This is a genomic window from Salegentibacter haimaensis, assembly GCF_054121495.1.
The window spans coordinates 1-57671 of record NZ_JBSYGH010000014.1 but is presented as its reverse complement, the minus strand read 5'-3'; the positions used below and the strand labels follow the sequence as shown (position 1 = coordinate 57671).

Below are 57671 nucleotides of genomic sequence, written 5' to 3'. Positions count from 1 at the left end.
GCAAAATATGTTATTAAAAAGAGTTTGGTTTCCTGCAAAAGCCCTTATTTAATCTTAAACTGAATATAGGTGATTGGTTTCCCCTGCTCAAGATACTGTTTTTCATAGAAAGTTTGAATTTCCCGCACTTCTTTTGGAGAATATTCATTTTTATAAATATCGTGATGGGCATATAAGATCTCCTGTCCCTGCCCGTGCAGAAGTCCAAGAGTGTAACCGTGCATAAATTCACTGTCGGTTTTAAGATTTATCAGGCCACCGGGTTTGAGAATGTTCTTATATTTCTTAAGAAATTCGGCATTGGTGAGCCGGTGTTTGGTGCGCTTATATTTGATTTGAGGATCGGGAAAAGTAATCCAGATTTCATCTATTTCGCCTTCAGCAAAAATTCTGTCGATCAATTCTATTTGGGTGCGTACAAAGGCCACATTATTTAAGCCTTCTTCAATTGCGGTTTTAGCCCCTCTCCAAAATCGGGCACCTTTAATATCTACTCCAATAAAATTTTTATCCGGAAAATATTTCGAAAGCCCTATGCTGTATTCGCCTTTTCCGCAGCCGAGTTCGAGAACGATTGGCTGTTCATTTTTAAAAAAATTGCTGTTCCATTTCCCTTTAAGCTCGAATTGGTCTTTTTCCAGGGTTTCCCGTGAAGGTTGAATCACATTTTCAAAGCTTTCGTTCTCTTTAAAGCGTTTTAATTTATTTTTACTTCCCACTGGCTATTTAAAATTTTGGTAAAATTAAGGAAATTAGCCAAGAGGCGCCTAAATTTATAATGATATGGCCCGAAAAAGAATTCTTGTTGCTGCTTTAAACTGGGGTCTTGGTCACGCGAGTCGCTGTATCCCAATTATAAGAGCGCTGGAGACCGAGGGTTTTGAACCCATTCTTGCCAGCGATGGAGCTGCTTTAAAGTTATTGCAACTGGAGTTTCCCGAGCTAACCTCAATTGAGTTGCCCAGTTATAATATCTCATACTCAAAACAGGGAGGCCTGCTGAAATGGAAAATTATTCTCAATTCTCCACGCATTCTAAAAGCTATTTTAGCTGAAAAACGACTTTGCCGGGACCTGGTTAAAAAATATAATTTAAAAGGAATAATTTCAGACAATCGTCTGGGAGTTAGGGCAAGTGGAGTTCCTTCGGTATTTCTAACGCATCAGTTAAATGTACTTTCGGGGAACACCACCAAACTAAGCAGCATTATTCATCAAAAATACATTTCGAAATTTGATGAATGCTGGGTCCCCGATTTTCCAGGAGAAAAAAACTTAAGCGGCAGACTAGGGCACCCCAAGTTAAGCCCGAATAATGTGAAATATATCGGACCCCTTAGCAGGTTCAGGAAAACAGGATTTCCGAAGAAATATGAAATTTTGGTGTTGCTCTCTGGCCCCGAACCTCAGCGAAGCATCCTGGAAGAGTTGCTGCTGAAGGAATTTATTGAATATGAAAAAACCTGCCTTTTTGTGCGCGGAAGTTTTTCAGCTTTTGATTCCGCAGAAAAATATAGAAACCCGAATTTGGAAATCATCGATCATCTACTGGCCGAAGAGCTGGAAACAGCGATAAATTCAGCAGAAATAGTTGTTTGTCGCTCTGGTTACAGCAGCATTATGGACCTGGTAAAACTGCAAAAGAAGGCGTTTTTTATTCCCACTCCCGGGCAATATGAACAACTTTACCTGGCCAACCGAATGCAAAAACTGGGTTTAGCTGCTTATTGCCGGCAGGAAAACTTCAGCGTTAGAAAACTGGAAGAGGTTAAGAATTATTCGGGTTTAGGAGGTTTTGGAGACTTTGAGCTTCCCGTTTCGCTCTTTAGCCTTTTCGAGGGTAAATGAAAACTCACTTCCCACCCCAAAAACGCTTTCCACATAAATTTTTTCATCGTGAGCTTCCAAAATATGTTTCACGATAGAAAGTCCCAAACCTGAGCCTCCTTCTTTTCGGGAACCACTTTTATCGATACGGTAAAAACGTTCAAACAGGCGCGGAATGTTTTCCTTGGCAATTCCTTCTCCATTATCGGTAACCCGAACAATGACCTTATTCTTGATGAGATTTTCAATACTTACTTCAGTAGTACCTCCTTTCTTTCCGTATTTAATAGAATTTACCACCAGGTTGGTGACTACCTGCTGTATGCGGTCCCTGTCCCCGCGAACCATAATGGGGTTGGTGTAATCCATATCGAAAGTTAGGGTGATGTTTTTCTTTGCTGCTTTCATCTCGAGCAGATCGAAAACATTATCTACCACCTCCACTATATTGAAATCTTCAATTTCGAGATGCACTTCACCGGCTTCCAGTTTCGTGATCATATCCAGGTCTTTCACGATATAGATCAAACGCTCTACCCCTTTGTTGGCCCGTTGCAGGTATTTTTTTCGAACACTTTTATCCTTTAAAGCCCCATCCAGAAGCGTAAGTATATATCCCTGAACAGTAAAGAGTGGAGTTTTTAATTCGTGGGCTACGTTTCCCATAAATTCTTTACGGTAGGCTTCTCTAACTTTAAGGGTTTCGATTTCAAGCTTTTTGTGCTCGGCAAATTTTTCGACCTCGCGGGTGAGGCTGGCCATATCGGTAGTAACCTGAGAAGGTCTTAAGGTAGTGGAATCGAGCAACGACACATTATCGTAAATCTTTTTTATGCGTTTATAAATAAAGTGCTCTACCCTGTACTGGATTATAAAAAATGAAAAAATATAGGAAATCAATGTAAAGGCCAGGAGCGGCCATAACATAAACTGGTTGGTAAAATACAGAAACAAGCCAACCACCACACTCATAAAAAGGGTGATTACCAGAGAGGTTTTTATAGCAAACTTATATGATCGCTTGAAGCTTTTTGCCATTAAACTACAAACTTATAACCTACTCCCTTTACGGTTTTGAAGCTTTTATCCCCAATTTTCTCCCGTAATTTACGAATATGCACGTCTATGGTGCGACCGCCAACCACTACCTCATTTCCCCAAACCTTATCGAGAATTTCTTCGCGTTTAAATACCTTGCCGGGTTTGGAAGCCAAAAGCGATAATAGTTCGAATTCCTTACGTGGTAAGATGAGTTCCTCCCCATCGTTAATGACCTTATATTCATCTCGATTAATTATAAGGTCTCCTATTCGAACAATATTGGTACTGCCGCTATCGTCCTTAAATCTTCGAAGCAAAGCCTTTACCTTACTTACCAGAACCTTGGGTTTGATAGGCTTGGTAATATAGTCGTCGGCCCCGGCATCGAAACCGGCCATTTGAGAATAGTCTTCCCCCCGGGCGGTTAAGAAAGTAATGATGCTTTCTTCAAGTTCGGGAATTTTGCGAATTTGCTCACAGGCTTCGATACCATCCATCTCGGGCATCATCACATCAAGAATAATAAGATGCGGTTTTTTCTTTTTTGCAATTTTCACCCCATCGGCTCCATTCTCGGCGGTGAGCACCTGGTAGCCTTCTGCACTAAGGTTGTAACCTACGATTTCCAGAATATCGGGTTCATCGTCTACCAGCAGAATTTTAATGTCCTTTTTTTTCATTTTGGGTTGTTGGTTAAACTAATTCTATGTGTAAAAGTAACCATTAATTTGATTTCTGAATTCACCTGCCCATCTCCCTCTTAACATTGACTTAATTAACGCCAGCCGCGGTTTATCTCCATAACTACAGTAAAAACAGGCGCTTACAGGCTATATCTAAAATGTAGAAGTTTCAACATCATCTACTAAATGCCTTAATTCGAAACTTTAATATAACATTTCCCCGGCTGGTTTTAACTGAAGCGTAAACTTAAGCTAAACCTCTACTTAGACTTTGATTGTTTATTTGCCGTGAAATTAAAACCTATTAAAAATCAAATTTTGAATTATGAAAAAACTAATTATTTCTGGCTTTGCAATTGCCGGTTTGCTTCTTAGCTCATGTAGCACCGATGATGATGCTCCAATCGAGCAACTAGCCACCTGTACCGACGGGATTCAAAACGGAACAGAAACCGGCGTTGATTGCGGTGGCGCCTGTGCCCCTTGTGAAGGCACCGGAGGGACAGATGAGCGCGACGAGGATCTTTCTGGTTTAATCGCTGAAGATATGACTTTAACCAACGACATCATCTGGGAATTGAACGGAAAAGTAGTGGTAGGTGACGGAGTAACCTTAACCATCGAGCCGGGAACCATCATTAAAGGTAGAGAAGGAACAGGTTCTTTGGCTTCTGCTCTAATTGTAGCCCGTGGAGGAAGAATCGAAGCCGAAGGTACTGCCGAGGAGCCCATAGTTTTTACTTCTATAAACGACAATATTCAACTGGGAGAAAAATGGGGAACCAACCTTGACGAAAATGACCGTGGACTCTGGGGAGGTGTAATAATTCTTGGTTATGCACCATCTTCTTTTGAAGGCGATTCTGAAGTTTCTCAAATTGAAGGAATTCCAGCCGATGATGACTACGGAAGATACGGAGGCGATGATGCCAATGATGATTCAGGAATATTCAAATATGTATCTATTCGTCACGGGGGAGCGCTTATCGGGTCTGGAAACGAAATCAATGGGCTTACCCTTGGTGGAGTTGGTAGAGGAACTGTGATTGATCACGTTGAAATAGTTGGAAATGTAGATGATGGTGTAGAATGGTTTGGTGGGAATGTAGACTCCAGCAATATACTTGTATTTGCTGGTGGAGATGATGGTCTGGATATCGACCAGGCTTATTCAGGAACTATTACCAATGCTCTTGTAATTCAGGGAGCTGAATCTGATCACGCTTTGGAAATAGACGGTCCCGAAGGAACCTTAAATGGTGCATTCACCATCCAGGATCTTACCATTATTGGAGACCCAAATGCTCCCTCTGGTGAAATCGCCGATTTTAGGGATAACGCTATGGGTACCGTTAAAAATGTTGTGGTGTGGGGTTTCAATTCAGATCAGGACGTAGAACTGGATGACGAAAGAACTGCAGCCAACTACGTTAACGGAGACCTGGTATTTGAAGCCTGGGAAATCGTACTTCCTGAAGGAGTAAGCGATGTAACCGGAATTTTCTTTGACACTACCAATACCACAAACTTTAAAGCTGAATCAACCAACTTCGCCACCGATATTGAAGAAGGTGAGCAAAGTGTAGGTGCCGATCTTTCAGTTTTCGATTGGACTTACGCGAAGTATCGCGGGGCCTTCTAAGAAAGATTTCAGCAAATAACTTTTAAAATTGCCCTCCCTTTTCGGGTGGGCAATTTAACATTCGAATTAATACTTTATGAGAACCAAAATTGCACTCTTATTATTTTTTCTTTTTTTCATAAATCTAACCTGGGCTCAAAAGGGCAAAATTTCAGGTACTATTTATGACACCGAAGTAAACGATGTTTTACCTTTTGCCAATGTTGCGGTTAAAGGAACTAACAACGGGACCACCTCAGACTTTGAAGGAGATTATACCCTAAGCGTTGACGAAGGCACTTATACTATTGTTTTTTCATTCGTAGGTTATGAAACTATTGAGGTGACTGAAGTTGAAGTAAAAGCCAATGAAGTTACTGCTCTCGATGTAAACATGAAATCTTCAGCTGGAGCACTCGACGAGATTGTTATTACTACAACCACCGCCAGGGATACCGAAGCTTCAGTACTGGCGATGCAGAAGAATTCAGTGAACCTCAGCGATGGATTATCTTCGCAATCTTTCAGCAAGATTGGAGCCGGCGAGGTTTCTTCAGCAGTAAAAACAATTCCGGGAGTATCGGTGCAGGATGGAAAATATGTATATGTAAGAGGTCTGGGAGATCGCTACACCAAATCTATTTTAAACGGAATGGATGTACCCGGTTTAGACCCAGACAGAAATACCCTGCAAATGGATATTTTCCCTACCAGTATTCTGGATAATGTAATGGTACTGAAATCATCTACTGCCGATTATCCGGCCGATTTTACCGGAGGTATGGTAAATATTATCACCAAAGATTTTCCCACTAAGGAAGAATACAACCTCTCTATAGGGGGAACCTATAATCCGCAGATGCATTTCAACTCAGATTTTTTACAATACAGCGGCAGCAAAACCGACTTCCTGGGCTTTGACGACGGTAGTAGGGACAGGCCTATAAACAGGCAACAAATCTTCCCTCGCCCCTTCGATAATGACGCTGCTCTAACCCGAATTACTCAAAGATTTGATCCCACCCTGGGCGGAAACCGCAGCAGCAACCTTATGAATTTTAGCGCCGGATTCTCGGCCGGAAATCAATATGATTTAAAAAACAATGATAAGTTAGGCTATTTTGCTGCTCTCTCTTACAGTAATAGCAGCGAATACTTCGAAAATCTTCAGAATAATTCGTATTTAAAGCCAAGAAACACTGAAGACTACGAACTTCGCCCAAGCCGAATTTTGGTGGGGGATGTTGGGAAACAAAATGCTCTTTTGAGTGCAATGACCGGTTTGGCCTACAAAGCCGAAAAATCCAAGTATCAGTTGAATTTATTACACATCCAAAACGGGGAATCTACCGCGGGTGATTTTTACGAGCAAATTCTGGTTTCTGATGCTGTGCAGGTTTTTAGAGATAACCTGGAGTATACCCAAAGATCTATAAGCAACGCCCAGTTATCTGGAAAACACACTAACGAAGATGCCTCCTGGACTACAGAATGGACCCTGTCTCCCACCCTGGCACGGGTTAATGATAAAGATGTTAGAATTACCGCATTTGAATATAACCCCAATAACGACACCTACAGCATTAGACCCAGTTCCTCTGAGAGTCCCACCCGAATTTGGAGAGATCTCGAGGAAATAAATCTTGCAGGGAAACTCGATCTCACTAAAAAACATCAATTGCTGGGCAGAGATGCCAACCTGAAATTTGGAGGGGCTTACACCTATAAAGAGAGAGATTTTTCCATAGATCAATACCAGATCCTCATTCAGGGATCGGTAAGTCAAAATTACGAAGGGGATGCGAACCAGGTATTGGCACCGGGCAATATCTGGACTCCTGAAAATCGCCGCGGATCTTATATAAACGGATTTTACGAACCGGCCAACACCTTTAATTCATATACCACAAATGCTGCGGCCTACATTTCAGAAGAGTTTAAAATAGCAGAAAAATTAAAGGCTATTCTGGGAGTTCGATTTGAGAAATTCGACCTTTTCTATACCGGGCAAAACAACCTGGGAGGCGTGGTGTTTGATGAAGAACAAATATTGGATCAAGCCGATTTCTTCCCATCGGCAAATTTCATTTATTCGCTAAACGAGGATTCTAACCTGCGCTTATCCTATTCGAAAACCACGGCCCGACCTTCATTCAAGGAGGCATCGATTGCTCAAATCTACGATCCACTGGCTAACAGGACTTTTATAGGTAATATAAATATTCAGCCTACCTATGTAGACAATTTAGATTTGCGCTATGAACTTTATAGCGATGACGCTCAGTTTTTTGCAGTGAGCACTTTTTATAAAATGTTTAGCGACCCTATCGAGCTGTCGGTATTCAGTGACTTCTCGGCCGATAACTTTCAACCAAGAAATGTAAATGATGCAAGAGTTGTTGGAGCTGAAATCGAATTGCGCAAGAATTTCGGGTTTATTACTGAAGGGCTTAAAAAACTGGATCTAAACCTCAATGTTTCGGTAATAGATTCACAGGTTGAGATGGACAGAAGCCCCAGTGGGGAATACGAATCCAGACAAAGAAATCTTAGACCGGGTGAAGAATTTGACGGCACCCGCCAACTACAGGGACAATCTCCTTTTCTAATCAACGCAGGCTTAAATTACAACGACCGGGATAAGGGCTGGCAGGCAGGGATTTTTTACAACACTCAGGGTAAAACTCTTGAATTAGTAGGCCTGGGTACAGTGCCCGATGTATATACCATGCCTTTTCACAGTTTAAATTTTAACCTGAATAAAAGTTTTGGAGAGCAGCAAAATTCGACCATTTCCTTAAAGGTTTCCAATATCCTGAACGATGATATAGAAAGCAGGTTTCAGTCCTATGGCGCAGAAGACCAGATCTTTTCGCTTCGCAGCCCGGGAACTCCAATCTCTTTGAGCTATAGTTATAAGTTTTAATATAGATTTGATTTAGCAATTAAAAGGCTGCCTCCCGGGGCAGCCTTTTATATTTAACATATTATTCAGTCAAATGAGAAATTCATGTGGCATCATTTTTGAAATTTTTTATTTAAGTTTGTAATAATCTCTATAGACACGCATGAAGCAATACTACTTATTAAGTTTCATATTGGTGCTTTTCCTATTTGCAGCTGCCCCTAATGCAGTAGCACAGGATAGTAGCCGCCCCGGGACGCAGAAGGAAATCCCGATAGACGGTTTGTCTATATACCCCAACCCGGTAACCGATGGTAAGGTTTATATCACCTCCTCCAGAAATCTTGAAAAAGAAATCGAAATTTACAATGTACTTGGAAAGCCTGTACAAAAATTAAGACTTCGTGGCCGGGAGTTGGATGTTTCAGCCTTAGAGGCCGGAATTTACATTTTAAGAATTTCCGAAGATAAAGCAAATGCAACCCGAAAGCTGGTTGTAAGATAATTACAAACTTCAGCTCAATATTATAAGCTTCTATTTCAGAAGCTTTTTTTTATACTTCTTTATGCTGGAAAAACGAATTTTTGAAATAGAAAGCCCTGCAGATTTTGAAGAAATATGCCTTGAGGTTTTCGCATTTCAATATGAGCATAATAAGGTATATCAGAAGTTTTGCAGGCTACTAAATAAGAAGCCTGAAAACGTATCAGCTTCCAAAGAGATTCCCTTTCTTCCTATCGAATTTTTCAAAAACCAAAAAGTTATTTCCGGAAGAGATGATGCTGAAATTATATTCACCAGCAGCGGGACAACCGGGATGGCCACCAGCAAACATTATGTGAGTAAGCTCGAGCTATACGAACAAAGCTTCAAAAAGACCTTTAAACAGTTTTATGGCGATCCCGAAAACCTGGTAATTCTGGCTCTATTGCCCTCTTACCTGGAAAGAACAGGTTCTTCGCTAATTTATATGGTTGATGCCCTGATTAAGCAATCAAGGCAACCGGAAAGCGGATTTTACCTTAACAATCTGGAAGAACTTGCAGAAAAACTCAGAAGCCTGGAGGCCCGGGGTAAAAAAAGTTTGCTTATTGGGGTTAGTTTTGCACTCCTCGACCTGGTAGAGAAATATAATTTTAAGCTTCAGCATACTATAGTAATGGAAACCGGTGGAATGAAAGGCCGTCGCAAGGAAATGATTCGGGAAGAACTTCACGGCATCTTAAAGCAGGGCTTTGGAGTTGAAAAAATTCACAGTGAATACGGAATGACCGAACTGCTCTCGCAGGCCTACTCCAAAGGCGATGGAATCTTTGAATGCCCAAAGTGGATGAAGATTCTAATACGTGATCCTGAAGATCCTCTTCAACTTTTAGATGGTGGAAAAATCGGTGGCATTAATATGATAGATTTGTCTAACCTTTACTCCTGTTCTTTCATCGCAACCCAGGATCTGGGTAAAAAGCTATCAAACTTCGAAACGGCCATTCTGGGCCGCTTTGACAACTCAGACGTACGAGGTTGTAATCTTCTGATATTGTGATTCTTAAAAATTAATTCTAAACAATTTTTAAGAAAAACATAAAGCTGAAGTGAATTTTGTTAAACTTTAAAAACTTCTGTAATTATTTGAAATTCTATCGACTTAATATATGCAAGACGAGTTTAGAATAAGTTCTGGCTATTCTTGCAGGCTAAGTGAAATTTTTTCATATTAGATTGGTTAGTTAGTTGCAAGCCCCGTAAACGTCCTGTTTACGGGGCTTTGTAATTTATAACTTATCTGTTAAATGTAACGGATATAGAAAAAACTCTAATCTACCGCTCTAATAATATAGGTATTCTTCTTCCCTTTATTAAGGATAATATATTTCCCGTTAATAAGGTCTTCCTTATTTAGCAGGTAATCTTCTTTCACCTTTTCCTTATTTACAGAAACCGAATTTTCTTTAAGGGCTCTTCTAGCCTCTCCATTAGACTTAAGAAATCCTGTTTCAGCTGAAAGAGCTGCGATCATATCGAGACCTTCTTCAATTAACTTCTTTGGAACTTCGGCTTGCGGCACGCCTTCAAACACATCTAAAAAGGTAGCCTCGTTCAATGACTTTAAATCATCGGCTGTACTTTTTCCGAATAAAACTTCTGAGGCTTTCACTGCATTTTCAAAATCTTCTCTGGAATGTACCATTACGGTTATTTCTTCAGCAAGGGTTTTCTGCAATTCCCGTAAATGGGGAGCTTCCTGGTGTTTTTTGATCAGATTCTCGATTTCCTCCTGTCCCAGGAATGTAAATATCTTAATGTATTTTGCAGCGTCTTCATCGCTGGTATTAAGCCAGTACTGGTAGAATTTGTAGGGTGAAGTTCGGTTGGGATCGAGCCAAATATTCCCGCCTTCGGTTTTTCCGAATTTAGTTCCGTCGGCCTTGGTGATAAGCGGGCAGGTTAAGGCATAGCCTTTTCCATTACCAATTCTGCGAATTAACTCGGTACCGGTGGTGATGTTTCCCCACTGGTCGCTTCCACCCATTTGCAGCGTACAATTATGTTCTCTGAACAAATGCAGAAAATCATAACCCTGTACTAACTGGTAAGTAAATTCAGTAAAAGACATTCCTTCAGCAGCTTCAGAAGACAGTCTTTTTTTAACCGAATCTTTAGCCATCATATAATTCACGGTAATGTGTTTGCCTACATCGCGAATGAATTCCAGGAAGCTGAAATTTTTCATCCAGTCATAGTTGTTTACCATCACCGCCGAATTTTCCTCAGCACTGTCGAAATCCAGGAATTTTGCCAGCTGATTTTTTAAAGCTTCCTGGTTATGTCTTAGGGTTTCTTCATCAAGCAAATTACGCTCTGCCGACTTGCCTGAAGGATCCCCTATCATACCGGTAGCACCACCTACAAGCGCAAAAGGCTTATGACCACAAAGCTGAAAATGTCTTAGCATCATAACACTTACCAAATGCCCAATATGCAGCGAATCGGCAGTAGGGTCTATCCCTACATATGCCGCTCTCATCGCTTCGTTTAAATGTTCTTCGGTTCCAGGCATATGGTCGTGAATCATCCCACGCCAGCTAAGTTCTTCTACAAAATTCCTATTCATAACTAATATTAAGATTCAAAAAACAGCCGTAAAGATACCATTTCGTCTTATTTTTCCTAAGTGCTTTCCCTATATTTACCTTATGATTTTAGTTACAGGAGGAACCGGGCTGGTAGGTAGTCATTTGCTTTGGAAACTCAGCCAAACCACCCAAAGCATAAGGGCAATTTACAGAGATAAAAGCAGCCAGGAGAAAACCCAAAGAGTCTTTAGATATTATGGGGATAAAAGCAGTGCTGAAGCTGCCTTTAATAAAATTAAATGGATAAAAGCCGATTTAAATGATATCCCGGCTTTAGAAATCGCTTTTGAAAAGGTGGAGAAGGTTTACCACTGCGCTGCCAAAGTTTCTTTTGATCCAAAAGACGCAGCTCAACTTCGCAAAATCAATATAAGAGGAACAGCCAATATTGTAAATCTATGTATAGATTTTAAGGTCAAAAAACTATGCCATGTGAGCAGTATTGCCAGCCTGGGTAATGCAAAAAATTCTGAATTGGTAACCGAAGAACTCACCTGGAATCCTGCCGAAGATCATAATGACTATGCAATTTCCAAATACGGGGCCGAGATCGAAGTATGGCGCGGCTCCCAGGAAGGTGTAAAGGTGATTATCGTTAATCCGGGGGTGATTATTGGCCCGGGATTCTGGGATTCTGGTAGCGGGCAAATTTTTAGAAAAATCGATAAAGGTTTAAAATATCACTTTCCAAAAGTCACCGGATTTATTGGAGTTGTTGATGTAGTTCAAATTATGCAAAGTCTAATGGAAAGTGCTGAACATAATCAACAATACATCCTTGTTGCCGAAAATAAAAGTTTCAGGCAAATTTTCGACCTGGTTGCCGAACAGCTTGAGAAACCAAAACCCACTACCCCATTAAAAAAATGGATGGTCGCCCTGGGTTGGATTTTTCAGAAAACAGGAAGTTTCTTCGGAAGAAAAAGAAATATAACCCGCAGCAGCATTCAGGGTCTATTTACAGAAACACGGTATAGCAACAAAAAAATTCAGGAGTTACTCGATTATAACTTTATGAGCCTGCAGAAAGTAATCGCTGAAACTTCAAAATTCTATAAAAGGGATCATTAATTTCGGGAAACCGGCGTTTGTAAACTATCGTTTACCACCGGGGTTCTAGATCTACGTGGAGCTTGCTGTTTTTCAAGTTCTGGTTTAGACTCAAGTTGCGGCACATATTTCATAAATTCGGGCTGCATTAATTCGAAGAATTTATTAGCCGTATTAGTGGAATCCCGAAGCCTTATTTCTTCATCTCTAATCGAATCCATCTTTACTTTGAGCACCTCCAAACTATCTTTCACCCTGCGGTAAACCCCTTCGTACAGCGTATATTTTTCAGCATAATAATTATTGCTGCGCTCAAACTGAAGGCTGTCTATCCCGTATTTATCGTAGATGAAATTTTGTGGCGTAAAACCTGTTTTTTCAAATTGCTGTTTATTAAAGTTTCGCGCCGACTGCATCAGGCTCATATCGGTTAAAACCTCAACCATCTTATCTTCAGGAATAAGATCTTTAGGTTTCGGGGTTTTTTCGATATCCTGGCAGGCAGCCAGAATCAAAGAAATCAATATGAGCCCGGCAATTTTTTTCATTTATCTGTCGAAACTTAATCTTTCAGCAACTTTTGAAAATGGCTGATGTTTGAAATTGCGGTACACCAGGTTTCCATTCACAAAGGTATGAGTAACCCGCGATTTAAAAGTAACTCCCTCAAAAGGCGACCAGCCACATTTGTACAAAATATTATCGGGTTGCACGGCCCAGGGGGCGTTGAGATCTACCAGCACCAAATCTGCCTTATAACCTTCTCTAATGAATCCGCGATCTTTGATCTGGAAAAGAATAGCCGGGTTATGGCACATTTTCTCCACGATCTTTTCAAGCGAAATTTTCTCCTGGTGGTATAACTGAAGTATCGCCGGAAGCGCATGCTGCACTAACGGCCCACCGCTTGGCGCCTTGGTATACGGATTTTTCTTTTCTTCTTTGGTATGCGGAGCGTGATCGGTTGCAATCACATCTATTAAATCATCTTTAAGCGCCTGAAGCAGGGCTTCCTGATCTTTTTTGGTCTTCACCGCAGGATTCCACTTGATAAAGGTTCCTTTTTTGGCATAATCGCTATCATTAAACCAAAGGTGGTGAATACAAACTTCAGCAGTGATTTTCTTGTCTTTTAATGGCTTCTTATTACTGAAAAGCGAAAGCTCCTTTGCCGTTGAAAGATGAAAAACGTGAAGACGGGCGCCGGTTTTTTTGGCAAGGGCCACAGCTCTTGAAGAAGAAATATAACAGGCCTCCTCACTTCTTATCTTCGGGTGCAACTCGATTGGAATATTATCTCCATAACGCTCTACACACTCTTCCATATTTTTTTTGATGGTTGCCTCATCTTCACAGTGTACAGCGATAAGCAGTGGAGATTTTGAAAAAATTTGTTCTAAAACTTTTTCATTATCCACGAGCATGTTCCCGGTAGAAGAACCCAGGAATAATTTTAAAGCAGCCGTGGTTTTTGGATCTACCTTTAAAATTTCATCCAGATTATCGTTGGTGCCCCCAAACATAAAAGAGTAATTGGCATAAGAAGACTCCTCGGCCATTTTAAATTTTTCCTCCAGAAGTTCTATAGTAGTGGTCTGCGGAATGGTATTTGGCATTTCAATAAAAGAAGTAATCCCTCCTGCTACCGCAGCTTTCGAACCATCTTTAATAGTTTCCTTATGAGTTAGCCCGGGTTCACGAAAATGAACCTGGTCATCGATTAGCCCAGGGAGCATATAATTGCCTTCGGCATCAAAGATTTGCACATCGGGCGATTTAGGACTTATGCTTTCTGAAATTTCAGAAATTATTCCATCTATTATATAAACATCGGCTTCTTTAATTTTCCCCTCATTAACCAGCCTTGCATTTTTGATCAGAACCTTTTTCATTTAGCTTTTCTTTCTAAAAAGACTTTTTACTTTCATTATTATTACCCCAAAAACGGCTTCAGAAATGATGGAGCCGCTCATTTTGGAGGTTCCCTGAGTTCTGTCGGTAAAGATCACGGGAACTTCCTTTATTTTAAAATTATGCAAATATGCCTTAAACTTCATCTCAATTTGAAAGGCATAACCTACAAACTTGATTTTATCCAAATTTATTGTTTCCAATACCCGTCGCTTATAGCAAATAAATCCGGCGGTAGTATCGTGTATATCCATTCGGGTAATCAACCTTACATATTTTGATGCTAACCAGGACATTAGTACCCGGTTCATTGGCCAGTTAATCACATTTACCCCGGTGACATAACGAGATCCTATAGCAACATCGGCGGCATCCCTTTTACAACTATTGTAAAGTCTTATAAGATCGTTCGGATTATGAGAAAAATCGGCATCCATCTCAAAAACATATTCATAATCCCTTTCTAATGCCCATTTAAATCCGTGAATATAAGCGGTTCCAAGGCCCAGCTTTCCGGTTCTTTCTTCCAGGAACAAACATTCATGGAATTCGGCTTGCAGGGTTCGAACCCTGTCGGCAGTGCCATCAGGCGAGTTATCATCAACAACCAGGACATGAAATCTTCGTCTTTGGGAAAATATATTCCTTAATAAACGTTCTATATTCTCAATTTCATTAAAAGTGGGTATAATGATTATCCCCTTGGTCATCCGATTAAATTTTGGACAAATGTATGCATTTTAAATATGCTCCCAAGCCTCCATATTCAAGCTATAAATTTTAACTTTGCTAAAATTTCCTTTCTATTGCAGGCATTAGAACGACATGTGGATTCCCTGGACTGGATTACCCTTTTAATTCTGGGAATTATGGTTTTACTTGTTAGCGTAAAAGCCACATACCCACAGCGATTTCAGGATTTCACCTCCCTTTTGACCACGGGCAAATTTATGGCCTTTAGAGGAAAGGAGAATAAAGCTTTTCACGCTTTTAACATTTTAATGTTTGGGGTACATCTATTCTCGGTATCCTTATTTCTTTTTGTGACATATAAAACTTTTTTTGAAGCCAATCCTGCACAGCCACAAATTTTATTTATAAGAATAGCCACGGCTTATGGCAGCTTTGTACTTTTAAAAGCTGGAATCGAAAAGATTATTGGTGATATTTTTAATCTGGATCCACAGATAGATTATTACGTGTTCCAGAAATTGAGCTACCGAAATTTTATGGCTCTTTTTCTTCTGGTCCCCGGCCTATTGTTCACTTATGCATTTTCGCCCACGAAAATCCTGGTAGGAAGCCTCATTATAATGCTGGTATTATTCAATATTCTGAGTCTCTTTCTAATCTTCAAACAAAATCAAAATCTTATCGCACGACATTGGTTCTATTTTATTTTGTACCTTTGCGCACTTGAAATTGCCCCTTATATTATTTTGTACAAGCTTTTTACAATTTATTAACAGGTTTCAAACTAAAGTACTTGATTTATGAAAGTGAAAACAATTTTGGTGTCACAGCCAGAGCCTAAAATAGAAAATTCACCTTATTTTGAACTTGAAGAAAAACAACGTGTAAAAATAGATTTTATTCCATTCATTCACGTTGAAGGGGTGTCTTCCAAAGAAGTTAGGCAGCAAAAGGTTGATCTCACCAAATACACGGCTATTATTCTTACAAGCCGTAACTCTGTAGATCACTTTTTTAGAATTGCTGAAGAGCTGCGCTTTAAAGTACCAGATACCTTAAAATACTTTTGCCTTAGTGAAGCCGTAGCCTATTATTTGCAAAAATATGTGGTGTACCGCAAGCGTAAAATTTATGTGGGAAAACGAACCTTTGCTGAATTAGCGCCGCTTATTAAGAAGTATAAAAATGAGAAGTTTTTGCTTCCTTCCTCAGATGTTTTAAAGCCTGAAGTGCCAAAAACATTAAATAAACTGGGCGTTGAATGGAAGCAGGCTACTTTCTATAAAACCGTTGTAAGCGATCTTTCTCATTTAAGAGATGTTACTTACGATATTCTGGTATTTTTTAGTCCCAGCGGAATTAAGTCTCTTTTCGAAAATTTCCCCGACTTTAAACAAAACGATACCCGAATCGCTGTTTTCGGAAACACAACAATTAAAGCTGCCAAGGAACATGGATTGAAGGTAAACATTAAAGCGCCTACTCCAGAGACCCCTTCAATGACCATGGCATTACATAAATATATAGCTGAAGCCAATAAGAAATAATTACTTTATAGGGCCACGAGCCTTTTAGATAAATAAAAAATCCGATGTGAAGGTCACATCGGATTTTTTTTATTCCGCACTCAAATAGCACGCGTTTTAAGCGGTTGGCCCTCCGCTTAAAATTTCATTATTAGCCTGTTGCTCAAATTTTCTGAAATTATTTCTGAAAGAATCTGCCAGCTCATTGGCTTTGGCGTCGTAGGCCTCTTTATCGGCCCAGGTAGAACGCGGGTCTAAAACTTCAGAAGGAATACCTTCGCATTGCAGTGGCATTTCCAATCCAAAAATTTCATGGGTTTTAAATTGCTCCTGCTCTAATTTTCCATCCAGCGCAGCTTTAATCATCTCACGGGTGTGTTTTAGCTTCATTCGGCTTCCGGTACCATAAGGCCCGCCGGTCCAGCCGGTATTTACCAGCCATACATTTACACCCGATTCTTTCATCTTTTCGCTCAACATTTCAGCATAACGGGTAGGATGAAGCGGCATAAAAGGAGCCCCAAAACAAGCCGAAAAATTAGGAACCGGCTCATTGATTCCAGCCTCGGTACCGGCAACTTTGGCGGTATAGCCACTTATAAAATGATAAGCCGCCTGCGCCGGATTCAATTTGCTGATAGGAGGCAAAACTCCAAAAGCATCGGCAGTCAAAAAGAATATATTCTTAGGATTTTCACCCTTTGAAGGACTTTGAATTCCTTTAATATGATGAATAGGATAACTCACCCTGGTATTTGGGGTTATTGAAGTATTCTCAAAATCTACCTCGCCGTTATCCTCTAAAATAACATTTTCAAGAATGGCTCCGGGCTTAATAGCTTTATAGATATCGGGTTCATTTTCTTCACTAAGATTAATCACCTTGGCATAACACCCACCCTCAAAATTAAAGATTGTATTATCGGCTGTCCATCCGTGTTCATCGTCTCCAATAAGTTTACGGGATGGGTCGGCCGAAAGGGTCGTCTTTCCTGTTCCTGACAGCCCAAAGAAAATTGCTGTGTCCCCATCTTCTCCAATATTGGCAGAACAATGCATAGGAAGCGTATTCTTAAAAACCGGCAAAACAAAGTTAAGCGCTGAAAAAATCCCTTTCTTGATCTCTCCGGTATATCCGGTCCCTCCTATAAGGGCAATTTTTTTGCTGAAGTTTAAAATGGCAAAATTCTCCTGTCGGGTTCCATCGGTTTCAGGATTTGCTTTAAAGCCCGGTGCATTGATCACCACCCAGTCTTCTTTGAAATCTTCTAATTCATCTTCAGAAGGTCTTAGAAACATGTTATAAGCAAACATATTTGACCAGGGATACTCATTAATAACCCGAATGTTCAACCTATGCTCATCATCGGCACAGGCGTAGGCATCCCGGGCAAAAACTTCTTTTCCCGAAAGGTACTCAGTAACCTTTTTATAAAGTTGGTCAAACTTTTTAGGATCGAAGGGAATGTTGATATCCCCCCACCAAACCTCATCTTTGGTAACTTCATCTTTTACAATAAAACGATCTTTAGGGGAACGGCCGGTGAACTCACCGGTGTTAACTGCCAATGTACCATTTGCGGTTTCAACGCCCTGTTCCCGGTCAAGAGTTTCCTGCTGAAGTTGTTCGGGGCTTAATTGGTAGTGAACTGTTGCATTTTTGATCCCGTATTCCTCTAACGAAATCGTTTTCGTAATTGGGGTGTTTGCGAACATAAATTTTAGAATGTGTGGTTTATTTACTGCACAAAATTAGAAATCTAAAGCAGATATAAAGAGTTTTATCGACATTTTATTTAGATTTTAACTTTATAAACTTTGTCAATAATACCAGCCAGCCCGCTATTAAAAGGCTGCCGCCCAGAGGAGTTACCAATGCTATTTTTCTAAAATCAAAGCCGGTTAAATCGTTTGTTGCCAGTAAATAAATAGATCCCGAAAAAAGTACGATTCCACTTACGAATAACCAAAAGCTCCATTTCCCGGGGTTTATGCCCGTAATTTTTAGTATTCCCAGCAGTAAAAGCAAAAGGGCGTGATACATTTGGTAACGCACGCCGGTTTCATAACTTTTAAGTGCTGCGGTATCTAATAGTGTTTCGAAGGCGTGAGCACCAAAAGCTCCAAGAATCACTGCAATCATTCCGAAAATAGTACCTGAGATAAGAAAATTACGGGCCACCTGTTAATTTTTTATGAATTAAAGTTTTAATACATTCGTTTTACACTACACAAAACTAACTTAATTTATGCGAGAAATTTTAATCATAGGAGCAGGAAAATCTACCTATTCCTTAATCAAACACCTGCTTCAAAATTCCGAGAAAGAAAACCTGCAATTAACCATTGGCGATCTGGATATTGAAACGGCACGCAAGGCAACTCAAAATCATCCTGCAGCTAAAGCTATAGCGCTCGATATCTTTGATGCTGAAAGCAGGGCTACGGCTGTGAAAAACGCCGATATCGTGATCTCTATGTTACCGGCCCGTTTTCATATTGAGGTGGCAAGAGATTGCGTGAAATTCAAAAAAAATATGGTCACGGCTTCTTATATAAGTAAGGAAATGAAAGCTTTGGATGCCGAAGTGAAACAAAACAATTTGATCTTTATGAATGAAATTGGGGTGGATCCCGGCATAGACCATATGAGTGCCATGCAGGTTATAGATAGAATTCGGGACAAAAGCGGAAAGATGCTGATGTTTGAATCTTTTACCGGCGGTCTTGTAGCCCCCGAAAGCGATACCAACATGTGGAATTACAAGTTCACCTGGAACCCCAGAAACGTCGTGGTTGCGGGACAGGGCGGCGTTGCCGAATTCATCCAGGAGGGTAAATTTAAATACATACCGTATCACAGGCTTTTTAGAAGAACCGAATTTCTCGAAATTCCCGAATACGGAAAATTTGAAGGTTACGCCAACAGGAATTCACTGGATTATATGAGCATTTACGGCCTTGAAGATATATTAACCCTATATCGCGGTACAATTCGCCGGGTAGGATTTAGTCGAGCCTGGAATATGTTCGTTCAACTGGGAATGACAGATGATAGTTTTACAATGCACGATTCAGAAAATATGAGTTACCGGGATTTTGTAAATTCCTTTCTCCCCTATTCTCCAACCGATTCAGTAGAACTAAAAATGCGGCATAACCTCAAAATAGATCAGGATGATATCATGTGGGACAAATTGCTGGAGTTAGATCTTTTTAATCCGAATAAAAAAATAGGGATAAAGGATGCCACCCCGGCGCAGGCCCTTCAGAGAATTCTTATGGATAAATGGTCGCTGGAACCTGAAGATAAAGATATGATCGTGATGTACCATAAATTCGGATATGAACTAAATGGCGAGAAAAAACAAATAGACTCCACAATGGTGCATATAGGTAAAAACCAAACCGAAACAGCTATGGCCAAAACGGTAGGTCTTCCCGTTGCAATTGCCTGTATCAAAATTTTAAATGGGGAGATCAATAGCCCGGGAGTTCAATTACCTATCAAAAAAGAGGTATACGAACCAATTTTAAAGGAGCTTGAAAAGCACGATATAGTTTTTAAAGAGCAGGAAACAGAATATCTGGGCTATAATCCTTTTGGAGAAGTTGGAAATTGAAAAATGAATTTTCAATATTTTAGCTGAAAATTTTATCCGATGAAAGTTGTAAACGAAAATGTTGTTATTGATGGAATAGATAAAACCATCCTCAAGGAATTAATGGAGGATGCAAAAAAACCAATTCTGGAAATCGCCAAGAATATTGGCATTACGGGAGCTGCGGTACATCAACGTTTACGAAAACTGGAAAAATCGGGCTTAATTGAAGGCTCAAAACTAATCATAGACCCCCGAATGCTGGGCTATAAAACCATGGCATTCGTGGGGGTTTATCTCGATAAAGCGGTGAGTAACCCACAGGCCGTTAAAAAACTCAACGAAATTCCAGAGGTAATCGAGTGCCACTATACTACGGGAAACTGGTCGATATTTCTAAAGATTCTATGCAGGGATAACGAACATTTAATGCAGGTACTCAACAAAGATATACAAGCTATAGAGGGTGTTTCTAGGACCGAAACTTTCATTTCATTAAATCAGCAAATAAAGCGTCAAATTAAGATTTAATATTTGGAATTATTCTAAATAAGATTTAGTTTTGGCCCCGCTATGAATATCATTCATCAAACCAAACATTTCACCTTCTCTCAAAGTGACAAAAAACGTTGCTTTTATCTCAATTTTGCCCACAAACAGGTTGAGATGAGATTTTGCCAACTGCTTGCATTCAGACAGCAAATTTTGGAAATCAATCTGGAGTCACATTTTAATGGTGAAAACATTCACGGGCTTGAAATTTTAAGCCTTTGCAACCGCGAACATCTCGTGATTTTCAACACCTACGAAATCCTGGAATTAAAGGAGCTAATGGCTACGGCCTTCGGCTTTATGGAAATGAATAGCTTGCTGGCATAAATTTCCCTTTCACATTCTACTTCCCCCTAAACTGGAAACTTTCTAAATTAAGCTGATTATTAGGTCCTGCCCATCATTTTGTTTAATTTTAAGCAAATGATTCCAAAGGAATTTGTTCTGAAAAATTCCCGGAGAATTACTTTTGAAAACATAGAAAATTAAAGAAAGATGAAAGATCTGGTAAGACAAAAATTAAGCATTCATGTAGACATCATGGATCTTTTAAATAAACAAATAGAAAAGGAAGCACATTCATCATCGGCATATTTGGCTATGGCTTCCTGGTGCGACCATAACGGGTTAAACTGCAGTGCAGATTTCTTCTACTCCCAGGCTGAAGAGGAGCGGGACCACATGATGAGAATTTTCAAATACATAAATGATAACGGGGGTACCGCCTATTCACCTTCGGTTGGAAAAGTAAGCCACGAATTCAATTCGCTGGAAGAAATTTTTGAAACCGCCTTAGACCAGGAAATTAGCATCACAAAATCTATCCATAAAATCGTGGGGCAGTGCAGAAAAGTATCAGATTATACTTCAGAATATTTTCTGCAATGGTTCATCAAGGAGCAAATGGAAGAAGAGCAGCTTATGCGCAGGGCGCTGGAGCTTTTTGACCTAATGGGAACAGATGGAATTGCGCTGAAACTCATAGATGAAAGAATAGGAAAACTAAGAGACAAAGTGGAATAATTTCTGAATATAGATTTTCATAAAAAACGGGCTCCTGTTTAGGAAGCCCGTTTTTTTTATTCTGTTGATTAAGGCCTAGTCCCTCCCAAGATAAATGCTTAGAAAGTAAAGCAAAGTAGCCAACGATCCTACCGCAGCCACCACATAAGTTCGTGCGGCCCATTTTAAAGAATCTTCAGCTGCTTCGTGTTCTCTGGGCGACAACATATTTTCATTTTCCAACCAGGCCAGGGCCCTGTTACTGGCATCATATTCAACCGGAAGTGTCACAAAACTAAACAGGGTTCCCATTCCGTAGAGAATAATTCCGATTAATAATATAGTGCTACCCATAGCGGTAGTGGCCATAAGCATTAACCCACCAAAAATCACCCATTGTGAAAATCTCGAAGCCACACTCACTATAGGAACCAACTGGCTTCTCATTTGCAACCAGCTATAAGCCTGCGCGTGTTGAATGGCGTGCCCGGTTTCGTGTGCCGCAACTGCAGCCGCAGCAGCATTGCGTTGGGTATAAACTCCTTCGCTTAGGTTAATGGTTTTCTTTTGAGGATTATAATGATCTGTAAGCATTCCCGGGGTGGAAATAACCTTTACATCCTGAATTCCGTTATCGGCTAGCATACGTTCAGCGATTTCTTTACCGCTCATCCCGTTAGCCAGATGTACCTTGGAGTACTTCTTGAATTTGCTTTTAAGCTTATTGCTCACATAAAGGCTCACTACGAAAATAAGCCCGGCAATAATATAATATCCCATCATAATTTTAGCGTTTTTAGAATTTCAAAGATAACAAAAACCCTACCAATAAAATGATTTGAACCCTGGTGAAAACCGCTAAAAACAATCGCCGGGAAACCTATGCAACTCAAATAAAGATAATGTCTATATTTGCAGCAATTACTTTCAAAAAGCTATGCAATACAAGAGGATATTATTAAAGCTCTCTGGAGAGGCACTAATGGGAACCCGTCAATATGGCATTGATCCCAAGCGTTTGTCAGAGTATGCCCAGGAGATCAAATCGGTAACAGATAAAGGAATTGAAGTAGCCATAGTTATAGGTGGAGGAAACATCTTTAGAGGTGTGGCCGGCGCCAGCAAAGGAATGGATCGTGTACAGGGCGATCATATGGGAATGTTAGCCACCGTTATTAACGGCCTGGCATTACAAAGCGCCCTGGAAGATGCCAACGTACAAACCCGATTACAATCGGCAATCAAGATCAATGAGGTGGCCGAGCCTTTTATTAGACGTAAGGCCATTCGGCATTTGGAAAAAGGAAGAGTGGTAATTTTTGGTGGAGGTACCGGAAACCCTTATTTCACAACAGATTCAGCTGCGGTTTTAAGAGCTATCGAAATCCACGCCGATGTGATCCTGAAAGGAACCCGCGTAGATGGAATTTATACCGCCGATCCCGAGAAAGACTCTAATGCTACCAAATTCGATTTTATTACTTTTGATGATGTGATTCGAAAAGGCCTGAAAGTGATGGATACAACTGCCTTCACTCTTAGCCAGGAAAACGAATTACCCATAATAGTTTTCGATATGAATACCCCCGGAAACCTTTTAAAAGTGGTAACCGGAGAAAATGTAGGAACCAAGGTAAATTTATAAGCGATAAAAATTCATTATAAAATGGAAGATGAAATAGATTTTATCATAGACACGGCCAAAGAAGGAATGGAAAAGGCCATTGCCCACCTTAAAAAACAACTTACCAACATTAGGGCAGGGAAAGCAAGCCCGGCGATGTTGGGAAGTGTAATGGTGGAGTATTACGGGGCTCAAACCCCACTTAACCAGGTGGCGAATGTGAACACCCCCGATGCCCGCACCATCTCTATTCAGCCATTTGAAAAAAGCCTTATCGGCGCTATTGAAAAAGGAATTATGGCAGCCAACCTTGGATTTAACCCGATGAATAATGGTGAAAATGTAATTATCAATGTTCCCCCATTAACCGAAGAGCGTCGTAAAGATCTTAGCAAACAAGCCAAAGCTGAAGCCGAAGATGCTAAAGTTGGGGTGAGAAACGATAGAAAAACCGCCAATAACGATTTAAAGAAACTGGATATTTCTGAAGATTTATTACGCTCGGCCGAAAAGGAAATACAGGAGCTTACAGATGCGCATATTGAAAGAATAGATGAAATTCTGGAAGCCAAGGAAAAAGAAATTATGACTGTATAAGCTTAAAACTTTCATAAATTTTACCTGCCGGAATACAGGGCCTTGTTAAAGCCTGTTTCCGGCATTTTTATTTTAGATTAAATTTGAGCAACTTTAATAGAATTTCAAAATTCCCCTATGCGGCAGCTGCCCTTTTTAATTATATGTTTATTTTCAATTTCCCTTCTCCAGGCACAGCAAAGAGTCTCAGGAAGGATAATCGATTCCAAAACCTCTGAACCCCTCCCCTTCGCCCGCATACAGATTTTAGAAAACGACTCAGAACATCTTAGCCGAATAGATGGGAGTTTTGAACTGGAATATAATCTTCCCGAAATCACTTTAGAGATTAGTTACCTGAGCTACCAAAAAAGGGAGGTTGAGGTTTCTCCTTCTACCGGTTTCCTGGTCATTAAATTAAATCCCAGAACAGAAGAATTCGAGCCACTTTTTCTTAAAAATTCAGCGCTTCAGGCTGAAGCTATTATGCGAAAAGCCATAGAAAATATTCCCAAAAATGACCCTGAACAGGTTCTATCGGGATTTCAGCTCAAGGCACACAATAAGTTAATCGTAGACAACAGCCGCAACCTCATAAAACCTAGGGCCGACCCTAGCCAGATGGAAATAAGGGAAATAATCAATACGGCAGCCGCCTACTTTTCAGAAAAAATTTCAGAAATAAGTTTTGAACAGGGAAAAGGCAGAAAAGAAAATGTGCTTGCATTAAATAATTTCGGGTTTAAAAAGCCTGCTTATGAAGTATTGAGTTTGGATATCAATCCATTCTCATTATACCAAAAGAATTATCCTCTATTCGCAACTCAATATGCCGGCCCACTCTCTAAAGCGGCACTTAGAAATTACTCGTATAAAATCCTGGACACCACCCAGGCCGAAAGGCCGGCCTATATTATCTATTTTAAACCAAAGAGAGAAAAAGCCGTGGCCGGGTTGGAAGGAGTGCTTTACCTGGACACTTTGAGTTATGCCATCCAGCGATCTAAGGCGCAATTGCTTGGAAATATTAAATTGGAGAGCGAACAAATTTACAGTTACTATCCCGAAAAGGATATTTGGATTCCCCAACAGCAAAGCACCCGTATTCAGCCCGGTTTGGGCGGCAATGAAATTTCGGTTTTTGGAGGGGTGATTGCTGTGGGAACGCTGCAACAGCAAAATAAGTTGCTGGGTAAAATTCTAACCGGAACCCTTCCCGAAGACGAGCTGTTTTTAAGTTCTGAAACCCGCTTTTATGATGTAGATCTGGATTATGGTGAAGGGATAAAAAACCCTTCAGCCGAAATTGAAGTTTTGGCAAATGCACATAGCCAAACAGAAGAATTCTGGAATGAGCACCGGCAAATTGATTTCACTTCCCTGGATACTTCCCGCGCCGGGCGGGTTGAAAGTTTGCTAAGAAAACGAAAAACCGAAAAGCGTATAGAAATTAAGAACAGGGTGGCCCGTGGTTACTTTCCTGTGGGATTTTGGGAATTCGATCTTGGAAAATTCTTTAAGTACAATATCTATGAGGGTATAAGACTGGGGGCAGGCGGCCAGACTAACGATAAATTAAGCAGGTATTTTAGACTTAATGGCTATGGGGTGTATGGGTTTGGCGATAAAGATTTCAAATATGGCTACGGTTTTGATGTTCCTATTCGAAGAGCCAGCGGCACCAGGTTTCATTTTAATTTTACCCGGGATATTTTTGAAATGGGAGATTACGAATATCTGCGCGGGATCGATGAATTTTCAATTTTAGAACCCCGGTTTGCCAATATCACCAGTTTTTATTTTGACACTAAATGGAGCACCTCAATTACCCACCGCATCACCTCTAAACTTGAAACCGAGATTCAATTTTCCAATTCACAAATTGAACAACTCACCCGGTATAGATTTAATTACCGGGGCGAAAATTTATCGGAATATGCCATCTCTCAGGCCGAAATTTCTGTTTTATGGAGACCCTTTGCAAAGTTTATACAGCTTCCGCAGGGTAACAATCTTATTGAAAAAGGATTTCCGAAGTTAACCGCACAGTTCACCAAGGGATTTTCAGGGATTGGGGGCTCAGATTTCGATTTCTCGAAAATGGGACTTAAGCTGGAACACGAAATAAGAAGACTGGACCTATCCCGCACCGAATTTATTATTGAGGGAAATTATGCTTTTGGCGATTTACCTCTAACCCACTTATTTCACGCATTCCCAAATAACCCCGAAAAAGAGGCTATTCTCAGGAGATTTGTTGTTGCGGGGAGAACCAGCTTTGAAACCATGTATTACAATGAGTTTTTTAGCGACAGGCAGGCAATGTTCCACTTACGGCATCAACTTAGACCATTCCGCATTAGTGACCGCATTAGACCAGAACTGGTTTTAATTTCCAGACATGCTATTGGAGATATCGAAAATAAGGAGGCACATCAAAATATCAATTTTCAAAGTTTGAGGCACGGTTATTCTGAAGCCGGGCTGGAACTCAATAAAATTATCGCCGGTTTGGGGCTTAGTGCCGCCTACAGATATGGCGCCTATCATTTGCCCAGCTTTGACCAAAATTTCTCTTTTAAATTCACTTTTAAGCTCGAAATCTAAATCCCCAGAGTTTAGGCTTGAAAATCACGGGTTTTAGCCAGTCTTTTTTTACCTTTGCGCTCGCTTAAAAAGTACCCATGTCTAAGATTTTCAGCTTCGGTTTTTGGAATTCGGTCGCCGGAATAATTCTGCGTAACCGGGTTACCATTATACTTATAATCATCGCCATCACTGCTTTTTTCTCTACGCAGTGGAAACACATGGGCTTTTCGTATACCGAGGCAAATTTACTGCCCGATGAGCACGAAGCTAACCAGGCTTATAATGACTTTTTAGACAAATTTGGAGAAGAAGGCAATCTCATTATTTTGGGAGTGCAGGACACCTCGCTTTTTACAGAAGAAAAATTTGCCGCCTGGTCCTGGTTAAATTCTACCCTTGAAGATTTTAGCGAAGTAGAGCACGTGCTGTCGCTCAATAATCTTCAAACCCTGGAAAAACAGGAAAACCCCAGCCGGTTTGAAATGACTCCTTTTATTTCTGAAGAAAAACCTAATAGCAAAGAGCTTAGGGCTTATGAAGACGAGTTATTCACCGCGCTCCCGTTCTACGAAAACCTCATTTACAGTTCGCACTCCAATACCATACAATCGGCGATTTATATTAAAAAAGACATTGTAAATTCTGAGGAGCGAAAAGATTTTGTACTAAAAAAACTAAGACCTTTAATCGATGATTTTGAAGAGCAGCATCAACTCGATGTTAAGGTTTCGGGGATGCCCTACATTCGCACGCTCAATTCCCAGAATATTGTAGATGAAATTGGCCTTTTTATCCTGGCCGCCCTGGGGGTAACCTCGCTTATTTTCTTCTTCTTTTTTAGATCGGTTCGGGCGACATTTATATCGATGATCACCGTTTGTATCGGGGTGATGTGGGCCTTTGGAGTAATTGGTTTATTGCGCTACGAAATTACGGTATTAACAGCTTTAATCCCTCCCCTCATCATCGTAATTGGAATTCCCAACTGTATATTTCTCATCAATAAATATCAGCAGGAGATCATCAATCACGGGAATCAGGCGAAATCGCTGCAACGTGTAATTACCAAAGTGGGAAATGCTACCTTGATGACCAATGTGACCACAGCCTCTGGTTTCGCAACATTTATCTTAACCGATAGCACTTTGCTGAAAGAATTCGGGGTGGTGGCCTCAATTAATATTCTCGCAATTTTCATTCTTAGCCTGTTAATAATTCCAATTATTTACAGCTACATGCGACCCCCACGGCAAAAACACCTGAAACATCTCAATAAGCAGTGGATTGGCGGTTTTGTGAACTGGATGGAGAATATGGTAAGAAACCACCGAATTAGCATTTACATCGTTACACTTATTCTTTTAGTGAGCAGTATTATCGGGATTTATATGATTCGAATTTCGGGGAGTCTCCTAGAAGATATGCCCCAGGAAACTGCATTTTTTGAGGATATTAAATTTTTTGAAAGAGAATTCGATGGGGTGATGCCGCTTGAGATTTTAGTGGATACCAAACGTCCAAAAGGGGTGATGAAGTTATCTAACCTTAAAAAAATGGAAGAGTTCGAAAACGAACTCGACCAAATCCCTGAACTCTCCAAACCCCTATCGGTAACCCGCCTGGTGAAATATGCCAAGCAGGCGTATTATAATGGAAACCCAAAATATTACCAGTTACCCACATCGCAGGAGCAAAATTTTATGCAGCCCTATATCTCCGGGATGTCTACCGAAGGTAACCTGCTTAGTGCCTATGTAGATTCCACCGGTCAATATGCCCGTATCACTACCTTTATGAAAGATATAGGCACCGATAAAATGGAAAGGATCGAAGAGGATCTCTGGCCAAAAATCGATAGAATTTTCCCTGAAGAGCGTTATGAAATTTCCCTAACCGGAAAGGCTCTGATTTTCCAAAAAGGCACCAATTACCTGGTAAAAAACCTGGTAATATCGCTTTCGCTGGCTATCTTATTAATTGCATTGCTAATGGCCTGGATGTTTAGATCTTTCAGAATGATCCTGGTTTCGCTGGTGCCTAATATTTTGCCCTTATTGATCACCGCCGGGATGATGGGCTATTTGGGTGTTCCCATTAAACCCTCAACCATTTTGGTATTTAGCATCGCCTTTGGAATTTCGGTAGATGATACCATTCACTTTTTGGCAAAATACCGGCAGGAACTTAAAGCCAATAACTGGAAGATAAAACGATCGGTTTATGCCGCGCTTCGGGAAACCGGGGTGAGTATGTTTTATACCTCGATAGTGCTGTTTTTCGGATTTTCGGTATTTATGATAAGTAGCTTTGGAGGGACTGTAGCCCTGGGCGGGCTCGTTTCGGCTACACTTTTGTTTGCGATGCTTTCAAATTTAATTTTGCTTCCGTCATTATTGCTTTCGTTAGAGAGGAATATAGCCAATAAAAAAGTTTTGAAAGAGCCGGCTATGAAAATTATCGATACCGAAGAAGATGAAGTTGAAATTGAGAAGGAAGTGAAAAGCCATAACAAATAAAACTTCCGAAGAAGAAAAACTTCCGAAATAGCAGAAATAACAAATATTGTCAGGCTATGAAGTATAAATTATATTTGTTTGTTCTTAGAGTTCCGGAAAAATAAAAATGAATTACAAATCTTTACCCTGCGTGGTATTTATTATAAATCTAACTAAATGATACAGGCAAAAGTTGCTGAGATACTAGAAAGCAATCAGTTTTTACAGGAATTTGAAGTAAAAGGATGGGTTCGTTCTTTTAGAAGTAACCGCTTCATCGCACTTAATGACGGTTCTACCATCAATAACCTGCAGGGCGTGCTGGATTTCGAAAAAACCGATGAGGCCACGCTAAAAAGAATTACCACGGGAGCTGCCATAGCGCTAAAAGGAACTCTGGTAGAAAGCCAGGGGTCGCAGCAACGCGTAGAATTAGACATCCAAGAAATTACTATTCTTGGTGATGCAAATCCAGATGAGGTAAAGCTAACCATACTTTCTCCCAAGCGTCACAGCCTTGAAAAATTAAGGGAACAGGCTCATTTAAGAGTTCGTACCAACACCTTTGGTGCGGTAATGAGACTGCGCTCGAAATTATCTTTTGCCGTTCATAAATATTTCCAGGAAAATAATTTCCACTATGTGAACACTCCAATCATTACGGGAAGCGATGCCGAAGGTGCCGGTGAGATGTTTAGAGTTACTGCCCTGGATATGGAAAAACCTCCAAAGAATGAAGATGGCAGCATCAATTTTAAGGAAGATTTCTTCGGAAAAGAAACCAATCTTACCGTAAGCGGGCAGCTTGAGGCTGAAGCTTACGCGCTTGGCCTCGGGCAGGTTTATACCTTTGGGCCTACCTTTAGAGCTGAAAATTCAAACACTTCCCGCCATCTGGCAGAATTCTGGATGATTGAGCCAGAGGTGGCCTTTTGTGATCTCGATGGCAATATGGATTTGGCTGAAGATTTCATCAAATACGTTCTAAAATACGTATTGGAAAACTGCAAAGATGATCTTGAGTTTTTAGATAAACGATATGCTGAAGAGGAGGCTAAAAAACCAAAAAACGAACGCAGCGATTTAGGACTTCTGGAAAAACTTCATTTTGTGCTCGATAATAATTTCAAAAGGGTGAGTTATACCGAAGCGATTGAAATTTTGAAAAATTCGAAGCCTAACAAAAAGAAGAAATTCAACTATATCATCGAAGAATGGGGTGCCGATCTTCAAAGTGAACACGAACGCTTTTTGGTTGAAAAACACTTTAAGTCTCCGGTTATATTATTTGACTATCCGGCGAACATCAAGGCCTTCTATATGCGCCTAAATGAAGACGGAAAAACCGTTCGCGCAATGGATATCCTATTCCCAGGAATTGGAGAAATTGTAGGAGGTTCTCAAAGAGAAGAGCGTCTGGATGTGCTTAAAAATAAGATGGCCGCACTCGATATTGACGAAAAGGAATTATGGTGGTATCTCGACACCCGAAAATTCGGTACCTGCGTGCATAGCGGTTTCGGGCTTGGGTTTGAGCGTCTTGTACAATTCACCACCGGGATGGGCAATATTCGCGACGTGATCCCTTTCCCGAGATTCCCCGGCCACGCCGAATTTTAAAAATTGAAAATTACTGAAACCCATATTGTCCCTGCAGGCGTAGCTAACATACGGCTGCAGGAATATGCGGTTTCGATCTTCACCCACACCCCTACCCGAAGCGCCGTTAAAAAGGCGATTAAAAGGGGACAAATTCTGCTTGAGGGTGAGCCAGGCCAAACAGGAGACTGGATTGAGCCAGGCCAAACACTGCAATTTTGCGAACCCGAGATCACCAAAAAGATTTTTAAACTGGATTTAAAAGTAGTTTTCGAAGATGATTTCCTGGCTGTGGTTTTCAAACCCGAAGGAATTCCAAGCAGCGGAAATTATTTTAGAAGCCTTGAAAATGCGCTTGCTTATAATCTTAAGTCTACTTCAGCCGAAGATGCTCTGCCATTTCCACAGGTTGTGCATCGACTCGACAAGCCCACCAGTGGCCTTGTAATTGCCGCCAAAACAGGAGCAGCTCTCAGAGGCCTAAATTCAGCTTTTGAAGCTAAAGAGATTGAAAAAACCTATTTTGCACTGGTAGAAGGAATAATATCAAATCGACAAATTATAAATAGGACTTTAGAAGGAAAAATCAGCGAAACCGGGCTTAAACCTCTGCTTAATTTTGTAGAAAATTCGGGCTTTCTAAGTCTGCTGGAATTGAATCCTAAAACCGGGAGAACCCATCAACTAAGAAAACACCTGTCTGGTTTAGGCCATCCCATTCTGGGTGATCTGGAATACGGAAGCCGGCAGTTTGATTATGAGAAAAAACCCGGAATTTTTCTAACTGCTTCAGCATTAAAATTTCATCACCCCATTACTTCAGAAGTGATAAATTTAAGCGCGGGGCTTCCGAGGAAATTCAGAAAATTTAAGGCTTTAAGCCATTTGGCTTAACAAAAATTTACCACAAAGCAGGCTTGTGCCAAACACGAATTCGCAGGGTTTTTGCTTATTTTTGTAGGTATAGAAAGTGACTTATGCTAAAACAGCAATTAAATTTAAAATTATCTCAAAAGCTATCTCCGCAGCAAATTCAGCTTATGAAGCTTATTCAATTGCCTACCCAGGCATTTGAACAGCGCATCAAGCAGGAGCTGGAGGACAATCCTGCTCTGGATGATAAACGCGAAGAGACCAAGGATGAATTTGATGATGATTACGCATCTACAGAAGTAGAAGATGATGACTATGGCAATGAAACTATAGAAACCGAGATCGATGTAGATGAATACCTGAGCGATGACGAAATTCCAAGTTACAGGCTACAGGCAAATAATTACAGTGCCGACGATGATGAGAAAACCGTGCCTTATGCTGCCGGAATCTCCTTTACTCAGCATTTAAAAACCCAGCTAAGCACTTTAAGAACTAACGAAACCGAAGAGGAAATCGCCAATTTCCTTGTAGGCAGTATAGACGAAAGCGGATATTTAAGAAGAGAATTGCAGGATGTGGTAGATGATCTTGCATTTACTCAAAATGTATATACCGATGAGGCTACAGTAGAAAAGGTTTTGAAGAAAGTTCAGGAACTAGACCCTGCCGGGGTGGGCGCCAGAAGTCTTCAGGAGTGTTTGCTGTTGCAGCTTAAACGCAAAGAACCTACCCAGGCTGTAGAACTGGCCTATGATATACTGGATCGGTCTTTTGATCAATTCAGTAAGAAACATTATTCCAAACTCCTAAGCCGCCACGATATCTCTGAAGATGAGCTCAGGGCAGCTATAGAAGTGATCGAACATCTCAATCCTAAACCCGGGGGAGCCTACTCGGGCAGCACCAGAATTGTAGAACACGTAATCCCCGATTTCACCATCAAAATCGTAGATGGAGAGCTCGAGCTTAGTTTAAATGGTCGAAATGCGCCACAAATGCATATTTCACGGGATTACAGCGATATGCTAAAAGGCTACAAGGAATCGAAAGAAAAAACAAAAGCGCAGAAAGATGCGGTGATGTTTATAAAGCAAAAACTCGATGCCGCTAAATGGTTTATAGACGCGATTAAACAGCGCCAACAAACCCTTATGGTAACGATGAGCGCCATTATGAATTACCAGAAAGAATATTTTCTTACCGGCGATGAGCGTAATTTACGGCCAATGATTTTAAAGGATATAGCCGACGAAATCGAGATGGACGTTTCTACCGTTTCCCGGGTTGCCAACAGCAAATATGTAGACACGCCCTATGGCACCAAATTGATCAAAGACTTCTTCTCTGAATCGATGAAAAACGATCAGGGAGAAGATGTTTCTACCAGGGAGATTAAAAAAATCCTTGAAATGTCTATCGAGGAGGAAGATAAAAGAAAGCCTCTCACAGATGAAAAGCTGGCAAAAGTGCTCAAGTCTAAAGGTTATCCCATAGCGCGCCGTACCGTTGCTAAATACCGGGAGCAGCTGGACATTCCGGTGGCTCGTTTACGCAAGGAGATTTAATGGGGTTTTTGCTGAAAATCGCTTCCTATATATTTCATCCCCTATGGATGCCATTTGCCGGCAGCCTGCTTTATTTCGTGTTAACTCCCAGGTTTTTCCCTGTAGGGGTGATTCAGGCGAAGCTTCTGGCGATTGCCATCATCACCTTATTTATTCCCATTGTTTTCTATTTTCTGCTGAAAAACCTCGGAAAGGTAAGCACGGTTTTTCTCAGTGAAGTTTCTGAGCGAAAATGGCCGCTATTTTTCTTCATTCTGCTGGTATTGATGGTGCTGAAGCAAATCCTGAACCTTTATAACTACCCAGCTTTATATTATTATTTTGTAGGTATCCTGTTCTCTTCGTTAACCTGCCTTATTCTGGTTTATCTAAGGTTTAAGGTGAGTTTGCATATGGTTGGGCTAACGGGCTTCACGGTCTTTTTGCTCGCGTTAAGCATTTATTACCGTATAAATTTAGTGGCCACCATCGCATTTTTGGTAATGGCCCTGGGTTTAACCGCCTCTTCCAGGTTACACCTGAAAGCCCACACCGGCACAGAGTTGATTTTTGGCTTTTTTATAGGCCTTCTTCCGCAAATTATAGTTTTAAATTTCTGGCTATAAAATATAGAACATCAACCCGATTCTAAGGGGAGAGATATTAATTTGTTGGTCGTTGAGGGTGCCTTCAGCAAAAAGCGGAATTAAGTTATAATAAAAGTGAAAATTGAAGGTATTATACCCAAAGGTAAAAGTAGCTCCCAACCTGAATTTCTCCAATTCAGGAACATCGTTCTGGATCACCTGATTAAAGGGGTCGGTTTGCTTGAAATTAGACTTAAAATAGTAGATATAGCCGGGTTTGAGACCTGCATATATTCTCCAGAATTTATAGCTCTGAGGCGTGGAGGTTCGCCATCTAAATTCCAGTGGCACTTCCAGCATTTGAAAAGAAAATCTGTTGGTAGCATAATCCAGATCCCTTCCCAGGGCCCGAAATATGGTTTCTCCGTTGTTCTCCTGACCTATAAACAGATTTTGACCATAGGTGTTAAGCGTCCAGCCAAGGCCAATTCCAACAGCGATATTTCTTCTCTCGTTTACCGGAAAGTCTCTAACAAAACCACCTGTAAATCCGCCTGAAAAGCCAGATTGTGAAATCGCATCGGGTTTATTGGTAAGTATATTATAGGTTAACCCAAGGTAAAACTGATCTTCCCTGTATTTATTATCTATTGTAAAAGGTACGGTATCGGGAATCACCCCGGCCTGTTCTTTTTCATCCTGAGCAAAAATCAAACTAGAAAAAAGCAGGAAAAAACCACTAAAAATAAGAAGCTGTTGTTTCATAGAATTCAGCTTTATTGCTGAGGTTTAAATATAAAAAAACATCCGGTCTAAAAATAGAACCGGATGTTTTTAAAAGTAATGTGTAATAAAAAGTTTATTCTACATTTTGCCCTGCATCACCTTGTATAGTGGTATAGTTAATCTTAAGAGCTTCAGCTTTTCTAAGTTCCTGCTTAATATCAGACACAAGTCCCATATTGGTTTCCTTATCTACTTTAAGCGCAGTAGTAAGGTAAGGAATTAGCTCTTCTCTTTTAGACTCGCGCTCAGTAAAGATAAACTGCTGCACTTCGTCAACGCTGGCAAATTTATCGTTTAACTGAATCCTGGCCTCGGTACCAAAACGCTGTTGGTATCTTTGACTGGGTTTCCCTGCATAGATGTACATCACCAAATCCTTTTTGTCGAGTTTTTCAACCTGATCTGCAAAAGGAAGACGGTTTTCAACCATCAGGGTATTTTGACGCATAACCGTAGCCACCATAAAGAAGAATAGAAGCATAAATACGATATCTGGCAAAGAGGCGGTATTCACCGCAGGCAAATCTCCAGATTTCTTCTTTTTAAATTTAGACATAATCGGTCTTTTTAATTTTTGTTAATGAAAAGGATTAGCTTCTTGGCTCGGCTTCTGAAAGCTTCTGCGGAATCATCGTTTTGATTACCTCCACCTGTTCTTTCAAAGTTTCCTTATTACCTGTGTATCGCGGATCCTTAAGATCGGCTTCCATTTGCATATAAGATTTACCAAACAATCGCTGAGCTTCTCTATCTCTTAATTCATTGTAAGCCGCAACCAGTTCGTTTTGAACTGCTATGTAGGTTCCATACTCGGTACCACGGTTATTTACAAGGGAGATAATTGCTTTCTCCGGATTAACCGATGAACTTGGATCCCCAGGTCCCTGGCAAAAATCACAGGCCTCATCTCCGGTACCTCCCCCATTATCAAGAAATTCGAATGCTGCCTGACGCAGGTCATCGATTTCCATCTCTTCATCTTCAACCAGCAGCTGGTTGTTACTATTAATTAAAACAGTAAAAATGTTTCGCTGCTTGATCACCGGCGGCTCCTGATCTTCAGGTTGCCATGGCGGTAGCTTCCTGCTAATTCCGCTATCTGTCTCGATGGTTGTGGTTACCAAGAAGAAGATTAAAAGCAGGAAGGCAATATCGGCCATCGAGCCGGCATTAACTTCTGGTGCTGATCTTCTAGCCATAATTACTTAATTAGTTTTCTAATTCCTGAAAGTACCATTGCAAGGATAGCGATCCCGGCAAGGATATAGAAGGTTACAAGTCCTGCTCCTACCCAGTGTGAACCACTGGCCGATAGCGTTCCGCCATCTTTAAGCTGTACCTCGCTACCATCGGTCACCAAATAGGCGATAGCGATAATCAACAAGAAGGCACCTACCGAAATTAGCGTGTTTTTGATATTTCCTCTAAATAGGCCTTTTATCACGAAGAATACTACCAGCAATATTACCACGGCCATAACCAGGTATGCCAGGAACATTATTGGAGCCAGAACCGAGTTCTGAACATCTCCAGAGGCCTCTATGGCATCGTCACCGGTGTAAACGATCCTACCCAAAAGGATTAGACCCAACACACCTATAACAATGGCAAGATATTTTAAAATCTTATGTATAGTCATAATCTAAGTTAAGTCTAATTATATTCTTTTTTTGTTTTTGTAGTCTACAAGCATATCGATTAGAAGGATAGAAGCATCTTCCATATCGTTAACGATGCTATCGATCTTAGCGATGATATAGTTGTAGAAAATCTGAAGGATAATAGCCACGATCAAACCAAATACTGTGGTAAGAAGTGCTACTTTAATACCTCCTGCAACAAGTGAAGGCTGCATATCTCCGGCGGCTTCAATTCTATCGAAGGCCTGAATCATACCAATTACCGTTCCCATGAAACCAAGCATTGGTGCAAGAGCGATAAACAGTGATACCCAGGATACATTCTTCTCAAGCTGTCCCATTTGAACCCCACCATAAGCAACAACTGCTTTTTCTGCAGCTTCAATGCTTTCATCGGCACGGTCCAGACCCTGGTAGTAAATAGAAGCTACGGGGCCACGGGTGTTACGACATACTTCTTTAGCGGCTTCAACTCCACCACTATTTAGTGCGTCTTCTACGTCCTGAGCAAGTTTTTTGGTATTGGTAGTAGAAAGGTTAAGGAAGATAATTCTTTCAATCGCAATGGCTAAACCAAGAATTAAACACAAAAGAACGATCCCCATAAACCCGGGACCACCTTCAATGAAACGTTTCTTTAATTCCTGATGAAAGCCCAGAGTTTCTTCTTCTTCCATCTCATCACCAGCGACAGTGTCCTGATCCTGCACAAAGGTCATTATATCACCCGGGAAATTTACACTATTGGCCGCATTCAGGTTTCCGGCACCTAGCACCATAACCGCGGCGATTACCAAAATAGAAAATAATCTTTTCATTACTGTTTGTCTTAATTTAATTAGTTAAAGGGTTTAAAGATATAAAAATAAAGTTTTAATAAAAATATAATAAAAAATGCAGAGAGGAAGGGATTCGAACCCTCGATACCCTTTTGGGGTATACACACTTTCCAGGCGTGCGCCTTCGACCACTCGGCCACCTCTCTATTTTTTCATTTTTTTAACGGTTGGCCAAATAACAAAAAAAAATAATTACCATCAAAAATGAGGCGTTAATTTTACAACATTTCACCCCTTAATGACGTTTCATAGATGGTTTTAAAGACTTTTGGAGATAAATCCTTGTCTAAAAGATACATCATTTTAGCCACTGCGGCTTCAGTTGTGATATCTTTTCCTGAGACCACTCCAATACGTTTTAAATCCACACTGGTTTCATATTGACCCATAACCACGCTGCCTGCAACGCATTGCGTCACATTTACGATCATTAGGCCATTATCGATATATTCTTTCAGCAAATCTACAAACCAGGCATCACTAGGTGCATTCCCGCTGCCATAGGTTTCCAAAATCACTCCTTTTAGGCCGGGTTTACTCAATACATGTCTTACCGAAGATTCTGTAATTCCCGGAAACATCTTTAAAATCAACACTTCATCGTTAAACCCGGTATGCAGCTTGGTGCGCTGTCTTCTGTTAGGTTTCCACAAAGCCTGATGATTTATCGACAAATACACCCCCGATTCGGCCAGCGGCGGATGATTCATCGAGGCAAAGGCCTGAAAATGTTCTGCATTGATCTTGGTGGTACGATTGGCCCGATAGAGTTTGTATTCAAAGTATAAACCTACTTCAGAGATTACCGGTTTTCCGTTTTTCTGCAATCCGGCGATTTGTATACTGGTAATAAGATTTTCTTTGGCATCGGTGCGCAAATCTCCAATGGGTAGTTGTGAACCCGTAAAAATTACCGGTTTGGTTAAATTTTCGAACATAAAACTAATTGCCGATGCAGTATAAGACATGGTATCACTACCGTGCAACACCACAAAACCATCGAAATCTTCAAATTTTTCGTTTATGATTTTACCTATTTGAATCCATCCCGCCGGATTCATATTCGAACTATCTATAGGATTTTCAAAACTTAAAGTCGTGATCTCGTGTTCCAGAATTTTTAATTCGGGAATATTTTGAAGCAATTCATCAAAATTAAAGGCTTTTAAGGCACCGGTATCATAATCTTTAATCATACCAATAGTACCACCGGTATAGATGAGGAGAATTTTAGCCTTTTTGCTCATACAGCGCTTCTTTGTTAATCACGGGATTGGCATACATCAATAAATAGCTATTTAGCTCTAAAGAATTCTTTAAATCTACCCTGCGGCTAATTCTGCGCTCGAACTGCCTTTTTTCCTTATCGGTGTATTTCTCCTTATAAGTATCGCTGTTATTCAACAAATCACAGGCGATATAATTTGCGGGCCAGAGTTTATAGTTGTGATGAATTTCTTCATCGATTTTAGACGCTATTGCCTGCAGTTGTTCGTTTACCGAGTTACTCCCCTTTTCGGTTTCCTGCAACCATTCCTTACTTAAAACCTCTCCTGCACAAATATGTATTCGACCTTTATTACCCAGGGCTCCCTGCATAATTGAATTAAAATCTTCATTTGCCGATTTCACATAGGTTTCCTTCATTCGTTTGGCCATTAATTCTGGCATCTTCAACAAATCGGTAGGATCGAATTCATAAGAAATTGAAACGGGGACGATGCGCATTTCAGCAAAATAGTCGGTTAGGCTCAATTTTCCTTTTGCCATCGCCAGCATTTTCAAGACCCCCTGTTGGGTATGATCGCTTCCATCTTTGGTTCTGCCTTCACGTTGTGCCATCCAAACCGACCGATTCTCGTCGAAAAGAAGGTGTTTTATATATTCTGAAAGCACCATAGAACTGCGCAGCATTTCCCTGGGACTAAGGCCACGCTTCACTAAAAAGTTTCGATTAAGGCGTGACAAGGCCATTAAGAACGGTTTCTGAACCAAATTATCTCCAATGGCTGAAGCCGTCATTATCAGGTTCTGCTCGAACAAACTGGTATTGAGCAAAGAAGTATCCAGGATGATATCTCTATGATTGGAAATATAGAAATACGAGGTATTCGCATCTAAATTTTCAAAACCTTCGTAGGAAAGTCCGTCGCTGCTTTTTTCTAAAACTTTTAGAACACTGTTATAAATTACCTGGGTTTGAAAATCTCTTATAGATTTACACTTACAAACCAATTCTGTAATTTCCTCATAGGATTTATCGGGAAAAGTAAACTGCAGCAAGGCTTTTATCATGGGGTGTTTTACATACTCCTTTAGAGCCGGTTGCACCTCTTCATCCTTATAAAACCTTATATCTTCAAAATTTTGCACGTAAATTCAAATTATCTTAGCAAATGAACAAAATTTAATTCTAACCCGCTTTAAATCCTGAAAATATCTTTAGAATTTGCCGTGGTAATTCTGGCGATTTCTTCAATTTCCACGGAATAGATTTCGGCCAGCTTTTCAGCGATTTTATATAAATAAGCCGGCTCATTTCTTTTTCCTCTATAAGGTGCGGGAGCCAGATATGGGCCATCGGTTTCCAAAACAATATTTTCCAGCGGGATTTTATCGAGGTATTGATCTATTTTCCCGTTTTTAAAGGTCACCACTCCTCCAATGCCCAGTTTCATATTAAAAGACAGGGCGCGCTGGGCCTGCTCGTAAGTCCCGGTAAAACAGTGAAAAATTCCGAAGAGATTTTCATCATTTTCAGATTCAAGCACCTCAAAGACCTCATCGAATGCATCCCTGCAGTGAATTACAATTGGTAACTTATATTTCTTAGCCAGCTGAATTTGCCGCTTAAAAGCATCCTGCTGAATCGCTAAAGTGCTTTTATCCCAATAAAGATCGATACCAATCTCCCCCACTGCGCAAAATTTTCGTTTGGAAAATTCTTTTTCTACAAAGCTGAGTTCTTCCTCATAGTTTTCTTTCACGTGAGTGGGATGCAGCCCCATCATAAGAAAAACCTTATCAGGATAGTTTTTTTCGAGCTTATACATAGCAGGGACGTAAGCAGAATCTATAGCCGGTATAAAAAACCTGCGAATATCATTATCTAAGGCCTGCATGATAAGGTGTTCCCTATCCTGGTCAAAATCTTCACTATATAAATGTATGTGAGTATCGGTTAAAGTCATAAAGGCAAAAATAATTTATTTTGAAGACCTATCTTTGTGAAAAAACCAGGAATGTCTTCACTAAAAAAATTGCTTAAAGAAAAAGGTTTCCACCGCATCAAATTAAAGGTTACCAAAACCAACCACCTCGAATTGGTGGCGAAAATAAACAATATTGAAGGGAATTTTATTCTTGACACCGGGGCCTCCAGTACCTGTGTGGGAATGGAAGCCGTGAAACACTTCGATCTCTTACCAGAAGACAGCGACATAAAAGCGGCCGGGGCCGGGGCTACCAATATGCTTACCCAGGTAGCGCTGAAAAACAAAATTGAAATTAAAGGCTGGAAAAAGAAAAAAATAGACCTGGTGCTTTTTGATCTTCGCCATGTAAATGAAGCTTTAATTCAACATGATGCCGAAAAAGTTCACGGCATTATAGGCGCAGACCTTCTCAACAAGGGAAAAGCGGTGATAGATTATAAGAACAAAGCACTTTATTTAAAATAAGGGGAAAATCCCCCCTTACCTCGCAAGCTTGTAATTTGTAGTTTTGGTCCTCTTGATTAATGTTAGACCAATGATGAAACAAAACTACCTCCCAATATGGATTCAGATTCTATTGATTCTGTCTGTGGTTGGAGTTTTGTTTCTCAATATTATTAATCTATTCTTGTTTTAGTTTGTTTTAGTGAAGGGTATTCGAATTAGACCATCTTTGAAATTTCAGGATGGTCTTTTTTTCTGAATCAGGTTCATTCCAAATCAAAAACTTCTAGCCTGTTAAGTTTATTTCTGAATATGCTCCAATAAAAAAGGCAGCCGATTAAATCAGCTGCCCTCATATCTTGTGAACTTTATATTTTTTAAAGTTCTAAAGCGCGTTTTACATCATTGTCCATTAGAAGTTCTTCAGGATTTTCAAGCGCTTCTTTAATCGCTACTAAAAATCCTACTGATTCTTTCCCATCGATAATTCTGTGGTCATAAGACAGGGCCACATACATAATTGGGCGAATTTCTACGTGCCCATCTATAGCTACTGGTCTTTCGACAATATTATGCATTCCAAGAATAGCACTTTGAGGCGGGTTGATAATTGGAGTCGACAACATAGAACCAAATACTCCACCGTTGGTGATGGTAAAAGTACCGCCGGTCATTTCATCTACGGTGATCTCACCATCTCTGGCACGTAAGGCCAATCGCTTCACCTCGTCTTCAACTCCTCTGAAACTAAGATTTTCAGCATTACGAATTACAGGTACCATTAATCCTTTTGGACCAGATACTGCAATACTGATATCCTTATAATCGTAGGTAATTTGGTGATCGCCGTCTATCATTGAGTTTACATCGGGATAAAGATCAAGGGCACGAACCACTGCAAGAGTGAAGAACGACATAAACCCAAGGCTCACACCGTGTTTATCTTTAAACTCCTCTTTATATTTCTTTCTAAGCGCGAAAATCGGGGACATATCTACCTCATTGAAGGTGGTCAACATCGCGGTATCATTTTTCGCAGAAACCAGTCTTTGCGCCACTTTTCGGCGAAGCATAGACATTTTCTTCTTGCTTTCTCCACGTTTTCCGGTTCCCGGTGTACCCATAGAAGCTTTAGCCTGCACAGCATCTTCTTTGGTAATTCTACCATCACGACCGCTGCCTTTCACATCTTTTGAATCCACGCCTTTTTCATCAAGAATCTTTTTAGCTGCCGGTGAAGGAGAACCCTTGGCATAGCTATCCTGATTTTGAGAAGGAGTAGATGATTTTGAAGGAGTTTCGGTTTTGGCCTCAGCTTTGTCCTTAGGTTCTTCTTTTTTCTCCTCTTTCTTTTCTGATTTTCCTTCGGGTTTTGCAGCATCGGTATCGATAAGACAAACCACCTCGCCTACAGCAACCGCGTCACCTTCTTCGGCTTTAAGGGTAATGATTCCGCTGGCTTCAGCAGGTAATTCCAGGGTTGCTTTATCGCTATCTACCTCGGCAATCGCCTGATCTTTTTCAACGTAATCCCCGTCTTCTACCAGCCATTGAGCGATTTCAACTTCGGTTATGGATTCCCCTGGGGATGGAACTTTCATTTCTAAGGCCATAATCTCTATTTTTATTATTGGTCTCTGCCAGAGCAGAAATGTTTTAAAATTATTCTTTTTTTATTATTTATTGTCTTCAGCAAGATTTTTATCGAAAACCTCGGCAATTACCCTGTCGTGCCGTTTTCTAAATCTTACGGCACTACCTGCAGCCGGGGAGCCGTAAAATTTACGGCTACATACCCTAAAGTTTCGGGATTCAGGGAAATGAAGCAGCATATGCCCGTAAGCTCCCATATTTCTGGGTTCTTCCTGGGCCCAAACCACATCTTCTGCCTTGTTATATTTTTCGATAATTTCTTTCATTTCTGAAGTTGGCAACGGGAATAATTGCTCTATTCTCACCAGAGCTACATCTTCCCTATTATCCTTTTCCCTCTGCTCAAGTAAATCGTAATAGAATTTCCCGGTACAGAACACCAGGGATTTAACTTTTGAAGCTTCAGCATTATCGGTATCCAGCACAGGTTTAAAGCTACCTTCAGCAAATTCTTCTTTGGTTGAAATCACTTTTGGGTGTCTCAATAAACTCTTTGGAGTAAAGATGATAAGTGGCTTCCTGAAGTTGGCCTTCATTTGCTTTCTCAACAAATGGAACATGTTTGCCGGAGTAGTAACATCGGCCACATACATATTATCGGTCGCACAAAGCTGAAGAAAACGCTCCATTCTTCCTGAAGAGTGCTCTGCCCCCTGGCCTTCATAGCCGTGTGGCAGGAACATTACCAATCCGTTTTGAAGTTTCCATTTATCTTCGGCAGCCGAGATATATTGATCTATCATAATTTGAGCCCCGTTCACGAAATCACCAAACTGGGCTTCCCAAATTGTAAGTGTTTTAGGGCTTGCCATCGCATAGCCATAATCGAAACCTACCACTCCATATTCTGAAAGCAACGAATTATAAACAAAAATATCACCGTCTCTGTCTGGTATATTATTATGTAAGATGATCTCTTCTTCGCTGTCTTCAACTTTTACAATAGCGTGACGGTGAGAGAAAGTACCTCTTTCACTATCCTGCCCGCTAATTCTAATATTATAACCTTCGGTTAAAAGCGAGCCGTAAGCCAGGTGCTCGGCCATAGACCAGTCTAGCTTATTGTCTTCAAAGTACATTTTCTTTCTTCCTTCGATAAGTCTAACGATCTTACGTAGAAATTTTTTATCCTCTGGAAGCTGGGAAACAGCTTCGGCTACTTTGTCAAGCTTTTCAAGCGGAAATGTAGTATCTACAGCCTCCATCATTTTATCTTCGGCAACAGAATCGAAACCTTCCCACTCATCGGCCATAAAAGGAGTGATCTTAGTGGTTTCTTCTTTACGGGAATCTTCAAGATTTTCCTCTAATTCAGCCTTATAATCGGCTTCCAGCTTTTTAAGATATTCATCGTCTATAATGCCTGAGGCTTTCAGTTTTTCAGCATAGATATCCCTGGCATTTTTATGTTTGGCAATAGCCTTGTAGAGCTTAGGCTGGGTAAACCTTGGCTCATCTCCTTCATTATGTCCGTATTTTCTATACCCCAATAGATCTATAAATACATCTCTTTTGAATTGCATTCTAAACTCAAGAGCGAATAATGTGGCGTGTACCACCGCTTCGGCGTCATCGGCATTTACGTGAAGTACGGGAGACAGGGTAACTTTAGCCACATCGGTACAATAAGTAGACGAACGCGCATCAAGATAGTTGGTAGTGAAACCTATCTGGTTATTTACTACAATATGAATTGTTCCGCCGGTGCCGTAGCCTTCAAGTTGTGCCATTTGCACTACCTCATAAACCACACCCTGGCCGGCGATAGCCGCATCTCCGTGTACCAGGATAGGTAGTACTTTGCTGTTATCGCGCTGGTATCTTCTGTCCTGTTTGGCACGTGCGATTCCTTCAACCACAGGCCCCACCGTTTCCAGGTGAGAAGGGTTGGGAGCTATATTTATATTGATTCCATTTCCGTTATCGGTAATGCGACAGGAAGTCCATCCAAGATGATATTTCACATCCCCGTCAAAAATATCCTGCTCATAATCCTTGCCATCGAATTCACTAAAAATGTCCTTGGCACTTTTCCCAAAAATATTGGTTAAGGTATTCAACCGGCCTCGGTGTGCCATTCCCATCACGAATTCTTTAACGCCTTTTTCAGCAGCTTTTTCTATAAGCGCATCGAGAGCAGGAATTAAACTTTCCCCGCCTTCTAATGAAAAACGTTTTTGCCCTACATATTTGGTATGCAGAAAGCTTTCAAACGAAACCGCTTCATTTAACTTTTTGAGAATTTGTTTTTTCCCCTCATTATCGAAAGAAGGCTGATTTTCGTTGACATTAAGTTTTTGCTGAAACCATTCGATCTCTTCAGGCTTACGAATAAACATATATTCGATCCCAATACTCTTACAGTACACATTCTTAAGATGCTCAACAATTCGTTTAAGCGGGCTTGGTCCAATACCTAAAAGTTCGCCGGCATTAAAAACAGTGTCAAGATCGGCATCAGAAAGGCCAAAATTTTCTAAATCGAGGGTTGGGGTATATTTTCTTCGCTCTCTTACCGGGTTGGTTTGAGTGAACAGGTGCCCGCGGGTGCGGTACCCGTCTATAAGTCGAATTACCTGAAATTCCTTAACTACAAAATCGGGAATTTCTCCTTCTTTAAATTCTACAGGTGCTTCCTGAAGAGTTTCGGGGGAAACCCCGTTATGTTCCATTCCAAAATCAAAACCCTGAAAAAAAGCCCTCCAACTGGGCTCTACACTATCGGGGTATTTTAAGTACTGGTCGTATAGGTCGGCAAAATATGCGGTATGTGCGGCATTTAGAAATGAGAATCTATCCATAGGTGGAAGCTAATGTGTCTTTTTAATACAAAACACAGCAAAAATACAATTTTTGATAAAAACAGGCCTTAGCGAACTATATATTTATCCTATGGATTATAAGAAATTTAACAGCTCTAATCTGGTTTTAATTAGGGATAAATCACTAACAGTTTAGAATGCCTGAAAATATTAAGATGGAGACCAGGAGCTTAAAAAATGGCTTTTGAAATTAAACCTGCCGGTTCATTAAGCTCATTCCGAAATTTCGAAGAGGTTCTTTTCTCTTTTCATCAACCTCAATTTCGTCCAGAACTTTAAAAGCTTTTTCTGTGTATTTTTCAATCTCCTGCCGGGTGAGTTCGGCAGCCCCGCTCCGGTCAAAAATCTGTTTTACCGCATCGATCTTTCCCGAGTTCTCTATAGGGCTAATGCTATATAAATGTTCCAGCTGCCGGGCTTCTCTTTTGCCTGAAGTTTCCAATGCTTTTAGATACAGGAAGGTTTTTTTGTTTTCGATAATATCCCCTCCCAGTTGTTTGCCGAAACTTTCGGGATCACCAAAGGCATCCAAATAGTCATCCTGAAGCTGAAAAGCTATCCCAAGCAGGCGGCCATATTCATAAAAAGCTTCCTGGCAGGCCTCAATGGCCCCGGCTACGATGGCGCCCATCTGCAAAGAGGCACCCACCAAAACCGCGGTTTTATACTCGATCATTTTTAGGTAATCTTCTATACTTACATCTTCCCGGGTTTCAAAATCCATATCATATTGCTGACCCTCACATACCTGGATCGCGGTGCGGCTAAACAATTTTGCCAATTGCTTAAAAGTATCGCCTTCGTAATTTTCAAAAAGCTGGTAAGCATTAATGAGCATAGCATCACCCGATAAGATCCCCGTATTGATATCCCATTTCTCGTGTACGGTTTGCTTTCCTCTTCTTAAGGGAGCATCATCCATTATATCGTCGTGTACCAGGGAGAAATTGTGAAAAATTTCAATGGCCAGAGCGGCATCCATAGCTTTATGATGGTCTGCCCCTAAAATATCGGCTGCCATTAAAACCAATACCGGCCTTAGACGCTTACCCCCCAGCCCTAAAATGTACTGCATGGGTTCATACAGATTCCTCGGTTCCTTTAAGGAATTATGGTTCTCAAGATATTCAGAAAAAGCTTCCCTATACTGTGATACAGACAACATGTAAAAAATTTTTGTGCTAAAATACCATAATTGGGCGGTTTACAAATTTTGCCCTAAAGTTAATTTTTTGGAAATCTTCGGAAACTTTTGTTGCTTGATAAGTTTCCAGGACGTACTTTTGCCGAAATTTTCAAAGCAGGTGAGAGAACAAATTATAGCCACGGCGATAGATATGTTTTTGGAGGAAGGTTTCAAAACGGTTACGATGGACGATATTGCGCAAAAAATGGCCATTTCGAAAAAAACCATCTATGCCCATTTTTCCACCAAAACCAAACTAATCGAAGCCAGTGTAAACCAAATTATAGCCGATATTACCGAAGGCATACAATTAATGCAGGACAGCAAGTACAATGCTATAGAAGAGATTTTCCAGATGAAAAAATACACGATGGAAATTCTAAAAAACGAACAATCGGCGCCCCAGTTTCAACTGAAGAAATATTACCCCAAAATTTACGTGCAAACCCGTAAACGCCAGTTCGAAATAATGCAGCAATTTGTGACCAGTAATTTGGAGAGCGGGATTACCAGTGGGCATTATCGCAGTAATTTACCCATATCTTTTATAAGTCGCATTCACTTTGCCGGAATGCTCGCCATAAAAGACCTGGATCTTTTTCCGCAGGAAGAATACAGCACCGCAAAATTGCTTCAGTATTATCTGGAATACCATCTAAATTCTATTTGCACAGAAAAAGGAAGGGAAGTATTAAATCAATATCAAACCAATTTCAAATAACATTTATGAGACTCAGCTTACTCATTATTATGATCTTTCCGGCCTTCCTGTTTTCACAGGAACCTCAGCCCCGAAGTTTTTCGCTGCAGGAGGCGCTGGAGTTTGGAATTCAGAATAATTTCAATTCTCAAATCGCAGAGAAAGACATAGATAAGGCCATAAAACAAAAATGGGAAATCATCGCCCAGGGCTTACCGCAACTTAGCGCCACGGGAGATTACCAACGCTATATCAAGCAACCGGTTACCCTTATCCCGGGTGAGATTGCAGGCGGCGAACCGGGGACTTTTGTGCCGGTGGTTTTTGGAACCAAACAAAACCTAAACGCCACAGCAACCTGGAATCAGCTTATTTTCGATGGCTCTTATATCGTTGGGGTGCAATCGGCACAAACGCTTTTGCAGATCTCTAAAAACGCCAAAACCAAGACAGCCCAGGAAGTTAAAAAAGCGATTATCAACGCATACGGAAATGTTTTGCTGGCCGAAGAAAGCGTTGAGATTCTCACCAAAAATCGCGACAACCTTCAGAAAACCTTCGACGAGACCCAAAAAATCTTTGAAAATGGTCTTACCGAAGAAGAAGATGTTGAACAATTGGAGATCACTCTCATTGGCCTGGAAAACAACCTTAACCGAAGCAGCAGAATGCGCGATATTGCCTATGAGATTCTAAATCTCAGCCTGGGCCTTCCCGTAGAAACGCCTCTTATTTTAACCGATGAATTAGAGACCATCACGATGCGCTATTTCGATCTTTCCCTGCTTGAAAAAGATATCAATGTAGAGGAAAATATAGATTATAGAATTGCTAAAAACTCGGCAGAATCGGCCGAAATTCAGGTGAAGTTGGAAAAATCGAAGGCTTTGCCCAGCTTAAGCGGATATTTAAATTATGGCGTGCAGGGTTTCAGCAATAGCTTTACTTTCTTCAATTCAGACCAGGATTATTTTGGACAGTCGGTTTTAGGGATTAGCCTTAATATTCCAATTTTTAGCAGTGGGATGCGAAGTGCCAGGACTCAGCAAAAAGAAATCGAATACGACCAGGCTATGCTGGAGCTGGAGCAAACCCGAAACGATGTGATTCGCCAAATCAATTCGGCCAGAACCGACTATGAATACAATCTCGAAAATTACCAGAACCTGCAGAAAAATCTGCAACTGGCCGAGCGTATTGAGCGAAAAAACCAGGTGAAATTTTTTGAAGGGATTGCCAGCAGTTTCGAATTGAGTGAAGCCCAACGCCAACTCTACAGCGCCCAGCAGGATTTGCTCCAGGCTATGCTCGATGTGATTACTTCAAAAGCAGAATTAGAAAATTTACTAGATACTTCAAAATATAACGATGAGAACCAAAAATAAAATTTCAGTAAAATTTATAAGTGCGATTTTATTAGTTGCCTTAAGCAGCAGTCTTTTTTCCTGCGGAAATAAAGAAAACCGTGAGCTGGAAGAGATAATTGAAACCGAAGATCTCGAACAAATAAGAGCCGAAAAAGCCAGACTTGGCCAGCAACAAAGTGAGCTTAGCGCCAAAATCGACCAGTTAGACGAGGCGATTAAAAGACTGGACAAATCCCGCCGCCTGGATCTGGTAACCACGATGACTTTAAAAGACACCGTCTTTAAACATTATGCTGAAGTTCAGGGAGACGTTACTACCGATGAGAATATTCTAATCTATCCCGAATTTTCAGGAATTCTTAGTCAGTTAAATGTTAGAGAAGGCCAGCAGGTGCAACGCGGGCAGGTTTTAGCCCGAATCGACGACGGCGGACTTTCAAGCGAACTCGCCCAATTGGAAGCCAGAGCTACTTTGGCAAAAACCACTTTTGAAAGACAGGAAAGGCTCTGGAATCAAAATATTGGTTCTGAGATTCAATACCTGGAAGCCAAAACCAATTATGAAGCGCTTCAAAATTCGGTAAACCAGTTAAAATCACAAATTTCGAAAACCGTGGTGAGGGCTCCGTTCAGCGGGGTGATAGACGAGGTGATAAGCGAAGAAGGCGAGGTAGTGAACCCCGGGCAAAATGCATTATTCAGGCTTATTAACCTTAATAATATGTATATAAGAGCTGCAGTACCCGAGTCATATCTCAATCAGATTGAAGTGGGGAGTGATGTGCAGATTGAATTGGCTTCCTCACGCAAGCGCTTTGATGGCAAGGTTAGGCAGGTTGGCAATTTCATCAATCCTAACAACCGCAGTTTTAATGTTCAAATCGATGTGCCTAAAGAAGCGGGAAATATTAAACCCAATCAAATAGCTACCATTCATCTCAATGATTATTCTGCAGAAAACAGCATCATAATTCCCGAAAACAGTTTGCTTACCAATGCCCTTGGAGAAAGCCTGGTTTATGTTCTTGAAATTTCAGAGAATGATGCTACGGGCACTGCTAAACAGGTACAGGTAGAAACAGGCTATAATTATGACGGTAAGGTGGAGATTCTTTCGGGTCTTGAGCCGGGACAGGAACTTATTGTAGAAGGAGCCAGAAACCTTAGAGACGGGCAGGAAGTACAAATAAGAAATTAAAATAATGAAATTAGATAGAGAATTTAAACTTTCTTCCTGGGCTATTAACAATAAGATGACGGTCTACGTGATTATGGCCATCATCATAATTGGAGGTCTAATGTCTTATTACAATATGCCCCGGGAGACCTTTCCCGAGGTAATTGAAACCAAGATCTATGTGAGCTCGGTAAACCCAGGGAACTCGGCCGAAGATGTCGAGAAATTTATTACTGAACCCCTCGAGGAAGAATTCAACAATATTGGTGGCGTAACCGAAATCACTTCAACTACCTTTCAGGATTACTCGATGGTGATTGTGGAGTTTGAAGAAGATGTAGATGCCGATGTCGCCAAACAAAAAGTAAAAGACAAGGTAGACCTGGTTAAGGCTGAAACCACCTGGCCTACGATGGACAATGGCGCCAAAGTAGAACCAAATGTTTTTGACCTCAACCTTTCAGAAGAAATGCCAATTCTGAATGTGAATCTTACCGGTGATTACACCGTTCAGCAATTAAAACAATATGCCGAATATCTTCAGGAACGAATAGAACTGCTGGGCGAGATCAAGGAAGCCAGTATTAGAGGTGCTGAAGATATGGAGGTTGAGATCGCCGTAGATGTCTATAAAATGACCGCCTCCCAGGTGAGTTTCGACGACATCATCAATTCGGTAAGAGGCGAAAATCGCACAATTTCGGGAGGAAATGTGATCTCGGGAGGAAGCCAGAAAAACATCAGGATTATTGGCGAGATCGAGGACCCTGCGGAACTTCAAAACGTCGTGGTAAAGCGTGATGAAGGCCTTATTTTCCTGAGAGATATTGCAAATATCAATTTCAGGGAAAAAGACCCTACCACCTTTGCCCGTGAATATGGAGACCCCGTGGTGATGCTGGACATCAAAAAACGCAGCGGCAGAAATATGATCGAGGCGGTAGACAAGATCAAGGAAATAATAAAAACCGAGCAGGAAGAATATTTGCCCGAAAGCCTTCATATAAGCCTTAGCAACGACCAGTCTACAGACACCCGAAATCAGGTTGATGATCTGGTAAACAACATCATCTTTGGGGTGATTTTGGTGGTTTTGGTGCTTATGTTCTTTTTAGGCTTTAGAAATGCGCTTTTTGTAGGAATCGCGATTCCGCTTTCTATGCTGCTTTCTTACATCATCCTTTCCAGTATGGGCTACACCTTAAACACTATGGTGCTTTTTGCCCTGGTAATGGGTCTTGGAATGCTGGTAGATAACGGAATTGTGGTGGTTGAGAATGTTTATAGCCTAATGGATGAGGGTATGCCCCGTCTAAAGGCAGCAAAACAAGGCCTTGGAGAAATAGCCTGGCCTATAATCGCTTCTACCGCCACTACCCTGGCCGCTTTCTTTCCTTTGGGATTATGGCCGGGAGTAATTGGGAAATTTATGGTGATTTTTCCCATAACTTTATCTATAGTTCTGGGCTCCTCTCTCTTTGTGGCTCTAATCATAAATTCGATGCTCACCTCGCAATTTATGCGCACAGAAGAAGAAGAATTCACCAAAAAACGCCTGATTAAAGTAAGCACCTATTTAGGAGTTTTCGGAATAATTCTACTCGTTCTGGGGTTTGCAATTTCGGCCGGGGTTTTTAGAGCAATAGGAAATATTCTTATTTTGGGCGCCATCCTTTTATGGCTTTATAAATATGTGCTTTCAAAAGGGGTAGATTTCTTTCAAACCCGGGCACTTAAGTGGATGGAAAATGTCTATGAGAAAACCTTAAAATTCGCTCTTAGAGGCAAGAAAGCCTATTTCTTTTTCTTCGGAACCCTGTTTCTTTTATTCGTTTCTTTTATTCTAATTGCCATCGTGCAGCCAAAGGTTTTGTTTTTCCCTGAAAATGAACCCAAGCAAATTATCACTTACATAGAGTATCCTCAGGGAACCGATATTGAAAAAACCAATGCGCTTACCAAAGAAGTGGAACAGCGTATTTATGAGGCAATTTCGAAATATGAAGATGAAGACGGTTATAACTTTATGGTAGAATCGGCTTTTTCTCAGGTGGGTGAAGGCGCCGGAAACCCGATGACCGACGGCGGCCAGTCTAATGAAATGCCACACCGGGCGAAAGTTACCCTTTCGATGCGCGAATTCAATGAACGGCGGGGCGTGGCAAGTAGCACCGTGCTTTCTGAAGTTCGCGAGGCAGTACAGGGCTTTCCCGGAGTGAGTATAATTGTAGAAAAAGATGCCGCAGGGCCACCTTCAGGTTATCCAATCAATATTGAAATTACCGGAGAAGATTACCAGGCAATGCTGGCCGAGGCAGAAAATATTAGGTCTTATATTCAGGATTTAAGCATTCCAGGGATTGAAGATCTCAATATAGACGTTAATAAAAGCAAACCCGAACTTGAAGTTAAAGTAGATCGCAGAAAAGCAGGGCAACTTGGCGTTTCTACCGGGGCCGTGGGTCAAACCTTAAGAAGGGCCATATATGGGGAAGAAATTTCAACCTTCAAACAAGGTGGAGAAGATTATGATATTATTGTAAGATTTCAGGAAGATTTCAGGTATAATCAAAGCGCTTTATTCAATCAACCTGTAACCTTCAGAGATCAAAATACGGGACAATTGGTGCAGGTACCTATTTCGGCAATGGTCACCACCAAACCGGCCTCCTCGTTCAGTTCTATAAAAAGAAAAAACCTGAAAAGGGTCATCACTATTTATTCCAACGTATTGCAGGGATATAATGGGAATGAGATCGTAGACCGACTCAAAACCGAATTGAAAAATTATGAGCTTCCGAAGGATTTAAATTTAAAATTTACCGGCGAACAGGAAGAACAGGAGAAAAACATGGCCTTTTTGATAAAGGCATTGCTTATCGCTTTAGGTGGGATTCTCTTGATCCTGGTTGCTCAGTTTAATTCGATATCAAAACCTGTGATTATCTTAATGGCGGTGATGCTTAGTTTGGTAGGGGTATTCTTCGGATTGATTATTTTCCAAATGGATTTCATCATAATTATGACGATGATGGGAATTATCTCCCTGGCGGGTATTGTGGTTAACAATGCCATTGTTTTGGTAGATTACACCCAGATTCTTATAGACCGAAAGAAAAAAGAAGTAGGGATAGACGATGATGAATTGTTAACCCGTGAACAGTATTTTGATTGTATAATTCGCGGAGGAAAATCCAGGTTACGACCGGTTTTACTTACGGCCATAACCACAGTGTTAGGTTTATTACCCCTGGCAGTAGGTTTAAATATAGATTTCTTCGGGCTATTTATAGATTATAATCCCCGAATTTACATTGGAGGAGATAACGTAATCTTTTGGGGGCCACTGGCCTGGACGGTGATTTTTGGTTTGATCTTCGCCACCTTCCTAACCTTAGTGGTGGTACCGGTTATGTTTTACCTGGTTAACCGCAATAAGGTTAATTTTGCCAATAAAATAGAAGAGCGGCGACGACAAAAATTAGCTGCCAAAGCCTAATAAAAAACCCCAAAGTGATTGCACTTCGGGGTTTTTTATTTAATATTTAGAATAGTTTTAATTTCTATCTACTACGGCATTTCCATCTTTCCAGGTATTAACCCCGGCAATTCGGTTATTGCTATAATCTACTTCGGTTAACTGGTCGCCGTTCCAAAAAAACCACTTACCAGTTTTTGCACCCAGGTAGTATTCTGCGAGGGCCTCCTTTTTACCGTTTTGATCATAAGAAACCCACTTCCCGTGGAGTTTTCCGTCCTTGTACGTTCCTTCCTGCCTAATACTTCCGTCTTCATAATAAAATGTTCCTTTTATCAATTCACCATCTTGTTCAAATTTAGGCTCGATTTGAGCCTGGGCTAAATTCAAGCCCCCCACAGCAATAATTGCTGTTAATAGTAATGTTTTGATCGTTTTCATAGCAGGATGTCATTAATCTTATCTTCACAAAGATAGCATTTTATTTACATTAATAAAATAATTAGGTAACATTAACTTAACATTGGAGATGTAAAATTCTTTATTTCAATAGGTTATTCTTATGTAAAATCCGAAATTTGTAAGCTTTAGTCACTCTTTTTATAGCTAATTGGTTAGGCAAAAGCCATTTTTACTTCTTACTTTTGCGCCTCTAATTAGTTAAGAAAAATATGTACAGAAGTCATACTGCCGGCGAGTTAAATGCCGCTCATATTACAAACGAGGTAACACTTTCTGGATGGGTTCAGAAAATAAGAGATAAAGGCTTTATGATTTGGGTAGACCTCCGGGATCGCTACGGAATTACCCAGCTGATTTTTGATGAAGAGCGCTCTTCCAAAGAACTTATGGAGCACGCCCGCGAGCTAGCCCGCGAATTTGTGATTCAGGTGAAAGGTGAGGTGATAGAAAGAGAATCAAAAAATCCAAATATTCCCACAGGAGAGATAGAAGTTTTGGTTGCTGAATTAACTATTCTAAACCGCTCGCTTACTCCTCCTTTTACTATTGAAGACGAAACCGATGGCGGCGAGGATCTAAGAATGAAATATCGCTATCTGGACATTCGCCGCAACCCGGTAAAAAATAAGCTGAAATTTCGCCATAAAGTAGGAATGGAGGTAAGAAATTACCTTTCTAACCAGGATTTTGTTGAAGTTGAAACCCCATATCTCATTAAATCCACGCCCGAAGGTGCCCGCGATTTTGTGGTGCCCAGCCGAATGAACGAAGGCCAGTTTTACGCCCTGCCGCAATCTCCTCAAACTTTTAAGCAGTTGCTTATGGTGGGCGGTTTGGATAAATATTTCCAGATCGTTAAATGTTTTAGAGACGAAGACCTGCGTGCCGATCGCCAGCCCGAATTCACCCAGATAGACTGCGAAATGACTTTCGTGGAACAGGAAGATATTCTAAACATTTTTGAAGGTTTAACCAGGCATCTTTTGAAAGAAATCAACGGGGTTGAAGTTGAAGAATTTCCAAGAATGACCTATGCCGAGGCGATGAAAAAGTATGGTAATGACAAACCCGATATTCGCTTTGGAATGGAGTTTGCCGAACTCGATGAACTTGCTAAAAATAAAGGTTTTAATGTTTTTGACCAGCAGGAATTAGTGGTTGGAATCGCTGTTCCCGGGGCTGCAAATTATACCCGTAAAGAAATAGATAAGCTAATCGCCTGGGTGAAACGCCCTCAAATTGGGGCTACCGGCCTGGTGTGGGCGAAATACAATGAAGATGGCAGCTTAAAATCTTCAGTAGATAAATTTTATTCTGAAGAAGATTTAAAAGCCTGGGCTAGTGCAACCTCAGCAAATCCCGGAGATCTAATTTTGGTAATGGCAGGAGATGCCAATAAAACCAGAACCCAGCTCAGCGCGCTTCGAATGCATCTTGGAAACGAACTCGGTCTAAGAAAAGCAGATGAATTTGCTCCGCTTTGGGTTGTAGATTTTCCACTGTTGGAATGGGACGAAGAAACCGCAAGGTATCACGCCATGCACCACCCTTTTACCTCGCCGAAGAAAGAGGACATTCCGCTTTTGGAAACCGAACCCGGGAAAGTACGTGCCAATGCCTATGACCTTGTGTTAAACGGAAACGAAATAGGCGGAGGTTCGATTAGAATCCACGATAAGGAAACTCAAAGTAAAATGTTTGATTTTCTTGGATTTACTCCTGAAGAAGCCAAAGCTCAATTCGGCTTTTTGATGGAAGCTTTCCAATACGGGGCTCCCCCCCACGGCGGAATAGCTTTTGGATTTGATAGATTGGTAGCGATCCTGGGCGGCCAGGAAAGCATTAGAGATTTTATCGCATTTCCAAAAAATAACGCGGGTAGAGATGTGATGATCGATGCTCCGGCAAAACTGGATGAAGCACAACTTAAAGAACTACATCTCAAGTTAAACCTATAAATCTTTCTAAATTGAAATAAGAAAATCCCGCCTTTGTGCGGGATTTTTTATCTTCACTCGCAAATTCAGAGACAGAGTGAAGAATTTCGCGAAATCTATTCCCGGCAAATTGATGGTCTGGACCAACGAGCATTTAAGCAATCAGCAATTCCTGATGATCTTAAGTGCCATTATTGGATTCCTGGCCGGTTTGGTGGCAGTGAGTATTAAAAACCTCACGCATTATATTCAGTTATTGCTGGAAGACGAATTTATCGTGAACTACCACAATGCCTTTTACTTCATCTTTCCGGTAATTGGTTTAGCGCTTACCCTGATTATTATAAAATTCGGCTTAAAAAAAGACATAGGAAACGGAATTCCTACAACCCTATACGCCATTTCCCAACGGCAGGGATTAATGCGAAAATTCCAATCTTATGCCTCGCTTTTAACAGCGCCGCTCACGGTTGGGTTTGGAGGGTCGGTAGGACTCGAGGCCCCTACCGTGGCAACCGGAGCCTCAATTAGCTCAAATCTCTCGCGGCTGTTTAAGATGAACCAGGCCTCGAGAACATTGCTTATAGGCTGCGCAGCCGCAGGAGCGATGAGTTCGCTATTTAAAGCGCCTATAGCAGCCATCATTTTCGCGATTGAAATTTTTAGCCTGGATCTAACCCTGGTTTCGATGATACCCCTGCTCCTGGCTTCGGTTTCAGCGATACTAACTTCCTATTTTTTCTTCGGAAATGATATTATTCTGCATTCCCAGCTTACCGACGAATTTCAGATTTCCGAAGTACCATTTTACATCTTATTAGGGGTGATCGCATCGGTTTGCTCAATTTATTTCACCAGAATTTACTTCTGGTTTAATAAGATGTTCGGCCGAATAAAATCGGCTTCAACCCGGCTTCTCATAGGGGGTTTTGGCCTGGGAATCCTCATCTTTTTTATTCCTCCTTTATATGGGGAAGGTTACGATGTAATCAATAATTTGTTGCAGGAAAATTATATGTATGCCCTGCAAACCAATTTATTCGATGAATTTCTCGATAATATTTGGGTAGTAGTCATTTTACTGGCAGGGTTGGTGATTTTTAAGATCGTAGCCACCTCCCTCACCCTGGGCGCAGGCGGAATTGGCGGAATTTTCGCCCCGGTGCTTTTTATGGGTAGTGCTATGGGGCATTGTTTTGCGCTTATCATAAATCATCTCGGGATATTAAAAAATCCGATTTCAGTCGGGAATTTTACACTGGTAGGTATGGCAGGGCTTATGGCCGGAATTATGCACGCGCCCTTAACCGCGATATTCCTCATCGCCGAACTCACCAGCGGTTATGAACTTTTTGTTCCCTTAATGATCACAGCTGCAATTTCATTTATGATAAGCAGCCAGTTTCAACCCCATTCGGTTTATACGATGGACCTGGCTTCACGCGGCGAACTCATCACGCATAATAAAGATCAAACCGTGCTCACTTTGCTCAATATTAGACAGGTGATTGAAAAGAATTTTGTTCCGCTTAAGATAGATATGAAATTAAGGGATGTAATTCACGAGGGAGTGATAAAATCCTCGCGAAATATCTTTCCGGTCTTAGATGAAAATGATAAATTCATGGGGATAATTTTGTTAGATGATATAAGGCCCATTATGTTCGATCAAAAAATGTATGATGAGGTAAAAGTGAGTGAAATTATGCAAAGAGCACCCGAATTGATCGACATCGAGAAAGACCCGATGAAGGAAATTATGCGGAAATTTCAGGAAAGCAATGCCTGGAACTTGCCGGTGGTACAGGATGGGAAGTACATAGGGTTTATCTCAAAATCGAAATTGCTCACGGCATACCGCCAAAAATTAATTGAAGTAACCGTTTAGATTATGAATTTAGTAATGAAAATTTTAGGAATTGGGATTCTTATCGCCATTGCTGTAGGTTTTTATCTACGTAGTACCGGCGATGTGATTTTAGGCGATCGCATCATAGGAATTGCTGTTTTAGCCACAGCTTTTATACTTATGCCCATATTTTTATATGTACGCTGGAAGGGAAAAAGGCTCAAAGACTACACTCTCACCAAGGAGAATATGGATCGCATGAAAGACCGCGGACTCGACTGAGCCTCAGCTTTTAAAAGCTTTTCAAAATAATTTTGAAATTATTAAGAAGACCTCAAAATTATATTCTTATGTTTGTACTTTATTAATTATTATTTTTTTACAATGGAAGGTACAGTTAAATTTTTCAACGAATCCAAAGGTTACGGATTCATTACTAACAGCGAAACCGGAAGAGACATTTTTGTTCACATTACCGGGCTTAATGGTGAAACCATTGCCGAGGGTGACCGTGTTGAGTATGTTGAAGTAGAAGGAAGAAAAGGTGTAAACGCGAGCGACGTTCGTGTGATCGAGTAATATATTCCTATTTCGAAAAATTAAGAGGCTGTCTGAAAAGGCAGTCTCTTTTTTATTGGAAATAATTCAGGATAGTATTATTTTCATGGTATGAAAGCT

52 protein-coding genes and 1 tRNA gene (1 of these 53 running past the window's edge) are annotated in these 57671 nt (G+C 40.8%); 29 read left to right on the top strand and 24 right to left on the bottom strand.

What is annotated here, in order from left to right; translation table 11 throughout:
- Both ACW6QP_RS13000 and trmB read right to left on the bottom strand, forming a co-directional pair.
- Window positions 1–38, bottom strand: the beginning of a protein-coding gene (locus ACW6QP_RS13000; RefSeq protein ID WP_457911304.1) for a LysE family translocator. Its footprint begins 586 nt before the window's first position; the window shows 38 of its 624 coding nt (coding positions 1–38); its start codon is at window positions 36–38; its stop codon lies off the left edge, out of view.
- A gap of 6 nt (window positions 39–44) precedes the next feature.
- Window positions 45–719 carry a tRNA (guanosine(46)-N7)-methyltransferase TrmB gene (trmB, locus tag ACW6QP_RS12995; protein WP_457911303.1) on the bottom strand — a complete coding sequence of 225 codons (675 nt, stop codon included), beginning with the start codon at window positions 717–719 and terminating at the stop codon, window positions 45–47.
- A gap of 64 nt (window positions 720–783) precedes the next feature.
- Here trmB and ACW6QP_RS12990 point away from each other — a divergent pair, with 64 nt between their 5' ends.
- Window positions 784–1848: a glycosyltransferase gene (locus ACW6QP_RS12990; protein ID WP_457911302.1), complete on the top strand. Its 1065-nt coding sequence runs from the start codon at window positions 784–786 to the stop codon at window positions 1846–1848.
- Here ACW6QP_RS12990 and ACW6QP_RS12985 read toward each other — a convergent pair.
- Window positions 1786–2865 carry a sensor histidine kinase gene (locus tag ACW6QP_RS12985; protein WP_457911301.1) on the bottom strand — a complete coding sequence of 360 codons (1080 nt, stop codon included), beginning with the start codon at window positions 2863–2865 and terminating at the stop codon, window positions 1786–1788. The two genes, ACW6QP_RS12990 and ACW6QP_RS12985, sit on opposite strands and share 63 nt — an antisense overlap.
- Complete coding sequence (locus tag ACW6QP_RS12980; protein ID WP_457911300.1) at window positions 2865–3548, bottom strand: response regulator transcription factor; 684 nt, start codon at window positions 3546–3548, stop codon at window positions 2865–2867. The genes ACW6QP_RS12985 and ACW6QP_RS12980 overlap by 1 nt, the downstream gene beginning before the upstream one ends.
- 328 nt (window positions 3549–3876) lie before the next feature.
- On the opposite strand from ACW6QP_RS12980, the gene ACW6QP_RS12975 reads away from it, so the two are divergent.
- The 4 genes from ACW6QP_RS12975 to ACW6QP_RS12960 all read left to right on the top strand — a co-directional run bounded on the left by ACW6QP_RS12975 (window position 3877) and on the right by ACW6QP_RS12960 (window position 9621).
- Window positions 3877–5193, top strand: coding sequence for a hypothetical protein (locus tag ACW6QP_RS12975; protein ID WP_457911299.1), 1317 nt, complete (start codon window positions 3877–3879; stop codon window positions 5191–5193).
- A 76-nt stretch (window positions 5194–5269) separates the two neighbouring features.
- Window positions 5270–8098, top strand: coding sequence for a TonB-dependent receptor domain-containing protein (locus tag ACW6QP_RS12970; protein ID WP_457911298.1), 2829 nt, complete (start codon window positions 5270–5272; stop codon window positions 8096–8098).
- A 142-nt stretch (window positions 8099–8240) separates the two neighbouring features.
- Entirely contained in the window at window positions 8241–8582 is a 342-nt protein-coding gene (locus tag ACW6QP_RS12965; RefSeq protein ID WP_457911297.1) for a T9SS type A sorting domain-containing protein, read from the top strand.
- A 61-nt stretch (window positions 8583–8643) separates the two neighbouring features.
- Window positions 8644–9621 carry a LuxE/PaaK family acyltransferase gene (locus tag ACW6QP_RS12960; RefSeq protein ID WP_457911296.1) on the top strand — a complete coding sequence of 326 codons (978 nt, stop codon included), beginning with the start codon at window positions 8644–8646 and terminating at the stop codon, window positions 9619–9621.
- Window positions 9622–9891: 270 nt separating this feature from the next.
- Here ACW6QP_RS12960 and tyrS read toward each other — a convergent pair whose 3' ends face one another.
- A complete protein-coding gene (gene tyrS, locus ACW6QP_RS12955; RefSeq protein WP_457911295.1) occupies window positions 9892–11190 on the bottom strand; it encodes a tyrosine--tRNA ligase in 1299 nt (432 codons plus the stop codon).
- 82 nt (window positions 11191–11272) lie between these two features.
- Between tyrS and ACW6QP_RS12950 the strand changes: the two genes are divergently transcribed.
- Complete coding sequence (locus ACW6QP_RS12950; protein ID WP_457911294.1) at window positions 11273–12283, top strand: SDR family oxidoreductase; 1011 nt, start codon at window positions 11273–11275, stop codon at window positions 12281–12283.
- On the opposite strand, the gene ACW6QP_RS12945 is transcribed toward ACW6QP_RS12950, so the two are convergent.
- The 3 genes from ACW6QP_RS12945 to ACW6QP_RS12935 are packed head-to-tail and all read right to left on the bottom strand — an operon-like array spanning window position 12280 to window position 14883.
- Window positions 12280–12810 carry a DUF4296 domain-containing protein gene (locus ACW6QP_RS12945; protein ID WP_457911293.1) on the bottom strand — a complete coding sequence of 177 codons (531 nt, stop codon included), beginning with the start codon at window positions 12808–12810 and terminating at the stop codon, window positions 12280–12282. The genes ACW6QP_RS12950 and ACW6QP_RS12945 overlap by 4 nt on opposite strands.
- Window positions 12811–14154, bottom strand: a complete 1344-nt coding sequence (locus tag ACW6QP_RS12940) for a dihydroorotase (protein WP_457911292.1) — start codon at window positions 14152–14154, stop codon at window positions 12811–12813.
- Window positions 14155–14883: a polyprenol monophosphomannose synthase gene (locus ACW6QP_RS12935; RefSeq protein ID WP_457911291.1), complete on the bottom strand. Its 729-nt coding sequence runs from the start codon at window positions 14881–14883 to the stop codon at window positions 14155–14157.
- Between the two features lie 96 nt (window positions 14884–14979).
- Here ACW6QP_RS12935 and ACW6QP_RS12930 point away from each other — a divergent pair, with 96 nt between their 5' ends.
- Together ACW6QP_RS12930 and ACW6QP_RS12925 are read left to right on the top strand one after the other, a co-directional pair.
- Window positions 14980–15639 (top strand): DUF4271 domain-containing protein, encoded by a 660-nt coding sequence (locus tag ACW6QP_RS12930; RefSeq protein WP_457911290.1) that lies wholly within the window; start codon window positions 14980–14982, stop codon window positions 15637–15639.
- A gap of 27 nt (window positions 15640–15666) precedes the next feature.
- Window positions 15667–16413, top strand: coding sequence for a uroporphyrinogen-III synthase (locus tag ACW6QP_RS12925; protein WP_457911289.1), 747 nt, complete (start codon window positions 15667–15669; stop codon window positions 16411–16413).
- A 96-nt stretch (window positions 16414–16509) separates the two neighbouring features.
- Here the strand turns inward: ACW6QP_RS12925 and pckA are convergent, their stop codons facing one another.
- Both pckA and ACW6QP_RS12915 read right to left on the bottom strand, forming a co-directional pair.
- The gene (gene pckA, locus ACW6QP_RS12920; protein WP_457911288.1) at window positions 16510–18108 is read right to left on the bottom strand and encodes a phosphoenolpyruvate carboxykinase (ATP); all 1599 of its coding nucleotides are present in this window, start codon (window positions 18106–18108) and stop codon (window positions 16510–16512) included.
- 76 nt (window positions 18109–18184) lie between these two features.
- Window positions 18185–18574 carry a DUF423 domain-containing protein gene (locus tag ACW6QP_RS12915; protein ID WP_457911287.1) on the bottom strand — a complete coding sequence of 130 codons (390 nt, stop codon included), beginning with the start codon at window positions 18572–18574 and terminating at the stop codon, window positions 18185–18187.
- A 67-nt stretch (window positions 18575–18641) separates the two neighbouring features.
- Here ACW6QP_RS12915 and ACW6QP_RS12910 point away from each other — a divergent pair, with 67 nt between their 5' ends.
- The 4 genes from ACW6QP_RS12910 to ACW6QP_RS12895 all read left to right on the top strand — a co-directional run bounded on the left by ACW6QP_RS12910 (window position 18642) and on the right by ACW6QP_RS12895 (window position 21569).
- Window positions 18642–20015 (top strand): saccharopine dehydrogenase family protein, encoded by a 1374-nt coding sequence (locus tag ACW6QP_RS12910; RefSeq protein WP_457911286.1) that lies wholly within the window; start codon window positions 18642–18644, stop codon window positions 20013–20015.
- Between the two features lie 39 nt (window positions 20016–20054).
- Entirely contained in the window at window positions 20055–20525 is a 471-nt protein-coding gene (locus ACW6QP_RS12905) for an Lrp/AsnC ligand binding domain-containing protein (protein WP_457911285.1), read from the top strand.
- 42 nt (window positions 20526–20567) lie between these two features.
- Entirely contained in the window at window positions 20568–20873 is a 306-nt protein-coding gene (locus ACW6QP_RS12900) for a hypothetical protein (RefSeq protein ID WP_457911284.1), read from the top strand.
- Window positions 20874–21041: 168 nt separating this feature from the next.
- Complete coding sequence (locus ACW6QP_RS12895) at window positions 21042–21569, top strand: ferritin (protein WP_457911283.1); 528 nt, start codon at window positions 21042–21044, stop codon at window positions 21567–21569.
- A gap of 75 nt (window positions 21570–21644) precedes the next feature.
- Here ACW6QP_RS12895 and ACW6QP_RS12890 read toward each other — a convergent pair whose 3' ends face one another.
- Window positions 21645–22331: a zinc metallopeptidase gene (locus ACW6QP_RS12890; protein ID WP_457911282.1), complete on the bottom strand. Its 687-nt coding sequence runs from the start codon at window positions 22329–22331 to the stop codon at window positions 21645–21647.
- A gap of 154 nt (window positions 22332–22485) precedes the next feature.
- On the opposite strand from ACW6QP_RS12890, the gene pyrH reads away from it, so the two are divergent.
- The 8 genes from pyrH (at window position 22486) to ACW6QP_RS12850 (ending at window position 33477) form a co-directional block, all read left to right on the top strand.
- Window positions 22486–23193 carry a UMP kinase gene (gene pyrH, locus ACW6QP_RS12885; protein ID WP_457911281.1) on the top strand — a complete coding sequence of 236 codons (708 nt, stop codon included), beginning with the start codon at window positions 22486–22488 and terminating at the stop codon, window positions 23191–23193.
- A 21-nt stretch (window positions 23194–23214) separates the two neighbouring features.
- The gene (gene frr, locus ACW6QP_RS12880; RefSeq protein WP_457911280.1) at window positions 23215–23769 is read left to right on the top strand and encodes a ribosome recycling factor; all 555 of its coding nucleotides are present in this window, start codon (window positions 23215–23217) and stop codon (window positions 23767–23769) included.
- A gap of 117 nt (window positions 23770–23886) precedes the next feature.
- Entirely contained in the window at window positions 23887–26355 is a 2469-nt protein-coding gene (locus ACW6QP_RS12875) for a DUF5686 family protein (protein WP_457911279.1), read from the top strand.
- A 77-nt stretch (window positions 26356–26432) separates the two neighbouring features.
- A complete protein-coding gene (locus ACW6QP_RS12870; RefSeq protein ID WP_457911278.1) occupies window positions 26433–28853 on the top strand; it encodes an efflux RND transporter permease subunit in 2421 nt (806 codons plus the stop codon).
- Window positions 28854–29009: 156 nt separating this feature from the next.
- Window positions 29010–30452: an asparagine--tRNA ligase gene (gene asnS, locus ACW6QP_RS12865; protein ID WP_457911277.1), complete on the top strand. Its 1443-nt coding sequence runs from the start codon at window positions 29010–29012 to the stop codon at window positions 30450–30452.
- 3 nt (window positions 30453–30455) lie between these two features.
- The gene (locus ACW6QP_RS12860; protein WP_457911276.1) at window positions 30456–31325 is read left to right on the top strand and encodes an RluA family pseudouridine synthase; all 870 of its coding nucleotides are present in this window, start codon (window positions 30456–30458) and stop codon (window positions 31323–31325) included.
- 83 nt (window positions 31326–31408) lie between these two features.
- Complete coding sequence (rpoN, locus tag ACW6QP_RS12855) at window positions 31409–32872, top strand: RNA polymerase factor sigma-54 (protein WP_457911275.1); 1464 nt, start codon at window positions 31409–31411, stop codon at window positions 32870–32872.
- Window positions 32872–33477: a hypothetical protein gene (locus ACW6QP_RS12850; protein ID WP_457911274.1), complete on the top strand. Its 606-nt coding sequence runs from the start codon at window positions 32872–32874 to the stop codon at window positions 33475–33477. Before rpoN ends, ACW6QP_RS12850 begins: the two co-directional genes overlap by 1 nt.
- Here the strand turns inward: ACW6QP_RS12850 and ACW6QP_RS12845 are convergent.
- The 9 genes from ACW6QP_RS12845 to ACW6QP_RS12805 all read right to left on the bottom strand — a co-directional run bounded on the left by ACW6QP_RS12845 (window position 33472) and on the right by ACW6QP_RS12805 (window position 39894).
- Window positions 33472–34203 (bottom strand): porin family protein, encoded by a 732-nt coding sequence (locus ACW6QP_RS12845; protein ID WP_457911273.1) that lies wholly within the window; start codon window positions 34201–34203, stop codon window positions 33472–33474. The genes ACW6QP_RS12850 and ACW6QP_RS12845 overlap by 6 nt on opposite strands.
- A gap of 94 nt (window positions 34204–34297) precedes the next feature.
- Window positions 34298–34780: an ExbD/TolR family protein gene (locus tag ACW6QP_RS12840; protein WP_457911272.1), complete on the bottom strand. Its 483-nt coding sequence runs from the start codon at window positions 34778–34780 to the stop codon at window positions 34298–34300.
- A 34-nt stretch (window positions 34781–34814) separates the two neighbouring features.
- A complete protein-coding gene (locus ACW6QP_RS12835) occupies window positions 34815–35423 on the bottom strand; it encodes an ExbD/TolR family protein (protein ID WP_457911271.1) in 609 nt (202 codons plus the stop codon).
- A 2-nt stretch (window positions 35424–35425) separates the two neighbouring features.
- Window positions 35426–35863: a hypothetical protein gene (locus ACW6QP_RS12830; protein WP_457911270.1), complete on the bottom strand. Its 438-nt coding sequence runs from the start codon at window positions 35861–35863 to the stop codon at window positions 35426–35428.
- Between the two features lie 18 nt (window positions 35864–35881).
- Window positions 35882–36682, bottom strand: a complete 801-nt coding sequence (locus tag ACW6QP_RS12825; RefSeq protein WP_457911269.1) for a MotA/TolQ/ExbB proton channel family protein — start codon at window positions 36680–36682, stop codon at window positions 35882–35884.
- A gap of 79 nt (window positions 36683–36761) precedes the next feature.
- Window positions 36762–36849, bottom strand: a tRNA-Ser gene (locus ACW6QP_RS12820).
- A gap of 72 nt (window positions 36850–36921) precedes the next feature.
- Window positions 36922–37950: an asparaginase gene (locus ACW6QP_RS12815; RefSeq protein WP_457911268.1), complete on the bottom strand. Its 1029-nt coding sequence runs from the start codon at window positions 37948–37950 to the stop codon at window positions 36922–36924.
- On the bottom strand, window positions 37934–39076 hold the full coding sequence (locus ACW6QP_RS12810; protein WP_457911267.1) for a 1-acyl-sn-glycerol-3-phosphate acyltransferase: 1143 nt from the start codon (window positions 39074–39076) through the stop codon (window positions 37934–37936). The genes ACW6QP_RS12815 and ACW6QP_RS12810 overlap by 17 nt, the downstream gene beginning before the upstream one ends.
- Window positions 39077–39126: 50 nt before the next feature.
- Complete coding sequence (locus ACW6QP_RS12805) at window positions 39127–39894, bottom strand: TatD family hydrolase (protein ID WP_457911266.1); 768 nt, start codon at window positions 39892–39894, stop codon at window positions 39127–39129.
- A 51-nt stretch (window positions 39895–39945) separates the two neighbouring features.
- Here ACW6QP_RS12805 and ACW6QP_RS12800 point away from each other — a divergent pair, with 51 nt between their 5' ends.
- On the top strand, window positions 39946–40383 hold the full coding sequence (locus ACW6QP_RS12800) for a retropepsin-like aspartic protease (RefSeq protein WP_457911265.1): 438 nt from the start codon (window positions 39946–39948) through the stop codon (window positions 40381–40383).
- Window positions 40384–40739: 356 nt separating this feature from the next.
- Here the strand turns inward: ACW6QP_RS12800 and odhB are convergent, their stop codons facing one another.
- From odhB to ACW6QP_RS12785, 3 genes are all read right to left on the bottom strand, one after another.
- Window positions 40740–41975, bottom strand: coding sequence for a 2-oxoglutarate dehydrogenase complex dihydrolipoyllysine-residue succinyltransferase (odhB, locus tag ACW6QP_RS12795; protein ID WP_457911264.1), 1236 nt, complete (start codon window positions 41973–41975; stop codon window positions 40740–40742).
- A 63-nt stretch (window positions 41976–42038) separates the two neighbouring features.
- Window positions 42039–44816 (bottom strand): 2-oxoglutarate dehydrogenase E1 component, encoded by a 2778-nt coding sequence (locus ACW6QP_RS12790; RefSeq protein WP_457911263.1) that lies wholly within the window; start codon window positions 44814–44816, stop codon window positions 42039–42041.
- 211 nt (window positions 44817–45027) lie between these two features.
- A complete protein-coding gene (locus ACW6QP_RS12785) occupies window positions 45028–46002 on the bottom strand; it encodes a polyprenyl synthetase family protein (RefSeq protein WP_457911262.1) in 975 nt (324 codons plus the stop codon).
- Between the two features lie 139 nt (window positions 46003–46141).
- Here ACW6QP_RS12785 and ACW6QP_RS12780 point away from each other — a divergent pair, with 139 nt between their 5' ends.
- Genes ACW6QP_RS12780 through ACW6QP_RS12765 form a run of 4 tightly spaced genes read left to right on the top strand, consistent with a single transcriptional unit; the run spans window position 46142 to window position 52766 of the window.
- Complete coding sequence (locus ACW6QP_RS12780) at window positions 46142–46744, top strand: TetR/AcrR family transcriptional regulator (RefSeq protein ID WP_457911261.1); 603 nt, start codon at window positions 46142–46144, stop codon at window positions 46742–46744.
- 5 nt (window positions 46745–46749) lie between these two features.
- Window positions 46750–48108 (top strand): TolC family protein, encoded by a 1359-nt coding sequence (locus tag ACW6QP_RS12775; protein WP_457911260.1) that lies wholly within the window; start codon window positions 46750–46752, stop codon window positions 48106–48108.
- A complete protein-coding gene (locus ACW6QP_RS12770; RefSeq protein WP_457911259.1) occupies window positions 48092–49288 on the top strand; it encodes an efflux RND transporter periplasmic adaptor subunit in 1197 nt (398 codons plus the stop codon). Before ACW6QP_RS12775 ends, ACW6QP_RS12770 begins: the two co-directional genes overlap by 17 nt.
- Window positions 49289–49292: 4 nt before the next feature.
- The gene (locus tag ACW6QP_RS12765) at window positions 49293–52766 is read left to right on the top strand and encodes an efflux RND transporter permease subunit (RefSeq protein ID WP_457911258.1); all 3474 of its coding nucleotides are present in this window, start codon (window positions 49293–49295) and stop codon (window positions 52764–52766) included.
- A gap of 57 nt (window positions 52767–52823) precedes the next feature.
- On the opposite strand, the gene ACW6QP_RS12760 is transcribed toward ACW6QP_RS12765, so the two are convergent.
- Window positions 52824–53186: a toxin-antitoxin system YwqK family antitoxin gene (locus tag ACW6QP_RS12760; RefSeq protein ID WP_457911257.1), complete on the bottom strand. Its 363-nt coding sequence runs from the start codon at window positions 53184–53186 to the stop codon at window positions 52824–52826.
- A 230-nt stretch (window positions 53187–53416) separates the two neighbouring features.
- Here ACW6QP_RS12760 and aspS point away from each other — a divergent pair, with 230 nt between their 5' ends.
- The 4 genes from aspS (at window position 53417) to ACW6QP_RS12740 (ending at window position 57572) form a co-directional block, all read left to right on the top strand.
- Entirely contained in the window at window positions 53417–55165 is a 1749-nt protein-coding gene (gene aspS, locus ACW6QP_RS12755) for an aspartate--tRNA ligase (protein ID WP_457911256.1), read from the top strand.
- A gap of 112 nt (window positions 55166–55277) precedes the next feature.
- Entirely contained in the window at window positions 55278–57032 is a 1755-nt protein-coding gene (locus tag ACW6QP_RS12750) for a chloride channel protein (protein WP_457911324.1), read from the top strand.
- Between the two features lie 3 nt (window positions 57033–57035).
- On the top strand, window positions 57036–57275 hold the full coding sequence (locus ACW6QP_RS12745; protein ID WP_457911255.1) for a hypothetical protein: 240 nt from the start codon (window positions 57036–57038) through the stop codon (window positions 57273–57275).
- Between the two features lie 102 nt (window positions 57276–57377).
- Window positions 57378–57572 (top strand): cold-shock protein, encoded by a 195-nt coding sequence (locus ACW6QP_RS12740; protein WP_457911254.1) that lies wholly within the window; start codon window positions 57378–57380, stop codon window positions 57570–57572.
- The last annotated feature ends 99 nt before the right edge of the window (window positions 57573–57671 follow it).

What these genes read in the sequence shown, in the direction of transcription:
- ACW6QP_RS12765 (WP_457911258.1), top strand. Translation starts at nt 49,293, where the DNA reads ATGAAATTAGATAGAGAATTTAAACTTTCTTCCTGGGCTATTAACAAT.
- ACW6QP_RS12925 (WP_457911289.1), top strand. Translation starts at nt 15,667, where the DNA reads ATGAAAGTGAAAACAATTTTGGTGTCACAGCCAGAGCCTAAAATAGAA.
- ACW6QP_RS12910 (WP_457911286.1), top strand. Translation starts at nt 18,642, where the DNA reads ATGCGAGAAATTTTAATCATAGGAGCAGGAAAATCTACCTATTCCTTA.
- pckA (WP_457911288.1), bottom strand. Translation starts at nt 18,108, where the DNA reads ATGTTCGCAAACACCCCAATTACGAAAACGATTTCGTTAGAGGAATAC.
- ACW6QP_RS12785 (WP_457911262.1), bottom strand. Translation starts at nt 46,002, where the DNA reads ATGTTGTCTGTATCACAGTATAGGGAAGCTTTTTCTGAATATCTTGAG.
- ACW6QP_RS12975 (WP_457911299.1), top strand. Translation starts at nt 3,877, where the DNA reads ATGAAAAAACTAATTATTTCTGGCTTTGCAATTGCCGGTTTGCTTCTT.
- ACW6QP_RS12970 (WP_457911298.1), top strand. Translation starts at nt 5,270, where the DNA reads ATGAGAACCAAAATTGCACTCTTATTATTTTTTCTTTTTTTCATAAAT.
- ACW6QP_RS12950 (WP_457911294.1), top strand. Translation starts at nt 11,273, where the DNA reads ATGATTTTAGTTACAGGAGGAACCGGGCTGGTAGGTAGTCATTTGCTT.
- ACW6QP_RS12760 (WP_457911257.1), bottom strand. Translation starts at nt 53,186, where the DNA reads ATGAAAACGATCAAAACATTACTATTAACAGCAATTATTGCTGTGGGG.
- frr (WP_457911280.1), top strand. Translation starts at nt 23,215, where the DNA reads ATGGAAGATGAAATAGATTTTATCATAGACACGGCCAAAGAAGGAATG.
- ACW6QP_RS12890 (WP_457911282.1), bottom strand. Translation starts at nt 22,331, where the DNA reads ATGATGGGATATTATATTATTGCCGGGCTTATTTTCGTAGTGAGCCTT.
- ACW6QP_RS12870 (WP_457911278.1), top strand. Translation starts at nt 26,433, where the DNA reads ATGTCTAAGATTTTCAGCTTCGGTTTTTGGAATTCGGTCGCCGGAATA.
- ACW6QP_RS12835 (WP_457911271.1), bottom strand. Translation starts at nt 35,423, where the DNA reads ATGGCTAGAAGATCAGCACCAGAAGTTAATGCCGGCTCGATGGCCGAT.
- aspS (WP_457911256.1), top strand. Translation starts at nt 53,417, where the DNA reads ATGTACAGAAGTCATACTGCCGGCGAGTTAAATGCCGCTCATATTACA.
- ACW6QP_RS12940 (WP_457911292.1), bottom strand. Translation starts at nt 14,154, where the DNA reads ATGAAAAAGGTTCTGATCAAAAATGCAAGGCTGGTTAATGAGGGGAAA.
- ACW6QP_RS12825 (WP_457911269.1), bottom strand. Translation starts at nt 36,682, where the DNA reads ATGAAAAGATTATTTTCTATTTTGGTAATCGCCGCGGTTATGGTGCTA.
- ACW6QP_RS12985 (WP_457911301.1), bottom strand. Translation starts at nt 2,865, where the DNA reads ATGGCAAAAAGCTTCAAGCGATCATATAAGTTTGCTATAAAAACCTCT.
- ACW6QP_RS12815 (WP_457911268.1), bottom strand. Translation starts at nt 37,950, where the DNA reads ATGAGCAAAAAGGCTAAAATTCTCCTCATCTATACCGGTGGTACTATT.
- ACW6QP_RS12750 (WP_457911324.1), top strand. Translation starts at nt 55,278, where the DNA reads ATGGTCTGGACCAACGAGCATTTAAGCAATCAGCAATTCCTGATGATC.
- pyrH (WP_457911281.1), top strand. Translation starts at nt 22,486, where the DNA reads ATGCAATACAAGAGGATATTATTAAAGCTCTCTGGAGAGGCACTAATG.
- ACW6QP_RS12900 (WP_457911284.1), top strand. Translation starts at nt 20,568, where the DNA reads ATGAATATCATTCATCAAACCAAACATTTCACCTTCTCTCAAAGTGAC.
- tyrS (WP_457911295.1), bottom strand. Translation starts at nt 11,190, where the DNA reads ATGAATAGGAATTTTGTAGAAGAACTTAGCTGGCGTGGGATGATTCAC.
- ACW6QP_RS12845 (WP_457911273.1), bottom strand. Translation starts at nt 34,203, where the DNA reads ATGAAACAACAGCTTCTTATTTTTAGTGGTTTTTTCCTGCTTTTTTCT.
- ACW6QP_RS12990 (WP_457911302.1), top strand. Translation starts at nt 784, where the DNA reads ATGGCCCGAAAAAGAATTCTTGTTGCTGCTTTAAACTGGGGTCTTGGT.
- ACW6QP_RS12935 (WP_457911291.1), bottom strand. Translation starts at nt 14,883, where the DNA reads ATGACCAAGGGGATAATCATTATACCCACTTTTAATGAAATTGAGAAT.
- ACW6QP_RS12745 (WP_457911255.1), top strand. Translation starts at nt 57,036, where the DNA reads ATGAATTTAGTAATGAAAATTTTAGGAATTGGGATTCTTATCGCCATT.
- ACW6QP_RS12875 (WP_457911279.1), top strand. Translation starts at nt 23,887, where the DNA reads ATGCGGCAGCTGCCCTTTTTAATTATATGTTTATTTTCAATTTCCCTT.
- ACW6QP_RS12770 (WP_457911259.1), top strand. Translation starts at nt 48,092, where the DNA reads ATGAGAACCAAAAATAAAATTTCAGTAAAATTTATAAGTGCGATTTTA.
- ACW6QP_RS12840 (WP_457911272.1), bottom strand. Translation starts at nt 34,780, where the DNA reads ATGTCTAAATTTAAAAAGAAGAAATCTGGAGATTTGCCTGCGGTGAAT.
- ACW6QP_RS12960 (WP_457911296.1), top strand. Translation starts at nt 8,644, where the DNA reads ATGCTGGAAAAACGAATTTTTGAAATAGAAAGCCCTGCAGATTTTGAA.
- ACW6QP_RS12775 (WP_457911260.1), top strand. Translation starts at nt 46,750, where the DNA reads ATGAGACTCAGCTTACTCATTATTATGATCTTTCCGGCCTTCCTGTTT.
- ACW6QP_RS12965 (WP_457911297.1), top strand. Translation starts at nt 8,241, where the DNA reads ATGAAGCAATACTACTTATTAAGTTTCATATTGGTGCTTTTCCTATTT.
- ACW6QP_RS12800 (WP_457911265.1), top strand. Translation starts at nt 39,946, where the DNA reads ATGTCTTCACTAAAAAAATTGCTTAAAGAAAAAGGTTTCCACCGCATC.
- rpoN (WP_457911275.1), top strand. Translation starts at nt 31,409, where the DNA reads ATGCTAAAACAGCAATTAAATTTAAAATTATCTCAAAAGCTATCTCCG.
- ACW6QP_RS12805 (WP_457911266.1), bottom strand. Translation starts at nt 39,894, where the DNA reads ATGACTTTAACCGATACTCACATACATTTATATAGTGAAGATTTTGAC.
- ACW6QP_RS12905 (WP_457911285.1), top strand. Translation starts at nt 20,055, where the DNA reads ATGAAAGTTGTAAACGAAAATGTTGTTATTGATGGAATAGATAAAACC.
- ACW6QP_RS12790 (WP_457911263.1), bottom strand. Translation starts at nt 44,816, where the DNA reads ATGGATAGATTCTCATTTCTAAATGCCGCACATACCGCATATTTTGCC.
- ACW6QP_RS12895 (WP_457911283.1), top strand. Translation starts at nt 21,042, where the DNA reads ATGAAAGATCTGGTAAGACAAAAATTAAGCATTCATGTAGACATCATG.
- ACW6QP_RS12740 (WP_457911254.1), top strand. Translation starts at nt 57,378, where the DNA reads ATGGAAGGTACAGTTAAATTTTTCAACGAATCCAAAGGTTACGGATTC.
- asnS (WP_457911277.1), top strand. Translation starts at nt 29,010, where the DNA reads ATGATACAGGCAAAAGTTGCTGAGATACTAGAAAGCAATCAGTTTTTA.
- ACW6QP_RS12945 (WP_457911293.1), bottom strand. Translation starts at nt 12,810, where the DNA reads ATGAAAAAAATTGCCGGGCTCATATTGATTTCTTTGATTCTGGCTGCC.
- ACW6QP_RS12830 (WP_457911270.1), bottom strand. Translation starts at nt 35,863, where the DNA reads ATGACTATACATAAGATTTTAAAATATCTTGCCATTGTTATAGGTGTG.
- ACW6QP_RS12980 (WP_457911300.1), bottom strand. Translation starts at nt 3,548, where the DNA reads ATGAAAAAAAAGGACATTAAAATTCTGCTGGTAGACGATGAACCCGAT.
- odhB (WP_457911264.1), bottom strand. Translation starts at nt 41,975, where the DNA reads ATGGCCTTAGAAATGAAAGTTCCATCCCCAGGGGAATCCATAACCGAA.
- ACW6QP_RS12850 (WP_457911274.1), top strand. Translation starts at nt 32,872, where the DNA reads ATGGGGTTTTTGCTGAAAATCGCTTCCTATATATTTCATCCCCTATGG.